A 57,671-nucleotide genomic window follows, 5' to 3' on the forward strand; every position below is an offset into this window, starting at 1 on the left:
CCGGCGCGATCAAGGCCTCGGTGAACGGGGCGGGCGACCGGATGGGCGACGCCCTCGCCGCCGGCACCACCGCCGCCGGCGAGCCGTACATCGTGATCGGAGTGCCCGGCGAGACGGTCGGCACGGTGGCGAAGGCCGGGTCGGCCTTCTACCTGCGCGGCGCCACCAACGCCCTGATCCACCAGGACAGGACCGACGTGCCGGGTGGCGCCGAGGCCAACGACGGCTTCGGCACCTCGGTCGCGGCCGACGCCAACCACATCGCCATCGGCGCGCCCAACGAGAACATCGGGGGCGACAACTCCGCCGGCAACCTGGCCGTCTTCAGCCACGCGCTGCACGCCGAGGGGTACCCCAAGCCGCTGTTCGGCCTGGACCAGGACCTCGCGAGCGTCTCCGGCGACGCCGAAGCGAACGACGACTTCGGCTGGTCGCTCAGCCTGACCGAGTACCGGCCCTCGGGGGCCGCCGCAGCCACCGACTCGATCCTGGCGATCGGTTCGCCCGGCGAGACAGTGGTCGTGGGCACCGACAAGAAGGCCGACGCCGGCCGGGTCGTCGTCGGCCGGGTCACCGCCGCGGGCACCTGGGCCGAGTTGCGGGAGCTGAAGCAGGGCACCGCAGACGACGACGTCTCCGGCACCTCCGAGGCCGGCGACCGGATGGGCGAGGCCCTGACCGCCGTCAACACCGCGCCGCGCGCGGTCGGCACCACCGCGACCATGCGTCTCGCCGTCGGCACCCCTGGCGAGGCCCTCGGCACCACCGCCAACGCCGGCGCCATCCACACGTTCTCGCTCGTCGCGGCGGCCGGCGCCAACGACCGCTGGCTCGAGGCCGGCGACGGTGACGGCATCCCCGGCCCGCCGGGCGCCAACCAGTACGTGGGCCGCGCGATTCACTACACGGGCACCAAGCTCTACGTCGGCATGCCCTACGGTCCCGGACTCGGCGCTCTGCTCGCCCTGCCGATGTCCAACACCGTCAACGGCGGCACCGTCGCCGCGGTGACCACCTACAAGCCCGGCACCGGCGGCTTCCCCGCCGTGGGCACCCGGTTCGGCGCCCAAGCCCGCTGAGCCGGTCCGGCAACCGGCAGCGAACTCACATTGGTTGATGCCGGAGAGCCCCCGAAAGCCTCACGGCCTTCGGGGGCTCTCCGGCTGTGACGCATCAGCGCACGCCCTGGCTTCTGCCGGCCGCCGCCTTCACGCAGGTCCTGAAGGCGGGCCACTTCATCGCCCTGGTACGGCCCGACATGCCGGCCGATCTGCACTCCCGCGGTGTGCCGACACGGCCCCGTACCTCACGGAGTCCCGGAAAGGATCTCGACGTATCCGTCGGTTCCGTGGACGCGGATGCGCTGGCCGTCCCTGATGCGCCGGGTGGCCCGGTCCACGCCGACGACGGCCGGCAGGCCGTACTCGCGGGCGATCACCGCGCCGTGGGTCATCAGGCCGCCCACCTCTGTCACCAGCCCCGCGATGCCGACGAACAGCGGCGACCAGCTGGGGTCCGTGAAAGGCGTGACCAGGATGTCGCCCGCTTCCAGGTAGGCGTCCGCCATGTCGAGGACGACGCGGGCCCTTCCCTCGACGGTCCCGGCGGAGACCGCGACGCCGGTCAGGGCGCCCGCCGGGACGTCGTCGCGCCGGTACGACCCGGTGACGGCCTCGCCGTCCGAGGTGAGGACCCGGGGCGGAGTGAGCGCGTGGTACGAACGGAACGCGTCCTTGCGCTGCCGGATGAGCCGGCCGTCCACCTCGTGCGTGCGCACGACGTCGTGGAGTTCCTGGAACGTCAGGTAGAAGACGTCCTCCTTCTCGGGCAGCGCTCCCGCCCGCACGAGGCGCTCGGCCTCCGCCATAAGGGCCTGCTTGTAGACGAAGTAGCGGCTGATGACGCCGTACTTCGGGTACTCCCGGTACCCGATGAAGGTCCGGACCCGGTCGATCATCCGCTTGGTCTCGTCGGCTTTGCGGTCCCCGTCCGGGAGGGCCCGCAGGCGGGCCAGCACGTCCTGTTCCTTGCGCAGCGCCTGCAACCGCCCTTGCTCGAAGCGCCGTTCGGCCGCTCCAGGCTCGAAGTTCCGCACATTGTCGAGGAGCACGGGCACGAGCGTGGTGGGGCGCTCGCGCCAGCGCGGCCTCGTGATGTCGATCTCGCCCACGCAGCGCATGCCGTACCGGTCGAGGTAGGACTCGACGGCTCGGCGCGCCTCGGCGCCGCCCGCGACCTTCGCCAGTTCGTCCAGGAAGGCGTCGTCCTCGAGTTCCTCGACGTCGTGCAGGAACGCCACCACCTCCGGATGCGGGCGGATCACGTCCGCGACGTCGAGCAGCGCCAGACCCATCTCGGACGTGATGTTGCCGGGGGCGGACAACGTGAGCGTGTCGGCCGCGTTCTTCTCCCCCAGCCATTCCCGCAGCTTGTCGTTGAGCCACCAGGTGGCTTCCATCCCCGCCATGATCGCCTGGATGCTCAGTGGATCGCTGAGGACTCGTTTGTGCTCCTCGAAGGCGTCCAGCAGGAAGTCGAACAGCGCGGGTCCGGTCTTCGTCCGGATGTCGCGTTCGAGGGCGACGAGGAACTCCTCGCTGCGCTCGACCAGTTCGGTGACGATGGCCGGATCGGTCTCGATCGGGGCGGGCGCGGGGCCGGCCGGCGGCTCGGCGGGGGCCTCGTCCGGGAGCGAGGGGACGAAGTCGCCGTTGTCGAGGACGGTCTCCAGGGCGTCCCTGGTCAGCGGGTCGCCTCGCCCGATGACGTCGAGGAGGCCGGCGCGGCTCGCGGGCGAGGCGAGACGCGGGGTGACGTCGACGAACAGCCTCCCGCCGGCCACGTGCATCGGCGCCATGGCCGTCAGCTGCCACACGGACAGCCCCAGGGGCTTCATGGGGTCGGTCATCATCTGCCCGTGTCCGACGGAGACGTAGACGTGGTTGTCCTGGTCGTCGGTCTCGGGGACGGGGAACAACGTCGTGACGGGACGGCTCTGGACGATGTGGAAGCCGTCGTCGGCCAGGCACCATTCGATGTCCTGCGGGCGGCCGAAGTGCGCTTCGATCCGCCGCCCGAGGCGCACGAGCCGCACGACCTGCTCGTCCGTCAGCGCCGGCTGCTCCCGGCGTCCGGAGTCGATCTCCACTTCCCGCGTGCCGCCGCCGGGCAGGGCGAGTACGGCGCGCTGTTTGGCGGCGATCGTCCTGGCGACGATCTCGCCTTGCCGCACCTTGAAGACGTCGGGGTTCACCAGGCCGGAGACCAGAGCCTCGCCGAGGCCGAAGCCGGCGTCGACGGTGGCGACCTTCCGGTTGCCCGTGACGGGGTCGGCGGTGAACAGGACGCCGGCCGCTCGCGGGAAGACCATCCGCTGCACGACCACGGCCATGTGGACCGTGCGGTGGTCGATCCCGTGCCGCTCGCGGTAGGTCACGGCCCGCTCGGTGAACAGCGAGGCCCAGCACCGGCTGACGCTCCGCAGGATGGCCGCCGGCCCCACGACGTTCAGGTACGTGTCCTGCTGGCCGGCGAAGGAGGCCGTCGGCAGGTCCTCCGCCGTCGCGCTGGACCGGACGGCGCAGGCGGTCTGTTCGCCGAGCCGGTCGTACGCCCGGGTGATCGCCGCCGCGAGGTCGGCGGGGATGGCGACCTCTTCGACGGCCCGGCGGATCCGCCCGCTGAGCGTGCGGATCGCCTCGCCGTCGTCCGGGCCCAGGCCCGACAACCGGTCGAGCAGAGCGTCGATCGACGGTGCTTGCGCGATGATCCGCCGGAAGGCGTCCGTCGTCACGCAGAAGCCGGCCGGTACGGAGATGCCCTCGATCCGCGACAGCTCGCCCAGGTGCGCGCCCTTGCCTCCGACGACGGCGACCTGGGATGCGTCGACCTCCCGGAGATCCGACACGTACTGCTCGTTCACCGCGACACCTCCGAGGTTGCCGTGCTCCGTCGTCCTGCGCTGACTGCTTGAATCGCCGACACCTCACGCACGTCGTGCCCCGTTTCCGCTGGTTGTGGCTTCGGCCGGGAATTCTGCGCCACCACGGGGGCCTTGCCGCAAGCCCCCGGGTGCGCTATAAGTTAGGAGAGGCGAGGAGAGGACTCCTTGCCTTTTTTGTTTTTCCGCCCCTTCCGCCTCCCCTTCCGCCGCCCCTTCCGCCTTCGCCTTTGCCGCGCCGCACCGGTGCTGAGGCGGCCGGTGTCGGTCGCCTGAACGACCGTGCGGTCCGCGGAAGTCGTCGACCGACAAAGCACGAGACAGCACATGTGAGGCAGTTTCCCGAATTTCCGCCGAAATCGGCGCCGTGCGCCAGACTCGTAGGGCCGGGGCGCCGCCGGAAGCGCCCCGCCCACTCTCCGGCGAGGAGCGCCCATGGAACCACGCGGCTACCGCATGGTGGTCTCGACCGAACTCAACTACGTGACCGCCTGCGGTACGGCGGAGCGACGGCTGATCGAATGGATCCGGGACAAGGGCTACGACCCGTCCGGGCTGGACGAGGGGCGCACCGAGATCGCCCCTCACGCCACCCTGGACCGTGACTTCGAGTCAGGCCTCAAGGGCGCCTACAGCAGGTGGCGTATGCGCGAAACGCACTCGCCGGCCTCGGGTACCTGGCAGTCGACGCTCATCGTGCGTTCGGGGCTCCAGGAGGACGAGGGCCGTACGTGGGTCCAGGTCGACATAGAGCACCAGCCGGCCCTCGCCGGAGAGGTCCCCACCCGCGCCAACACCCCGAACATCGTGCGTTCGCTCCTCGACTCGCTGGAGGCACGAGACGCGCAGGCCGACGTCGCCGCCTCGCCCGTCTTCATCGAGGCCGAGGACGTCGACGACTCCATCGAGGAGTTGTGCGACAGCAACCGTCGTCTGCCCGTCGTCATCGCCACGGTGCCGTACGGGAAGGATCCCGACGACTGGTCGCGGTCGGTCGTCGAGCCGCTCTTCCGCTGCCTGCACGGACTGGCCGTGCTGTACGTGCTCACGCCGGAAGCGCAGGCCAAGTTCAACGCCGCGTTGGAGTACCACCCCGTGTTCGGCGGTGGCGTCCGCACCTACCTGCCGGGGCTCGACCCGGCGTGGAAACCCGACGCGCAACGGCACCCCGTGATGTCGCGCCGGACCATAGAGGCAGACCTCCGCCGCGCCGCGTCCATCCTCGCCGCGCTTCCCCAACGGCTGTCCTCCCGGCAGCCGTTACCCCCCGCGCTGCTCGGCATCCCGCGCCAGCGGACCCGCCCCAGGTCGACCGCGGACGGCACGGACATCGCTCAACTCCGTTCGGACAACACGGCGCTGACGGCCTTGCTGGACGAGGCGGAGCGTGCGGAAGGCATCCGGGTCAGCGAGATCAACGACCTGTACGCGGAGCTCGCGAAGGCGGACGAGGCCGAGAGCGAACTGCGCGGCGAGAACGAGGAACTGTACGACAAAGTCCAGGAGTCCCAGCGGCTCATACTCCACCTGCGTGAACAGCTGCGGGAGGCAGGGCGGTTCGCGGTGGCCCACACCGGCGCCGTCGCCGCGGACATCACCTACCCCAAGACCTTCTCCGAGTTGCTGGACCGGCTCAAGGAACTGCCCGGCATCTCGTTCACCGGGCAGCGCAAGATCACCAGGGGGCTCGACAGCCAGTCCGTGGACAACTGGCTGCGTGTCGCATGGGACGGGCTGCTGGCCCTGGACCACTTCGCCGCCGCCTCCGCCGGCGACAAGAAGTGCGGCGACTTCCTCAGTTGGTGCAAGTCCGACGCCTCCAGCGCCTTCCCCTTCCCGACGGCCAAAGTGGCCATGCGGGAGTCGGACACCGTCGCCCGCAAACCGAGACTGCGCGCTGAGCGCATGCTCCCGGTTCCGAAGGCGGTCGACCCCGAGGGCCGGGTCTTCATGCAGGCGCACCTGAAGATCGGCGGGGGCAACACGGTCGCCCCGCGCCTGCACTTCTACGACGACTGCCCGCGCTCGGGCAAGGTCTACGTCGGCTACCTCGGCCCGCACCTGCGCAACACCCTCACCTGACGCCCCGGCGCTCACGAGAACGTGCTGTCCGCCGCCGTGCCCTCGGCCGCGGCGGACGGCACACCTCGCGATGGGCCGTCGACGCGACGGACGGGACGGGCGCCTCCTCCCGGACCCGCCCCTGCGCGGACTGCCGGATTCGGCCCGGCGGTCCGCGCCTCGATCCGCTCGCCGAAGAACGAGTCAGATCGAGAGGCCCGCCGCCTCAGCCGCCGCTCTTGCGCCTGAACGATCGCTGGCTCGCCGCAGGGCCGTGGGCCGCGCGGACTTTCGACGCGTCGGGGTTGGCGGCGGCCTCGGCTGCGTCGGCCTGGGCGCCGCGTTTGCGGGCCAGGGCTTCGCGGAACTTGCGCTTGAGGTCGTAGTTGCCGTCGCTGTCCGGCGTCACAGGGGACGTCTCCGGGGTGGCCGGCTCCGAACCTTCCGTGGATGCGGGCTCTGCGGTCATGGTGGCCTCCTGGGTTCGGGGTGGGGCGACCACAGCTTGTCATGCCGGACGCTGGTGACGTCGTCCTTTTCGTTTCGGCCGATGCCCTGTCATGGCCGAGGCCGTTCCCCGCGCGGGTGCTTGCCCCGGCAGTCGCCGGCGGCTTTCAGCCGTTGCGGCGTGCGTGGGCGGCCTTGCGGGCCTCGGCCAGTTTGCGGGCCTCGCCGGCCTTGCGGGACTTGCCGCCGGTGCCGCGGGGCGTGCCGAGCCCTCGGAAGGGGGCGTTGGTGTTCTTGGGGCGGGGCGCCGCGGGGCCGCCGTCGAGCGGGGTTCCCGAGGGGCGCCTGGCGCCGGTGATCCGGGTCAGTTCCGCCTCGCCCGAGCGCACCTTGGTGACGGTCGCCTCGACGCCGGCCTCGGCCGTCATGCGGCTCACCTCGCGGCGTGCGCCCGCCGTCACGAGCGTGACCACCGCGCCCGACTCACCGGCGCGGGCGGTGCGGCCCGCCCGGTGGACGTAGTCCTTGGGGTCGGTGGGCGGGTCGACGTTGACCACGAGGTCCAGGTCGTCGACGTGCAGGCCGCGGGCCGCGACGTCGGTCGCCACCAGTACGGTGACCCGGCCGTCCTTGAACTGCGCCAGGGTGCGGGTGCGCTGCGGCTGCGACTTGCCGCTGTGCAGGGCGCCCGCGTGCACCCCGCTCGCCCGCAGATGCCGGGTGAGCTGGTCGACGGCGTGCTTGGTGTCGAGGAACAGCAGGACGCGGCCGTCGCGGGCGGCGATCTCCGTGATGACCGCGTAGCGGTCGGGGCCGTGGACGACCAGCACGTGGTGCTCCATCGTCGTGACCGTGCTCGCGGACGGGTCGACCGAATGGACGACGGGGTCGTGCAGGAAGCGCTGGACCAGCTGATCGACGTCGCGGTCCAGCGTGGCCGAGAACAGCATCCGCTGACCGTCGGGGCGCACCTGGCCGAGGAGGTCGACGACCTGCGGCAGGAAGCCCAGGTCGCACATCTGGTCCGCCTCGTCCAGGACGGTGATCCGCACCCGGCCCAGGCGGCAGGCGTTGCGCTCGATCAGGTCGTGCAGGCGTCCGGGGGTGGCGACGACGACCTCGGCTCCCTGGCGCAGCGCGGCGATCTGCCGGCTGATCGACAGGCCGCCGACGACCGTGGCCATCCGCAGCCGCAGCGCCTCGGCGTACGGCGTGAGCGCCTCGGTGACCTGCTGGGCCAGCTCCCGGGTGGGCACGAGGATCAGGGCGAGGGGCTGCTTCGGTTCGGCGCGCCGCCCGGCCGTACGCGTCAGCAGCGGCAGCCCGAAGGCGAGCGTCTTGCCCGATCCGGTGCGCCCGCGTCCGAGGACGTCGCGTCCTCGCAGGGCGTCGGGCAGGGTGGCGGCCTGGATCGGGAAGGGGTCGCGCACTCCTTGTCCGTTCAAAGTCCGCAGCACCTCGGCGGGCAGGTCCAGGTCGGCGAAGGAGACGGCCGTCGGGGCGGTGGCGGCGTCGGCCGTGCCGTCGGGGTGCTTCATGTACTGCCTTCCGCAGAGGAACGTGTCGAGGAAGGCCCGGCGGGATCTTACGCACGGCGGCGCCCACCGCGACGACCACGCGAACGCGTGACCCTAACACGGGGAGCACACGCCATGGCTCCGTGCCGGGAACCCCGGCCGCGGAGCACGGCCGGGGTTCTCGCGGTCACCGTGGAGCGGACCTGTCAGCGTCGCAGGGTGAGGACGCCCGGCCGCCAGGGCAGCAGGTTGTAGGGGCCGCTCGCGGAGGGGTTCTTGCCCTGGTAGAGCAACTGCAGGTTGCAGGGGTCGATGGTCATGGTCTGGTCGGGGTTGTTGCGGACCAGGTCGCCGTGGCTGATGTCGTTGGTCCAGCCGGCGCCGCTGTTGGCCTTGCCCGCGAAGGGGTTGTTCTCACTGGCGGCCTGCGGGGTCCACGAACCGTTCAGGCTGGAGGCCGTGAAGGAGCGGAAGTAGCGCTGCTCCGTCGCACCCCGGGCCTCGACGATCATGAGGTACTGGTTCTGACCCTGGACCTTGTAGACCTGCGGCGCCTCGAACAGGTTCTTCGTCGTGTCGCTCATGATCGTCGTGTAGGACGAGCCGAAGTTGCCCGGGAAGTTCCCGATCGGCATGCTCGCCCGGTAGATCTTGCCGTTGTCGCCGGCGAAGAACAGGTACATGTTCTGGCCGTCGGCGATCAGCGTCTGGTCGATCGGGCCGGTGCCGGAGCCGGGGATGCTGCCGGTGAACAGCGGCTGCGGGGCCGACCAGCCGTTGGGGTTGGTGGGGTCGCTGGAGGTGCGGTAGATGAAGGGCCACGCGCCCCACTGGTACGCCAGCACCCAGATGTTCTTGGGCGCGAAGTAGAACAGCGTGGGCGCCACCGCGGACTGGTTCATCGCGCTCTGGCCGGTCGACGCCATGTTCGACCAGTTGGTGAAGGGGGCGAACCTCATCGAGCCGTAGGACGCACCGCCCGTCACGTGCGACCCGTAGACGAGGTGCTTGCCCTGGTAAAGGACGTGGGTGAAGTCCTTCAGTGCCACCCAGCCGTTCGCCGGCTGGGCCAGCGCGCCCGTCGACGTCCACCGGTAGGTCGACGGAAGGGAACACGCTTGAGCGGCCGCCTGGGCCGGGCCCGCGACGAGCGTCGCCGCCACCGAGACCATGGCCGCGGTCGCGGCGGAGAGCGCCAGGGACAGACGCTTGCGGCTGAAGCTTCCTCTGCGCATGAGGACCTCTGATTCTTGAGTGAGCGGTCCCGGCCGGCCCTGTCACGGGCACGACCGGGCTGACCGGACTGTCGAGGTGGGGCTCTGGATGCGGCAGGTGGCGGCCGCCGGTGTGCGCGACGCGGGCGTCGGTGACGTGGTCATGACATACAGGTGCGGCCATGACGTACACCTGGGCATGGGCGGCGTGCTCCTTGCGACTCGGCCGGATCGGCGGGCAGGACCCGCACCGACTGGGCGTGTGCGTGATATCGAACAAGGGGCGAAGTGTCGAGCAACTGGATGATGCGGGGGGCCGGTGAGAGCGTCAATACCTCTCGCAAGATTCGGTACGGACACCGAAACGTTTCGCGAAGCCGGGGTTCCGCCCGGAGCGGGCACTCGGCGCGGCCCTCACCCCCCGGCGCGTGTGCGGGCGCCGACCTGCCCGCGACGGGCGCCTGGCTCCCCGAGTTCCAGGCGATGCCCGCCCGCTGACCGCCCGCCACACCGACCCGAGGACCGCCGGCGGCGCCTGCACTGCCGGCACACCCGTCAGCCCGCCCGCCGCACCCGGCGCGACGCCTGCCCGGACAGCTTCGAGATGACGGTCTAGGACCTCGCCGCCACCCCCGAAGTGCCCGCCGTTCCCCCGCTCATCGGGGAATCGTGACTCCTGCCCGGCCTGCCCGGCGGTATGACGGTAAGCGTGGTCACATTCAGGGAGAGGGCAAGGTCACAGCCGTGCCCTCTCCTGCTCCTTTGCGCCTCTGGCCTAGCATCCGAGCATGACGGTCCTGCCTGACGACGGGCTTGAGCTGGCCGGCGAGTTCCCTGACGTGACGCACGAGCAGTGGCAGCACCTGGTGGCGGGTGTGCTGCGCAAGGCGGGCAAGGACGTCGAGGGGGACGCGGCCGAGGAAGCCCTGTCCACCGCACTCGAGGACGGGTTGCGCACCCGCCCCCTGTACTCCGCGCGCGACAGCGCGCCGGAACCCGGTCTCCCCGGATTCGCGCCGTTCGTGCGCGGCGGCCGGCCCGAGGGGAACACCGTGGGCGGCTGGGACGTACGGCAACGGCACTCCGCGGCCGACGGCGGCGCGGTCCTCGCCGACCTGGAGAACGGCGTCACCTCGCTGTGGCTGACGGTCGGTGAGGACGGCATCCCGGTGTCGTCCCTAGGCCGGGTCCTGGACGGCGTCTTCCTCGATCTGGCGCCGGTCGTCCTCGACGCGGGCGCCGACGTCGAGGCCGCCGCCGAGGAGTTGCTGCGGCTGTACGCGGAGCGGGGCGTCGCCCCCGAGGCGGCGCGCGGCAACCTGGGCGCGGACCCGCTCGGCCACGAGGCGCGCACCGGGCAGGCGTTCGACGTCGCGCCGGCGGCGGGCCTCGCCCTCCGCTGCGCCGGGGAGTACCCGGGCCTGCGGGCGTTCACCGTGGACGCGCTGCCGTACCACGAGGCCGGCGGGTCGGCCGCGCAGGAGCTGGGCTGCTCCCTGGCCACGGGCGTGGCCTACCTGCGGGCGCTGACCGAGGCCGGGATGAGCGTCGAACAGGCCTGCGCACAGCTGGAGTTCCGGTACGCGGCGACCGCCGACCAGTTCCTGACGATCGCCAAGCTGAGGGCGGCGCGCCGGCTGTGGGCGCGGGTGGCCGAGGTGTGCGGGGCGCCCGCCGCCGGGGGGCAGACGCAGCACGCGGTGACCTCGCCGGTGATGATGACGCGCCGCGACCCGTGGGTGAACATGCTGCGCACGACGGTGGCCACGCTGGCCGCCGGGGCCGGCGGAGCCGACTCCGTCACCGTGCTGCCCTTCGACGAAGCGCTCGGCCTGCCGGACGCGTTCGCACGGCGCATCGCCCGCAACACCTCCACGATCCTGATCGAGGAGTCGCATCTGTCCCGGGTGATCGACCCGGCGGGCGGCTCCTGGTACGTGGAGCGGCTCACCGACGAACTCGCCCACGCGGGCTGGGAGTTCTTCCAGGAGATCGAGCAACGGGGCGGCCAGGCAGCCGCCCTGCGGTCCGGGTGGCTGGGGCAGGAGCTGGCCGACACCTGGCGTGCGCGTACCGCCCGGCTCGCCAAGCGGCGTGAACCGGTCACCGGGGTCAGCGAGTTCCCGTTCCTGGCGGAGAAGCCCGTCGTGCGTGCGGCGGCTCCCGAGCCGCGGTCCGGCGGTCTGCCCCGGGTCCGCCGCGACGAGGCGTACGAGGCGCTGCGCGCGCGGTCCGACGCCCATCTCGCGGCGACCGGATCCCGGCCGCGGATCTTCCTGGCCGCGATCGGCCCGGCCGCCGCGCACACCGCACGGCTCACCTTCGCCTCGAACCTGTTCCAGGCGGGCGGTGTCGAGCCGGTCACCGAGGGCACGTTCGCCGAGAGCGGCGCCACCGAGGTCTGCCTGTGCTCCAGCGACGCCCTCTACGAGGAGCGGGCGGAGGAGGTCGCCGCCGAGCTGCGCGCGGCCGGCGCCGCGCACGTGTTCCTCGCGGGCCGCCCCGGGCAGCACGCCGGGGTCGACGGTTACGTCTTCGCGGGCTGCGACGCCGTCTCCGTGCTCTCCTCCACCCTCGACCGCATGGGAGTGTCCTGATGGGAATCCCCGACTTCTCCGGGATCGAGCTGGGGAGTCCCGCCGCCGAGGGCGGCGCCGACGAGTGGCGTACGGCCGTGAAGAAGGCGGCCGGCGGGGACGACCTGCTGTGGGAGACACCCGAGGGCATCCCGGTCAAGCCGCTGTACACCGGGCAGGACCTGGAGGGCCTGGACTTCCTGGGCACCTATCCGGGCGCCGCCCCGTACCTGCGCGGGCCGTACCCGACGATGTACGTCAACCAGCCCTGGACGATCCGGCAGTACGCGGGCTTCTCCACGGCCGAGGAGTCCAACGCGTTCTACCGGCGCAACCTGGCGGCCGGCCAGAAGGGCCTGTCGGTCGCCTTCGACCTGCCCACGCACCGGGGTTACGACAGCGACCACCCCCGGGTGACCGGCGACGTCGGCATGGCGGGCGTGGCGATCGACTCGATCTACGACATGCGGCAGCTCTTCGACGGGATCCCGCTGGACCGCATGAGCGTGTCGATGACGATGAACGGCGCCGTGCTGCCGGTGCTCGCGCTGTACATCGTGGCCGCCGAGGAACAGGGCGTGCCGCCCGAGAAGCTGGCCGGGACCATCCAGAACGACATCCTCAAGGAGTTCATGGTCCGCAACACCTACATCTATCCGCCGAAGCCGTCGATGCGGATCATCTCCGACATCTTCGCGTACACCTCGCAGCGGATGCCCCGCTACAACTCCATCTCGATCTCCGGCTACCACATCCAGGAGGCGGGTGCGACGGCCGATCTGGAGCTGGCGTACACCCTCGCGGACGGTGTGGAGTACATCCGCGCCGGCCGTGAAGCCGGCCTGGACGTGGACGCGTTCGCGCCCCGGCTGTCGTTCTTCTGGGCGATCGGCATGAACTTCTTCATGGAGATCGCCAAGTTGCGGGCGGCGCGCCTGCTGTGGGCCAAGCTGGTCAGGCAGTTCGACCCGAAGAACGCCAAGTCGCTGTCGCTGCGCACCCATTCGCAGACGTCGGGCTGGTCGCTGACCGCGCAGGACGTGTTCAACAACGTGACGCGCACGTGCGTGGAGGCCATGGCGGCGACGCAGGGGCACACGCAGTCGCTGCACACCAACGCCCTGGACGAGGCGCTGGCGCTGCCCACCGACTTCTCGGCGCGCATCGCCCGCAACACCCAGCTGCTGATCCAGCAGGAGTCGGGCACCACCCGGGTCATCGACCCGTGGGGCGGCAGCGCCTACGTGGAGAAGCTGACGTACGACCTGGCCCGCCGGGCGTGGCAGCACATCCGGGAGGTGGAGCAGGCGGGCGGCATGGCGCAGGCCATCGACGCCGGCATCCCCAAGCTGCGTGTGGAGGAGGCGGCGGCCCGCACGCAGGCCCGGATCGACTCGGGGCGGCAGCCGGTGATCGGCGTCAACAAGTACCGGGTGGACAGCGACGAGGCGATCGAGGTCCTCAAGGTCGACAACTCCTCGGTGCGCTCCCAGCAGATCGACAAGCTGCGGCGGCTGCGCGAGGAGCGGGACGAGAGGGCCTGCCGGGACGCGCTGGACGCGCTGACCCGGGCCGCCGGGGGCGACGGCAACCTGCTGGAGCTGGCGGTGGAGGCGGCCCGCGCCAAGGCGACCGTCGGGGAGATCTCCGACGCCCTGGAGAAGGTGTACGGGCGGCACGCGAGCCAGATCCGTACGATCTCCGGGGTGTACCGCACCGAAGCAGGAGAGTCCCCGTCCGTGGAACGCACCCGGAGCCTGGTCGACGCCTTCCAGGAGGCCGAGGGGCGCAGGCCGCGCATCCTGGTCGCCAAGATGGGCCAGGACGGCCACGACCGCGGCCAGAAGGTGATCGCGACCGCGTTCGCCGACCTCGGCTTCGACGTCGACGTCGGCCCGCTGTTCCAGACGCCGGCCGAGGTGGCCCGTCAGGCCGTGGAGGCGGACGTGCACATCGTGGGCGTTTCGTCGCTGGCGGCCGGACACCTCACCCTCGTGCCGGCGCTGAAGGAGGCGCTGGCCGAGGAGGGGCGCGAGGACATCGTCATCGTGGTCGGCGGGGTCATCCCGCCGCAGGACGTGCCCACGCTCCTGGAGATGGGCGCGGCGGCCGTCTTCCCGCCGGGGACGGTGATCCCGGACGCGGCGTACGACCTGGTGGCACGACTCGCGGGCGACCTGGGGCACGCCCTGTGATCGACGTCGACGCCTATGTGAAGGGCGTCCTCGACGGCAAGCGCGCCGTCGTCGCCCGCGCCATCACACTCGTCGAGTCCACCCGCCCCCAACACCGGGCGCTGGCGCAGAAGTTGCTGACCGAGTTGCTCCCGTACAGCGGGCGGGCCCGGCGGATCGGCGTCAGCGGGGTGCCGGGCGTGGGCAAGTCGACGTTCATCGACGCGTTCGGCACCCTGCTGACGGGGCGGGGGCACCGGGTCGCGGTGCTCGCCGTCGACCCGTCCTCCAGCCGCACCGGCGGGTCGATCCTCGGCGACAAGACGCGCATGGAGCGTCTCGCGGTCGACCCGGCGGCCTTCGTGCGGCCCTCCCCCACCGCGGGGACGCTCGGCGGGGTCGCCAAGGCCACCCGCGAGTCGATCGTGGTGATGGAGGCGGCGGGTTACGACGTGGTGCTGGTGGAGACGGTCGGCGTGGGCCAGTCGGAGACGGCGGTGGCGAACATGGTCGACTCCTTCCTGCTGCTCACGCTCGCCCGGACCGGGGACCAACTCCAGGGCATCAAGAAGGGTGTTCTGGAACTGGCCGACGTGATCGCGGTCAACAAGGCGGACGGTCCGCACGAGCGGGACGCGCGCGCCGCGGCCCGTGAACTGTCGGGCGCGCTGCGGCTGATGCACGGCCGGGACGCGGCCTGGACGCCGCCCGTGCTGAGTTGCAGCGCCAGGGAGTCCAGCGGCCTGGACACGGTGTGGGAGCGGCTGGAACAGCACCGCGCCCTGCTGGACTCGACGGGGCGGCTCGCCGGCAAGCGGCGTGAGCAGCAGGTCGACTGGACGTGGTCGATGGTCCGCGACGAGCTGCTCGGCCGGCTGCGCACGCATCCCGGCGTACGGGCCCTCACCCCCGACCTCGAACAACGGGTCAAGGGCGGGGAGTTGACGGCCACGCTGGCCGCGGAGCGCATCCTCGAGGCGTTCGGGGCCGACGGACAGGGGTGAGGCCGGCGGGGCGAAGGCCCCTGACTCCTGACCTCGCGAAACGGTTGCCGCGACAGAACGTGACATCCGTCACGTGTGTTCTCTCCGTCAACGCCGTTCGGTAGTACTCGACGCGTGGGCGACATAAGGTGATCTGCCCTTACGGATACGGACATACGTCGCGTGTCCCGCCGCTCCCGAGACGCGCTTCGCGCCCTTCGCCCTCCCCCCGGGCTGGGGCGACACCCTGTCGGGATGTCAGGTTCCGGCAGGCCGCGCGGCGCGGGGACAGCACACCGCCGCACCGGTTTCAAGGGGCGCACACGCCTACGATGCCGGGTAGTAGAAGGGCTCTTGGCCGGTCGCTCACCTGGGCTTAACAATGACGGCCCGAAAGGCGTCGCCGCAGGTCAGGGCCAGCATGCATGGTGTGCCCTGCAGGTCGGCGGCGCGCAGTGGAGTCGACCGAGCGAGGCCCGCACATGAGGAAGCACCGCAGGCAGAGGCAGCACCGGTACGCAGTCATCGGCGCTGTCACCGTCGGGGCGCTGGCGATACCGTCCGCCGCCATGGCCTGTCCGAACGACCCGACCGCCGTGCCGCAGGTGCCGTGGAGGCAGTGGACGATCGGCGGAACGGGAGCACAGCCCCCCGCACCGGCCGCGCCGCCGGCTGCCGCCCCGAGCGCCGCCGCCCCCGGCGCTTCCGCGGCCGCCCCGGCGTCCGGCGCCGTGGCCAAGGTCGTTTCTCTGGTCAACGGCGAGCGCGGCAAGGCGGGTTGCTCCCCGCTGACCGTGAACGCGAAGCTCACCAAGGCCGCCCAGGACCACAGCGCGGACATGGCGAGCCACCGGAACATGTCGCACACCGGATCCGACGGCTCGGACCCGGGCGCGCGCATCACCCGCGCCGGCTACGCCTGGAGCACCTACGGCGAGAACGTCGCCTACGGGTACTCCACCCCCGAGCAGGTCATGGCGGGCTGGATGGCCAGCCCCGGCCACAAGCGCAACATCCTGAACTGCGCGTTCAAGGAGATAGGCGTCGGCCTCGCCCAGCCCGGCTCCTACTGGACCCAGGACTTCGGCACGGCCCGCTGAGGACGGCCGGTCGCGCACGGGGGCGCGGAGAGCATGGGCATGCTCTCCGCGCCCTCGCGCGTGGGTCCGCGTCGCTTTCCGCTCAGTCGGCCGGGTCGAGCACCACCGGCAGTTCCGCGAGACCGCGGAAGGCCGGGAACGGGACCTGCATCCAGCGCGGTCCGTCCTCGGGGCGGGCCAGGGCGGCCCTGGGGAACCGGTCGAACAGTGCCGTCAGGGCGAGTTCCATCTCCAGCCGGGCCAGCGGGGCGCCCAGGCAGTAGTGGCCGCCGTGCCCGAACCCGAGGTGGGCGCCCGCGCCCTTGCGGGTCACGTCGAACTCGTCCGGCCGGTCGAACTTGCGCGGATCGCGGTTGGCCGAGTTGAGCGCGATCTGCACCAGCGCGCCCTTGGGGATCCGGGTCCCCGAGTACTCGACGTCCTCGGTGGCGTAGCGGAACGTCGCGCTCTCCACGGAGCCGTCGTAGCGCAGCAGTTCGTCGATCGCCGGGCCGAGCAGCTCCGGGTCGTCGCGGACGAGGCGCAGTTGCGCGGGCTGGGACAGCAGGTGGTGCACGGCGTTGCCGATGAGGTAGGCGGTCGTCTTGTGACCGGCGAACATCAGCAGGAACGCCGTGGAGACCAGCTCGGTCTCGGTGAGCCGGCCGTCGCCGTCGGTGTCCCGTACGGCGATCAGGGCGCTCAGCAGGTCGTCGTCCGGGCGGGCCCGCTTCGCCGTGATGAGCTCGGTGAAGAACGCGTGCAGGTCCTTCTCCGCCTGCTGCTGGGCCCGCTTGGACGCCGGGTCGAAGCCGGTCTGCGCCACCGTGGTGGACAGGTGCTGCATCCTCGACCGGTCCTTCGGCGGCACGCCGAGGAGTTCGCAGATCACCACGATCGGCAGCGGGAACGCGAACGCGGGCAGCAGGTCGAAGGGTTCGCGGGTCGGGCACGCGTCGAGCAGTTCCGCGACGACGGTCTCGATCCGCGGCCGCAGGGACTGCACCCGCCGCGGGGTGAACGCGGAGTTGACCATCCGGCGCAGCCGGGTGTGCTTCGGCGGGTCGGCGTTGAGCATGTTGTCGTCCAGCGCCATGGACGAGTCGCCGAAGATCCTCCGGTAGGCGTCCATGGCGCCGTACATGTCCTTGCTCAGCCTCGGGTCCGCCAGGGCGGCCTTCGCGTCCTCGTACCGGGTGATCAGGTACGTCTCGTTGCCGTGCGGCGGTCTCATGGGGCAGACCGGCGCCGCCTCGCGGAGCTGGGCGTAGACCGGGTACGGGTCGCTCCGGTACTCCGGGGTGCAGCGTTCGGCGGCGGCGACGGCTTCCTCTGTGGTCGTCATGGACGGCTCCTCAGGTCGAAGAGGGCCTCCGCGTTGCCGCCGAGGATCAGCTGCTGGGACGCCTTGTCGACGGGCAGCTTCTCGACCATGCGGACGAAGTCCTCCAGTGGCGCCGCCATCGGCGGCGAGTCGGTGCCGAACAGCATCCGCTCCGGGCCCAGCACCTCGGCGTTGAGGGCCAGGTGGGCGGCGCTGAAGGGACTGGTGTCGACGTACATGCGGCGCAGGGCCGCGACGGGGTCGGCCGACGGCGCGGGCGCCCCGGCGGGTGCGCCCGCGGGAGGCCGGCCCCCTCCCGGGGCTCCCGGGGCTCCCGCTCCCGCCGCCGTTCCGGGGGCCCGGCCCACCGGCGTGCCCGGGGGCGGGCCGCCCCCGGGCCAGTGCCGGGGGCGGGCCGCCGTCTGGAGGCGTTCCGGCAGCAGCGCCATCGCGCCGCCGCCCGTCGCGCCGATCAGCCGCAGACCGGGGTACTTGTCCAGCCACCCCGCGAACGCGATCATCGCCATGCCGACCGTCAGGTCGCCGAACCTGCCGATCTGCTCGACGAAGCGGACGTCGTCGACCTGTTCCGTGCCGACCGGTTCGGCCGGCGCGTGCACCAGGACCGGTACGCCCGCCTCCGCCGCCAGCGCGAAGAACGAGTCGGCGCGCGGGGAGCCGAGCAGCTCCCCGCGCACGCTGGAGGTGGTGATCAGGCCGACGAAGGCGGGGTCCGCCAGGGTCTGCCGCACCCCCTCCAGGTGGTCGTCGTCCCCGAACGGGTTGGCGTACACGTAGCCGCGCAGCTGGTCCGGGAAGGTGGCGATGAGCCCGGACATCCAGGCGTGGAAGGCGTGGAGCCGGTCGCGGGGTTGCGCGTAGTTGTCCACGCCCGGGACCCGGGCCATCGCGCCGGCCCCGACGGGGCTGCCGATGATCGTGAGGTCGATGCCGGCCTCGGCGCGGGCGGCGAGCATGCCGTCCACGTCGGTCAGGCTGGGGGGCATGGGGAAGCGTTCGGCCGCCTCCGGTGGGGACAGGTGCCCGTGGATGTCGATGATCATGTGTCGCTTCCCGGGTTCGGTGTGAGCGCGCGGGCGACCGCGGCGCAGTCCTCGTCGCCGAGTCCCTGCTCGGTGGCGCGGACGTGGGTCTCGGCCGCGGCGGCGGCCAGCGGGAGGCTCAGGCCGGCCGCCGCCGCCTGCTTGGAAGCGAGCATGAGGTCCTTGGCCATCAGCCGCAGCCGGAAGTCCGGCTCGTCGAAGGTGCCGGTGGCCAGCCGCCGCGACTTGAACGCCATGACCGGGGAGGCGAAGCCGCTGCCCGCGATGGTCTTGAGGACCTGGTGCCGGTCCAGTCCGCAGGCGGTGGCCAGGGCGGTCGCCTCGGCCATGGCCTGCACCTCCACCCCCATCAGGAGGTTGAGGAGCAGTTTCATCCGCATGCCGGACCCGAGTGCGCCCAGATGGACGACCTCCTTGCCCAGCGTCTCCAGCAGCGGCCGGCCGGCCTCGAACACCTTCTTGTCGCCGCCGACGAACAGCCGCAGCTCCCCGTCGCGGGCGTGGTCGCGGTTGCCGAGCATGCCGACGTCCAGGACCGAGGGGATGTCCCCGGCGATCTGCTCGACCTCCTCGGGCGCGACGGTGCTGGCGCAGAGCAGGGTGCCCGGGTAGGGGCCCCTGGACAGCACGCCGTTCGGGCCGCGCAGCACGTCGGCGAGTGCTTCGCCGTCGGCGACGCTGCAGATGGCGGTGGCCGTCTTCTCGACGGCCTCGGCGGGGTGGGCGGCCACGAAGGCGCCCACCCGGGCGAGCGGCTCGGTCCGCTCCGCGGTACGGTTCCACACCCGGACCGGGATGCCCTGGTCGATGAGTCGGGCGGCCAGGCCGGCGCCCATGGTGCCGAGGCCGAGGACGGCGACGGGGCCGTTGCTCACGGGGGTCATGACGCCACCCCCGCGGTCTCCTTGACGACCCGGAACCGCAGCGACTGCGTCGAGTCGACCCACTGGCGCAGCGGGGCGACCAGCGCGCGGTGCTCCTCGCTCTGCTGCCAGGCGAAGAAGTGCTCGGGCGTCTCCCACTCGCTGGTGATGACCCACTGGCGGGAGTCGTCCACGGGTTCGCCGAGCTTCTCGACGATGTGGCCGGGGGTGCGGGCGACGGACTTCCGGATCTGTTCGTACAGCTCCAGGAACCCCTGCTCGCCGCCCTCGATCACGCGGACGGTGTACACGACGGACAGCTTCTCGGCCGGACGGCCGTTTCGCTCGGTGCCCATGTCTCCTCCTGAGGGTGAGATCCGGCAGGACACGAGTCCTACGCACTCATGGCCCCCGGGCGGACGCAACTCCGAATGGGGGACGTGCCAAGCCCCACAAGGGGCCTCACGCTGCGTTGTTGACCTGTTCGAGTGAGAGGCCCGGCGTTCCGTTTCCCGTCGCCGGCGGCACGGACGGAGGTACGGCGGCGAAACTTCTTCCGGAACTCGTCGAATTCGTGGGCGTACTCGGCGTGAGGCCGGGTAGGCGCGCTTTCGTCGCCCCACGGCGGCACGGCACGGCTGAACGGACGCAAGCGGGAGGGAACGGACATGGCCATGGTCCAGGTGCAGGAGACGAGCGTCGTTCGGAGCGCGGGGGCGCCGTCCCGGGAGGCTGCCCCTGGTGCGCCGCTGCCGGAGGTCGCCGAGCCGACGAAGGTCGCGCCGAAGGACGCGCGGGAGCTGACGAAGCTGTTCCTGCAGCGGCTGGCGGTGCTGGAGGAGGGCACGCGCGAGTACCAGGACGCGCGCAACACCCTGATCGAGATGAACATGTCCCTGGTGCGCTACGCGGCGGGCCGTTTCCGCGGCCGGGGCGCGGACACCATGGAGGACATCGTCCAGGTCGGCATGATCGGCCTGATCAAGGCGATCGACCGGTTCGAGCTCACCCGTGAGGTGGAGTTCACCTCCTTCGCCATCCCCTACATCGTGGGCGAGATCAAGCGGTTCTTCCGTGACACCTCCTGGGCCGTGCACGTGCCCCGCCGGCTTCAGGAGGCCCGGGTCGAACTGGCCCGCGCCACCGAGGAGCTGAGCTCGCGCCTGGGCCGTACGCCGACCGTCGCCGAGCTGTCGCAGCTGATGAACCTCTCCGAGGAGGAGGTCGTCGAGGCGCGGCTGGCCGCCAACGGCTACAACTCCTCCTCCCTGGACGCGGCCATCGGCGGCGACGCCGACGGCGAGACGGTCCTCGCCGACTTCATCGGCGCCGACGACGCGGCGATAGGGCTGGTGGAGGACTTCCACGCGCTGGCCCCGATGATCGCCGAGCTCGACGAGCGGGACCGGCTGATCATCCACATGCGGTTCGTGGAGGAGCGCACGCAGGCTCAGATCGGCGAGCACCTCGGCATCTCGCAGATGCACGTCTCGCGTCTGCTGTCGCGCACCCTGGCCCGGCTCCGCAAGGGCATGCTGACCACGGACTGACCGCGGTCCCCCGGTCGCGGGGAAGTGTCGTCGGACGGCCGGAAGGGGCGAGGATCCCCTCCGGCCGTCCGCTCGTGGCGTCCACCGAAGCCCCGCCCCGTCAGGCGGGGTTTCGTCGCGTTCCCACCCGTTCCGAGGCGGCGGTCTCTCAGACGGCCGCCGTGGCCTGGGGCTCGTCCTGGGCGAACTGGGTGCGGTACAGCTGTGCGTAGCGGCCGTCGGCGGTGAGGAGTTCGCTGTGGGTGCCCTGTTCCACCACGCGGCCCGCTTCCACGACCAGGATGAGGTCGGCGGAGCGCACGGTGGACAGGCGGTGGGCGATGACGACCGCGGTGCGGTCGTGCAGCGCTTCGGCGAGCGCCTCCTGGACCGCCGCCTCGGAGGTGTTGTCGAGGTGGGCGGTGGCCTCGTCGAGGATGACGACGCGCTGGCGGGCCAGCAGCAGCCGGGCGATCGTCATCCGCTGGCGCTCGCCGCCGGAGAGGCGGTAGCCGCGTTCGCCGACGACGGTGTCGAGGCCGTCGGGCAGGGAGCGCACGAGGTCCTCCAGACGGGCCCGGCGCAGCGCGTCCCACAGGTCCGCCTCGTCGGACTCGGGGGCGGCGAGGAGCAGGTTGGCGCGGACGGTGTCGTGGAAGAGGTGCCCGTCCTGGGTGACCATGCCGAGGGTGGAGCGCAGGGACCGCGCGCTCAGCTCGCGGACGTCGACGCCTCCGATGCGGACCGCGCCGGAGTCGACGTCGTAGAGGCGGGGCAGGAGTTGGGCGATGGTCGACTTGCCGGCCCCGGAGGAGCCGACGAGGGCGACCGTCATGCCGGGCTCGGCGCGGAAGGAGACGCCGTGGAGGACCTCGGCGCCGCCGCGGGCGTCGAGGGCGGCGACCTCCTCCAGCGAGGCGAGGGAGACCTTGTCGGCGGCGGGATAGCCGAAGCGGACGTCGTCGAACTCGACGGAGACCGGCCCCTCGGGGAGGTTGCGGGCGTCGGGCCGCTCCTCGATGAGCGGCTTCAGGTCGAGCACCTCGAAGACGCGCTCGAAGCTGACCAGGGCGCTCATCACCTCCACCCGGGCCCCGGCGAGGGCGGTGAGCGGGGCGTACAGCCGGGTCAGCAGCAGCGCCAGGGCGACGACGGCGCCCGGGTCGAGGGAGCCGGCCAGGGCGAGTCGGCCGCCGAGGCCGTAGACGAGGGCGAGGGCCAGGGCGGACACGAGGGTGAGGGCGGTGATGAACACCGACTGGGCGGTGGCGGTGCGCACCCCGATGTCGCGGACGCGGGCGGCGCGGGCGGCGAACTCCGCCGACTCCTGCTCGGGACGGCCGAACAGCTTCACGAGGGTGGCGCCGGGCGCGGAGAACCGCTCGGTCATCCGGGTGCTCATCGCCGCGTTCAGTCCTGCCGCCTCGAGCTGCATGGCGGCCATGCGCCGGCCCATGCGCCGGGCGGGCAGCACGAACACCGGCAGCAGGGCGAGCGCGAGCAGGGTGATCTGCCAGGACAGCGTGAGCATGACGACGAGGGCGACGACCAGGGTGACCACGTTGCTGACCACTCCGGACAGGGTGTTGCTGAAGGCGCGTTGAGCGCCGATCACGTCGTTGTTGAGTCGGGAGACGAGCGCTCCCGTACGAGTACGTGTGAAGAACGCGACCGGCATCCGCTGCACGTGGTCGAACACGGCCGTGCGCAGGTCCAGGATGAGCCCCTCCCCCAGCGTCGCCGACAGCCGTCTACCGAGGACGCCGAGCGCCGCCTCCAGCACCGCGATGAGCGCGATGAGCAGGGCCAGGCGGACGACGGCGCCGGAGTCGCCGTGCGACACGATCGTGTCGACGACCCGCCCGGCCAGTACGGGGGTGGCGACGGCGAGCAGCGCGGTCACCACCCCGAGCAGGACGAACAGGGCGATGCGGCGGCGGTGCGGACGGGCGAAGCCGTAGATGCGGCGCAAGGTCTGGCGGTCGAAGGGCCGGCGCTCGTGCCGGGCGTTCATGACGCTGTACAACTGCGTCCAGGCGGTGGTCTCCATGCTCATGCGAACGACGTTAGAACCTCGAGCATTGTTGAGGTCAAGATGACGATGTCTGCTCCACTGCCGCAGTCCACGCTGCGGCCACCCCTCGTCGAGGCGGCGGGGACAGCCTCTGCGGGTGTGAGCCCGGTCCACGCGCCCGAAGCGCCCCTCGTCCGCCGCCGGCCGGCCGGGCGCGTTCCGGTGCGCAGGGCGCTGTGCCTGCTGCCCTTCGTCCTCGTCGGGGTCCTCGCGGTGCGGCACCGGTCGGTGCTCGCCGACGGACTCGGCCAACTGCGTTCCGCGGAGTGGCCGTGGCTGCTCGCGGCGGCCTGCTCGACATGTCTGACCTGGGTCGCGGCGGCCTTCACCCGGCAGGGCGCGGTGGTGACCAGGCTGCCCCGACGGCGTTTGCTGGCCACGCAGTTCGCGGCGGGCGCCGCCAACCATCTGCTGCCGACCGGTCTCGGCGCTAGCGCGGTCAACCTGCGGTTCATGACGGTGTGCGGGGTACCGCTGGCGCGTTCCTCGGCGGCCCTCGCGCTGTACGGGCTGGCGCAGACCGCGGCCCGTACGGCGCTCCTCGGCCTGCTGCTCCTCGCCTTCCCGGGCGCGCTGCGGGTCGGCGCGCTCCTGCCGGACGGCGCGCTCGGCCCGCTGCTGGCGGCGCTGGCCGGCGCCGCGGTCCTGGCCGCGGGCGCGCTGCTGGGCGTACGGCGGCTGAGGTCGGCCGTGTGCGCGCTGCTGCGCACGGCGCTGACCGAGGCCCGCGCGGTGCACGCGCGTCCGGCGCGGGCGCTGGCCCTGTGGGGCGGCGCTCTGGCGTTCCCGCTGCTCCAGGGGGCCTCCCTGGCCGCGGTGGGGCGGTCGTTGGGCCTCGCGGTGCCGCCCGCGCATCTGCTGGTCGCGTATCTGGCGGCGTCGGCGGCGGTCGCGCTGGTCCCCACACCGGGCGGGATCGGCTCCCTGGACGCGGCGCTGGTGGTGGCGCTGGTGGCGGCGGGCGCCCCGGCGGCGGCCGCCACGGCCGCGGTCCTGGCCTACCGCATCATCACCGTGTGGCTGCCGCTGGTGCCGGGGACGTTGACGCTGGGCGCGCTGGTGCGCCTGAAGGTGGTCTGAGCCGGGACTTCGGCGGCTTCCGGGCCGGTCGCGCGGTGCGAACTACCCTGGGGGATACGGCAGGATGAGTCGTCGCGCCGGTCCGGTGGACGGGCGCCGACGCACTTCCCGGAAACTCGAACAGGTGATGACGTGACGAGACCTCACATCCGGTCGTGGACGGCCCCGTCGGCCGCGGAGCGTTGCCCCGGAGGCGCCCGGTGAACCGATCGCTGACCGTGCACGACCTCGTGTTCTGTGGAATCGCCCTGGCCACCGGTCTGTTGGTGGCCTTCCTGTCGCGCACGCTGCTGCGCTGGCTTGCGGGGCACGCCAAACGCACCCGCTGGAGCGGCGACGACGTCATCGTGGACGCGCTGCGCACGGTGGTGCCGTGGGCGGCGATCGCGGGCGGCGCGGCGGCGGCCGCGGCGGTGCTGCCGCTGACGAGGACGATCCAGCACACCGTGAACCAGTGCCTGACGGTGCTGCTGATCTTCGTGGTGACGCTGTCGGCGGCACGGGTGGTCGCCGGGCTGGTCCAGTCGGTGACCTCCGCGCGCTCCGGCGTCGCCGGTTCGGCCACGATCTTCGTCAACATCACCCGGGTGCTGGTCCTGGCGATCGGCTTCCTGGTGGCGCTGCAGAGCCTCGGCATCTCCATAGCGCCGATGCTCACCGCCCTCGGCGTCGGCGGTCTCGCCGTGGCGCTGGCCCTTCAGGACACCCTCGCCAACCTCTTCGCGGGCATCCACATCCTCGCCTCCAAGACCGTCCAGCGCGGCGACTACATCCGGCTGAGCAGCGGCGAGGAGGGGTACGTCGAGGACATCAACTGGCGTCAGACGACGATCCGCGCGCTCTCCAACAACCTGGTGGTCATCCCCAACGGGGAGCTCGCCAAGTCGAACATGACCAACTTCATGCGCCCCGAGCAGCAGTTGACGATCCTGGTGCAGGCGGGCGTCGCCTACGACAGCGATCTGGAGCATGTGGAGCGGGTGACCCTGGAGGTCGTCGCCGAGGTGATGACCGGGATCACCGGCGCGGTCCCGGACCACGAACCGGCCGTGCGCTTCCACACGTTCGGCGACTCGCGGATCGGGTTCACCGTGATCCTGGGCGTGGGCGAGTTCAGCGACCAGTACCGGATCAAGCACGAGTTCATCAAGCGTCTGCACCGCCGCTACCGCGAGGAGGGCATCCGCATCCCGGCCCCGACGCGGACGGTGGCGCTCCAGCAGGGCGCGGTGCTGATCCCGCAGCAGCGGGTGTCCGACGACGCCGTGCAGGGCGGGGCGTCGGCCCTGCACGACTGAGCGCCTGAACGGCTGTGCGCGGAGGCGGTTTTGAGCCCGTGCCGGAGCCTCGCTCCGGCACGGGCTCACCTGTCGGGTCCGGGAACCGGTGTACCGCGTCTCAGTGAGCGTTTGATTCTCGGTTGTCCGTTTCATTTGGCTTAGTTGTCACGCCAGTTGGTGGTGCTTTCGTGGGTGAGGCGGCGGGTCATGAGGTTGATGGCGGCGAGTTGGATCATGGCGGCTGAGCGGTGGGGGTGGGTTTCGTAGTCGCGGGCCAGGCGGCGGTGGTGCATGAGCCAGCCGAGGGTGCGTTCGATGACCCAGCGGCGGGGCTGGACGTGGAAACCGCGGGTGGTGGGGTCGCGTTGGACGATTTCGAGGTCGATGCCGAGGTGGGCGGCTTGTTCGACGGCTTTGGTCTTGTAGCCGTTGTCGGCCCAGGCTTTGGTGATGGTGGGGTGGCGCTCGCGGACTTTGGTGAGGAGTTGGGTGCCGGCGGCGGAGTCGTGGACGCTGGCGGCGGTGACGGCGACGGCCAGCAGGAGGCCGAGTGTGTCGGTGACGATGTGCCGTTTGCGTCCGATGATTTTCTTGGCGGGGTCGATGCCTTGGCTGGTCAGGTGGACGGTGGCGGAGGTTTTGATGCTCTGGCTGTCGATCAGGCAGGCGCTGGGCTCGCTGGTGCGGCCTTCGGCCTGGCGGACTTTGCCGCGTAAGAGGCCGGTGAGCTGGTCGAAGATGCCGTCGGCTTCCCAGTGGGCGAAGTAGCCGTAGACGGTCTGGTGGGGCGGGAAGTCGTGGGGCAGGTAGCGCCAGGGGATGCCGGTGCGGTCGACGTAGAGGATGGCGTTCATCAGGGCGCGCAGGTCGTGGGTGGGTTTGCGGATGCCGTTGCGGGCCTGGCGCCAGGCTTCGAGGGTGGGGCGGATGAGTTCCCAGCGGGCGTCGGACAGGTCGCTGGGGTAGGGCCGTGAGGGCTGCATGTTGCCTGGGTATGCGGTGGCGGCCAGCCTGGGCAGGGCGTGTGCGGGGGCGTTGGGTGCATCGGGGCGTGTGTTCTCAATCTAGCGTGAACCGGTGGGTTTCTAAATGAGACAGGAGCTTTTGTAAGGAACCCGGCGCATAACTGGTCTGCCGACTGCCGCAGAAGCCGTTTTTCCGGCGTTTCACTTGGTTCAGTGTTCGTGTCTGGCCGCTGAAAACCGGCATGAACTAATCAATAAGCGAATCAAACGCTCACTCAGAGCGTGGCCGAGTTGTCGTGCCGGCCGGCGCCGGTGCGGGCGTCCGGGCGGACGAGCGACTGCGGCACCGGCGTGACCGTCCAGTCGGGGTGGCCGGGCATCCGCGGGGTCGTCGTCCCGTAGAGCCACTCGCGCAGGAATCCGCTCACGTCCTGGCCGGAGACGTGCGAGGCGACGGCGATGTAGTCCTCGGTGGAGGCGTGGCCGTCGCGGTGGCGGGCCAGGAAGGCGCGCTCGACGGCGTGGAAGGCGTCCTCGCCGATGAGCTGGCGCAGCGCGTACAGGACGAGGACGCCGCCCAGGTAGCGCTGGCTGTCGAAAAGGTTGGCCGCGTTCGGCGCGGCGACCGGTCCCGAGGTGCGGCGCCACTGGTCGCCGCGGGCGTAGGTGTCCTTCATCCGGGCCTCGAACGTGGTCAGGCCCAGGGAGTCCGCCCAGCCCCGCTCGTAGCGGTACAGCAGCCCGTAGAAGTCGGCGTGGCCCTCGTTGAGCCACAGGTCGGCCCAGGTGGCGGGGCTGACGCTGTTGCCGAAGTAGGAGTGGACCAGCTCGTGCATCATGTGCGAGCCGATCTTCTTCTCCTCCTGGAGGAGGTAGTTCGGCTTGTACAGGGTGAGGGTCTGGGTCTCCAGGCCCGTGAAGTCGAAGGCCTTCGGGTCGTCGGAGTTGCAGGGCAGCAGCCCGTACGTCTCGAAGGGGTAGGCGCCCAGCCGGGCCTCGATCCATTCGACGAGGTTCGGGGTGAGCGCGAGGGCCGGTTCGAGGGCCTCGGCGCGGGCGGTGGGGACGATGTCCCGCAGCGGCAGTCCGTGCGGGCCCTGCCGCTCCTTGACGACGTAGTCGCCGACCGTGATCTGCACCAGCTCGGTGGCGACCGGGGAGCCGGAGCGGTAGGTGTACGCGGTCCGGCCGCCGCTGAGGCGTTCGGTGCGGACGAGCCGGCCGGTGGCGACACCGCGCAGGTTGTCGGGGACGGTGAGCCGCACGGTGAGGCCGGCCTTGTCCGAGGGGTGGTCGTTGCACGGGAAGACGGTGTGCGCGGAGTTCGGCTGGGGGCACACCGCGAAGCCGTCCGGGGTGGGCACCCAGGCGGTGTGCGCCAGCGTGCGGCGCGGGTCGGCGGTGTAGGCGACGCGGACGGTGGTCCGGCAGCCCTCGGGCAGCGGCCGGGCCGGGGTGATCCGCAGCTTCTCGTCGGCCTGCTCGAACGCGGCGGGGCGGCCGCCGACGTGGACCGACCGTATGTCGAGGCCGAGGGCGTCGAGGGAGAGCCGGCTCAGGCACTGGGTGGTGGTGATCTCGACGGCGGCCGTGGCGTCGACCAGGGCGGTCGTGGCGTCGTAGGCCAGGTCGAGGTGGTAGGCGCCGACGCGGTAGCCGTCGTTGCCGAGGCTCGGGTAGACGGGGTCGGAGAGGGTCTCGGGGCCGGGGGCGCTCTTCGCGGCGGGCGCGCGGCGCCGGCCGGACGCCGCCGGAGCGGTGGCGGCCGCGTGGGCTGCGGGGGCCGTGGTCAGGGCCGCGGCGGTGCCGATCAGGGCGATCGCGGGAGCGGTCACTCGGGTGCGATATCTCATGGTCTTCTCGGTCTGCTTTCGCTGGGCGGCCGGTCGGTCGCCTCCGGCCGTCGGGAGGGCGGATCGAAGATCTACCTCCTTGACGACATGGGGAAGCGATTCGGTTGCCCGGACGGACGCAGAGCTCCGCGAGCGGGGCGACCGGGGGGGGCGGCGAGGGGATCGCGCGGACCGGTGTGCGGACCCCTGTCGAGCCGGAGACGGTCAGGAGATATCTTGATGTCGAGCAATGTTGCAGACGTGGAGCGGAGCACCCGGTGACTGACTCGACCATCATCTATACGCACACTGACGAGGCCCCGGCCCTGGCGACGTATTCCTTCCTGCCGGTGGTCCAGGCGTACGCCTCGCAGGCCGGTGTCGCCGTGGAGACGCGGGACATCTCGCTCGCCGGGCGCATCATCGCGGTGTTCCCGGAGTACCTCACCGAGGACCAGCGCATCCCGGACGCGCTGGCCGAGCTGGGCGAGCTGGCCAAGACGCCCGAGGCCAACATCATCAAGCTGCCGAACATCTCGGCCTCGATCCCGCAGCTCAAGGCCGCGGTCGCCGAGCTCCAGGGCCAGGGCTACGCGCTGCCGGACTACCCGGACGAGCCGAAGACCGACGAGGAGCGCGAGATCCGCGCCCGCTACGACAAGATCAAGGGTTCCGCCGTGAACCCGGTCCTGCGTGAGGGCAACTCCGACCGCCGCGCCCCCGCGTCGGTCAAGAACTACGCCAAGTCCCACCCGCACCGCATGGGCGCCTGGACCTCCGAGTCCAAGACGAACGTCGCCACCATGGGCGTGGACGACTTCCGCTCCACCGAGAAGTCCGTGGTGATCGCCGAGGACGGCGCGCTGCGCATCGAGCTCAAGGGCGACGACGGCTCCACGACCGTCCTGCGCGAGTCCGTACCCGTGCTGGCCGGCGAGGTCGTCGACGCCTCGGTGATGCGCGTCGCCGCGCTGCGCGAGTTCCTGACCGCGCAGGTCGCCCGCGCCAAGGCCGAGGGCGTGCTGTTCTCCGTGCACCTGAAGGCCACGATGATGAAGGTCTCCGACCCGATCGTCTTCGGTCACGTGGTGCGCGCCTTCTTCCCGAAGACATTCGCGCGGTACGGCGAGGCGCTCGCCAAGGCCGGTCTCACCCCGAACGACGGTCTCGGCGGCATCTACAAGGGCCTGGAGGGCCTGCCCGAGGGCGCCGAGATCAAGGCCTCCTTCGACGCCGAGCTCGCCGAGGGCCCCGAGCTCGCGATGGTCGACTCGGACAAGGGCATCACCAACCTGCACGTCCCCTCCGACGTCATCGTCGACGCGTCCATGCCGGCGATGATCCGCACCTCCGGTCACATGTGGGGCCCCGACGGCCAGGAGGCCGACACCCTCGCGGTCCTGCCGGACTCCTCCTACGCGGGCGTCTACCAGGCCGTCATCGACGACTGCCGCGCCAACGGCGCCTACGACCCGTCGACGATGGGCTCGGTCCCCAACGTGGGTCTGATGGCGCAGAAGGCCGAGGAGTACGGCAGCCACGACAAGACCTTCGAGATCCCGGTCACGGGCACGGTCCGCCTGGTCGACGCCTCCGGCGAGGCCCTGATCGAGCAGGCCGTCTCCGCGGGCGACATCTTCCGCGCCTGCCAGACCAAGGACGCCCCGATCAGGGACTGGGTGAAGCTGGCCGTCACCCGCGCCCGCGCCACCGGCGACCCGGCGGTGTTCTGGCTGGACGAGACCCGCGCCCACGACGCCAACCTGATCGCCAAGGTCAACGCCTACCTGCCGGAGCACGACACCGAGGGCCTGGACATCCGGATCCTCGCCCCGGTCGAGGCGACCAAGCTGTCGGTGGAGCGCATCCGCCGCGGCGAGAACACCATCTCCGTCACCGGCAACGTGCTGCGCGACTACCTGACCGACCTGTTCCCCATCCTGGAGCTCGGCACCAGCGCCAAGATGCTGTCGGTCGTCCCGCTGATGGCGGGCGGCGGCCTCTTCGAGACGGGCGCCGGCGGCTCCGCCCCGAAGCACGTGCAGCAGCTGGTCCGGGAGAACTACCTGCGCTGGGACTCGCTCGGCGAGTTCTTCGCGCTGGTGCCGTCCCTGGAGCAGTACGCCAAGCTCACCGGCAACGGCCGCGCCCAGGTCCTCGCCGACACCCTGGACCGCGCCACGGCGACCTTCCTCAACGAGGACAAGTCCCCGACCCGTCGCGTCGGCGGCATCGACAACCGCGGCAGCCACTTCTACCTGTCCCTGTACTGGGCGCAGGAGCTGGCGGCGCAGACCGACGACGCGGACCTGGCGAAGGCCTTCGCCCCGCTCGCCGAGACGCTCTCCGCGAACGAGCAGCGCATCGTCGACGAGCTGAACGCCGTGCAGGGCCAGTCGGCCGAGATCGGCGGCTACTACCAGCCCGACCCGGCCAAGGCCGCGAAGGTGATGCGCCCGTCCTCGACGTGGAACGAGGCGCTGGCCGCGTTCTGAGCCGGCGCCGGGCCAGGCCCCTCCAGCTGACGCCGTCCCGACGGTCGTGAGCCGGGGCCCGGCCCACCCCCGCGACACCCCTCCGCCCCGACCGGCGCACCGCCGGCCGGGGCGGAGCGCTGTCGGGCCGGGGCCCGTACGCACGCAACGCCTCACGCACAGGAGTCATCGCATGTCCGCCGACGCCGCCTCCTTCTCCCTCCTCCCGGGCGCCGAGGGCTCCCCGGTGATCCTCCATGTGCCGCACTCGGCGCGGGCGATACCGCCCGAGGCGCGCGCGGGCATCGTGCTCGACGACGGTTCGCTGGAACGGGAGTTGGACCACATCACCGACGCGCACACCGCGGAGATCGCGGAGCTGGCGGCCCGGTCGGCGCGCCTCGCGCCCTGGCGGTTCGTCAACCTGCTGTCGCGGCTGGTGGTCGATCCGGAGCGGTTCCCGGACGAGCGGGAGGAGATGCTGTCGGTGGGGATGGGCGCGGTGTACACGCGGACCACGCACGGCCGGGCGCTGCGGCCCGCCGGCGCCGATCCCGGGCCGCTGGTCGACCGGTACTTCCGGCCGTACGCGCGGGCGATGAGCGAGGCGGTGGGGGAGCGGCTGGCCGCCGTCGGGCGAGCGGTGATCATCGACGTGCACTCGTACCCGAGCGAGCGGCTGCCGTACGAACTTCATGGTGACGGGCCCCGGCCGCCGGTGTGCCTGGGCACCGACTCCTTCCACACCCCGGCCGCGCTGACGGCCGCCGCGCGAGAGGCGTTCGCGGCTGTCGGGGAGACCGGGCTGGACAGCCCGTTCGGCGGGACGTACGTACCGCTGGAGTACTACGGGTCGGAGCCGAGGGTGTCCGCGCTGATGGTGGAGATCCGCCGCGACACGTACATGACCGAGCCGGGCGGCCCCGCCGGCCCCGGCCTGCCGCTGCTCGCCGCCGCGCTGGCCGGGCTGGTCGAGGCGGTCTCCGTGTGACCAGGTCCCCAGGCGGCTAGCCTCGGGCAGCTCACCTCGGGCAGCTCGCGTCAGGCTGCTCGCCTCATGCGCGGAGCCACTCCGTGACGACGACCTCGCCGCCGGTGCGCAGGCGCAGGGCGAACGGGCCGGCGGGCGGGGCGTCGGCGGTGAAGCGGCCCATGGCGTCGGCGGTGAGCACCGCGCCGGCCCGGGGGCCGTCGAGGATCTCGATGGCGGCCGGCTGCGGCGGCAGCAACTGCCCCATCAGACCGTGCTCGGTCACCTCCACGTCGACGGTGAGCCCGCCGGTGTCGAAGGTGAGCATGCGCGGCGCGTCCACGGCGCCCCGGACCGGCACGGCGTCCACCAGCGAGTCGAAGGTCAGCTCCGCGACGCGGGCGTCGAGGTCGCGCAGGGCGAACGCCTCGACGGCGATGCGGCGCAGCTCGGCCGGGACCGGGTCGAGGACGGCGACCGCTTCGCGCAACTCCTCCTCCAGGCCGCTGTGGTCGTCGGCGCCGCTCGGGACGTGGTCGTCGTTCATGGCGTTCACAGTGCTCCCCGTGCGTCGAGTCGGGAGCGCAGGCGGCGCAGGCATCGCTGGCGCATCGGTCCGATGCTGCCCACCGCGATGCCGAGCGCGGCCGACACTTCCTGGTAACTGGGCGGCGGCGAGGAGATCAGCACCCGCAGCAACTGCCGGCAGCGCTCGCCGAGCGCCTCGAACTCCTGCCAGAGGTGGCGGACGCGCTCGCTCCGCTCGGCCGCCTCCTCCGAGTCCAGCACCGACTGCTCCGGCGTACGGTCCTCGCTGACCCGGTCGAGCAGCTGGGGATCGTCGGTCGGGGTGAGCCGGCGCAGGCCTTTGATCACTTTCAGGCACTCGTTGCGCGCGGTGCTGGCCAGCCAGGAGCCCGCCTTGTCGGGTTCACGGATCCGCCCGAGGTGCTGGGCGAAACGGAACCACACGGTCTGGTACACCTCGTGCGCGTCGGCCTCGGAGAGCCGGTGTGCGCGTACGACGGACCACACCAGCGGGCTCAGCCCTTCGACGAGTCCCTCCCAGGCCGCCGTGTCACCGTCGACGGCGGACCGGACGAGCACGCCGACATCACTACGGTCCACGGCCCCACCCCTCGTGTACGGCATGTCATCGTACGCCGTGACGGGGGCCGCCTCGCTCCTCATGCCGGCCTCATACGGATGCGGTGAGCTGTCCGACCGCGACCGGACGCCAGGTCGGCGGGCGCAGCGCCGGCACATGGTGTCCGCGCACCTCGGCGAAGTCGGCTTCGGCGGCGAGCAGTTGACGGGCCGCGGCGCGCGGGTCGGGCACCTGGTGCGCCTTCATGTGGGCGGCGACCAGTCCGGCCACGAGGGGGGTGGCGAACGACGTCCCGCTCCAGGAGGCGAGCCCTTCGAACATCACCTGGTCCGGCTTGCCCTCGCCGGCCGCCCGGGTCTCGCTCAACACCCCTGTGTGACGCGGCGACTGGCAGGTGCAGGAGTAGCCGAAGCCGTAGCGGCACACCTCGTAGGTGGAGTGCTGGTAGACGTACGGGACGGGGCGGTCGAAGCCGGTGAGGGCGCTGACCAGGCGCTCACCGGGGGCGTAGACCCTCACCCAGGGGCCGTGGTTGCTGAAGCAGGCGCCGAACTCGCCGTCGCCGCGCAGCGCGCCGACCGAGAGGACGGCGTCGGCGTACTCGGGCAGGGCGGCGTAGGCGGCGGGCCAGAACGGCGTGGCGCTGGCGTTGTTGCCGGCGGCGGCGACCAACAGGGTTCGCCGGTCGCGGAGTTCGTCCATGAAGGCGGCCGCTCCGAGCAGTCCGTCGACGCGGCCGTTGGAGGTGCCGGCGGAGAGGCTGAGGATGTCGGGCCAGCCGCCCTGCTCGACGGCGTCGAAGAGCCGGTCGCCGAAGTCGTACTCCAGGATCGCGCCGGCGTCGTTGAGGGTGTTGCGCACGGTGACGTCGGTGTCGGGGGCGACGGCGGCGACGAGTCCGGCGATGAACGTGCCGTGGCCGACGTACTGCTGGAGGACGCCGTCGGGGTCGGTCTCCTGGATCTGCGCGTCGCCCTCGGTGCGGTCGAGCAGCGGGTAGGAGCGGTAGTCGTGCATCAGGCCGGTGTCGACGACGAGGACGGACACGGCGCCGCCGTCCTCGTCGCGAGCGGCCCGGGCGGCGGCCGGGTTGGGTGTCTCCCCGGACGCGACGGGCACCGGCTCGTCGCCGGGGCAGGCGTTGACCGCGATGGACACGACGTGGTTGCGGCTGACGAGCCGGCGGCCCGTGCGGTCCTCGGCGCCCCGCAGGGCGCGCAGGGCGCCCGCGACATTGCGGTCGGCGCCGGGCACGCCCTGGCCGGGGTCGCCGACCTGGATGCGGGTGATGCCGGAACGGTTGGTCCGCGGGCCGGCCCGGCGGACGTGGTCGGGGACGAGGCCGTCGGTGGCGGTGAAGTGCGCGCGGACGGCGTCCTCCACGACCTGCGCCTCCTCGCCGTCCCGGGCGAGGACGACGCCCTTCTCGTAGATGAACTCGGCGGAGTCGTCCGGCCCCATGGCCAACGGGACGCCGGGAAGGGCTCGTTGGATCTGCTCGAACTGCTCGTGGAATCGCTGTGGCGCCATGGCGTGTCCTCCCTGAGCCCGGTGGTCGTCAGTCAGAGCCGCGACGACGGCCTTTGATACAGGTGGTGCGACGCCGGGGGCGGGGGATGCGGTTGCGGGGACCGGGGGTGCGGTGCGCGGAACGGCGTGTGGCCTTCGGCTGTGCGCGCCGGCGTGCGCTGGCGGTGCGTTCGGTGGGCTCGGTGCGCCTGGTGGGTTCGTCGCCGCGATGTTCGATCGATACCTCCTGTGGCGGGCCGAACCGGTGTGCCGTACAACCGGGGCCACTACCATCCGTGGGGTGACAGCGGGAAACGACACGGTTCTCGAACTGCTGCCGATGGTGTTCGCCGCCCCGAACGCCGCCCTGGCGCGGGCGGAGGAAGTGCTCGACACCGGTCCGCCGCCGCTGCACGCCTCCGTGGCCCACCAGGTGATCGGCATCTGGCAGCGCGACTGGGGCGACATGCGTCTGGCCCTGGACCATCTGCGCCGGGCCCGCTCACTGGCCGCGCGCGCGGACTGCGCCGAACGGGAGGCCGACGTCCTGGCCACGCTCGGCGTGGCGCTGGTGCACGCGGGCCGCACCCGGCAGGGGCTGGCCGCGTTCGAGCGGGGCGTCGGACGCGGCACCGGGCACACCCGCGCGCGTGTGCTGTACCGGCGGGCCTACTCCTGGTGGGTGCTGGGGCATCACCGGGAGGCGCTGGACGACGTACGGCGGGCCATACCGGTGCTGCGGCAGGAGGACGACGTCATCTGGACGGCGCGCGCCCTGACCCTTCGCGCCACCGTGCACCTCGCGCTCGGCGCGGTCGACCGGGCCGACGCCGACTTCACGGCCGCCGAGGCCCTGTGGGACACCACCGGCCAGGAGCACGACAAGGCCGACGCGGTGGAGAGCCGGGGTCTGGCCGCGTTCCGGTCGGGGGACGTGCCGGCGGCGCTGCGGCTGCTGGACGAGGCCGAGGAGCGGTACGCCAAGCTGGGCACGCCCACGTTCATGCTGAGCATCCGGCGGTGCGAGGTGCTGATGGCGGCGGGGCTCGCGCCCGAGGCGCTGGCCGAGGCGGACGCGGCGATCGCCGTGCTGGACGGGATCGGCGGGCAGTCCACTCGCAAGGCCGAACTGCTGCTGGCCGCCGCCCGGTCCGCGCGGCTCGCGGGCGATCCGGGGACGGCGATCGCGCGTGCGGCGCTCGCCGTGCGGCTGTTCGCCGGCCAGCGGCGCACCTGGTGGGAGGCGCACGCCCGGCTGGTGCTGATCGAGGCGCGGGTGGCCGCGGGGCGCGGTTCGGGGCGGCTGGTCGCCGAGGCGGTGCGGGTGGCGGAGCGACTGTCCGGGTTCGGGGCGCCCGCCGCTCCCGAGGCGTGGCTGCTGGCGGGCCGGATCGCGCTGGCGCTTCAGTGGACGGCGGACGCGGAACGGTATCTGGCGGTGGCGGCCCGCGGCCGGCGCAGCGGGCCGCCGCTGGCCCGGGTGACCGGCTGGGCGGCGCGGGCGCTGTGGGCGCGGGCGGCCGGATCGGGGCGGGGTGTGCTGGAGGCGTGCCGGCGAGGGCTGGACGTGCTGGACGACCACCGTACGACGCTGGGCGCCTCCGAGTTGCGGGCCCGGGCCACCGCGCAGGGCGCGGAACTGGCGGCGCTCGCCCAGGAGGTGAGTCTGGAGCGGGGCGGGCCGCGGCAGTTGCTGGTGTGGAGCGAGCGGTGGCGGGCCACCGTGCTGTCGGCGCCGCCCACCCGGCCGCCGGCCGATCCGGCGCTGCTGAGCGGGCTGACCGCCTACCGGGAGATCGCCGCGCGGGCGGAGAGCGCGCGCATGGACGGCAAGCCCGTGCCGACCCTGGAACGGGAGCAGCGGCGTCTCGAGCGGGAGGTCCGCTCCCGGACCCTGCACATCCGCGGCGGCTCCCCCGGCGGCACGGGCCGCTTCGACGTCGGCCGGCTGCTGGAGCGGCTCGGCGACGGGTGGCTGGTCGAACTCGCGGTGCTGGACGGGCGGGTGCAGGTGCTGCTGTGCGGGGGCGGTAGGGTCCGGCGGTTCGCGGGCGGGCTGCTCGCCGAGGCGGAACGGGAGGCCGAGCACGTCCAGGCCGGGCTGCGGCGGCTGGCCCACCCCGGCGCTGAGGGACGCCTTCCGGTGGTGGAGGCGGCGGGGCGGCGGCTGGAGACGCTGCTGCTCGGCGAGGCGGCCGGGCGGCTGGGCCCGGGACCGGTGGTGGTCGTGCCGCCGGCCCGGCTGCACCGGGTCCCCTGGGCGCTGCTGCCGTCGCTGCGGGAGCGGGTGCTCAGCGTGTCGCCGTCGGCGGGGAGCTGGCTGCGGGCCCGGGAGACCGAGCCGCCGCCGGGCGGACGGCACGTCCTGGTGCGGGGGCCGGGGCTGGCGTCCGGAGGGGCTGAGGTGCCGGAGGTCGCGGACCGGTACGGCCGGCCGACGGTGCTGGAACACGCGGACGCGTGTGTGCCGCGGGTGCTGGAGGAGCTGGACGGGGCCGCGCTCGCCCATATCGCCGCGCACGGCGTGTTCCGGGCGGACAGTCCGCTGTTCTCGTCCCTGCGGATGGCCGACGGCCCGCTGATCGTCCACGACTTCGAACGCCTCGCCCGCAGCCCGTACCGCATCATCCTCTCCAGCTGCGACACCGCCCGCCTCGCCTCGGTGGGCGCCGACGAGCTCCTCGGCCTGGTCACGGCCCTGCTGCCGCTCGGCACGGCGGGCGTGGTGGCGAGCAGCGCCCCCGTCAACGACGACGCGGTGGTCGCCCTGATGCTGGCCCTGCACAAGGGCCTGAGCACCGGTCAGTCCCTGGCGGAGTCCCTGCGGGACGCCCGCGCGTCCCTTCCCGACGACGCCCTCCACCAGGCGACGGGCTGGGCGTTCACGGCGTTCGGGGCGGCTTGAGCTCGGCGGCCGATGCCGCCGGCCCGCGTGCGGTGGCCCGGCGGGCGGCCGCTCGGGGCGGCCGCCCGTCGACGCCGTGTGCGTCAGGTCATGAGGCGGCGCGCTCCTCCTGCCGGGGCTCGTCCTGCCGGGGCTCGTCCGGGTGGGCGAGGCCGAGGTGGTCGCGGAGCGTGGAGCCCTCGTACTCGGTGCGGAAGACCCCCTGCTCCTGGAGGATCGGCACGACCTTGTCGGCGAACTCGTCGAGGCCGCTCGGGGTGATGTGCGGGACGAGGATGAAGCCGTCGGCGGCGTCGGTCTGCACGTACTCGTCGATGGTCCGGGCGACGGTGGCCGGGGAGCCGATGAAGTTCTGGCGGCTGCCGGTCTCGATGACGAGGTCGCGGATGGACCAGTTGTTGGCCTCGGCCAGCTCCCGCCATTCGCGGACGGTGGCCAGCGGGTCGCGGTACATGCGGACCTGGGCGCGGCCCCGGGAGACGGTGTGCTCGCCGAGCAGCGGGTCGACGTCCGGGAGGGGGCCGTCGGGGTCGTAGGAGGACAGGTCGCGGTTCCACACCCACTCCAGCTGCTTGAGCGCGGTGGCGCCGCTGACCTGCTGCCTGCGGACCTCCCTGGCGATCTCGCGGGCCTCGTCGTCGGTGTCGCCGAGGACGAAGCTGGCGGCGGGCAGGATCAGCAGCTGGTCGGGGCGGCGGCCGTACTTGGCGAGGCGGGACTTCACGTCGGAGTAGAAGGCCCGGCCGGTGTCCAGGGAGGCGTACCGGCTGAAGATGGCGTCCGCGCCGGAGGCGGCGAACTCGCGGCCCTCGTCGGAGTCCCCGGCCTGGAAGATCACCGGTCGGCCCTGGGGGCTGCGCGGGACGTTGAACCGGCCGTGGATGTCGAAGTGCCGCCCCTGGTGGACGAAGGCGCCCGCCTTGGCGTCGCGCAGGAAGGCGCCGGTCTCCTGGTCGGCGAGGATCTCGTCGCCCCGCCAGGAGTCGAAGAGCTCGCTGGCCGTGGCGAGGAACTCCTTGGCGCGGGAGTAGCGCTCCTCCTGCGGGAGGAAGCCGCCGCGGCGGAAGTTCTCGCCGGTGAAGGCGTCCCAGGAGGTGACGACGTTCCACGCGGAGCGGCCGGCGGAGAGGTGGTCGAGGCTGGCGAACTGGCGGGCCACCTCGTAGGGCTCGTTGAAGGTGGAGTTGATGGTGCCGGTCAGGCCGAGCCGGTCGGTGACGGCGGCGAGCGCGGCGAGGACGGTGAAGGTGTCGGGGCGGCCGACCACGTCGAGGTCGTAGATCTCACCGCCCTGTTCGCGGAGCCTGAGGCCTTCGGCGAGGAAGAGGAAGTCGAACTTGGCGCGTTCGGCGGTGCGGGCGAAGTGGGCGAAGGAGCTGAACTCGATGTGGCTGCCGGCCCTGGGGTCGCTCCACACGGTGGTGTTGTTGACACCGGGGAAGTGGGCGGCGAGGTGGATCTGCTTCCGGGGCTTGCTCATGGCCGGGTCTCCCTCCCGCTCAGGCGACGGGTGCGGCGTAGCGGTTGGCGGGTCGGGGCAGGCCGAGCAGTCCGCGCAGGGTGTCGGCCTCGTAGGCGGTGCGGAAGGCGCCGCGGTGCTGGAGTTCGGGGACGAGGCCCCTGGTGATGGCGGGCAGGTCGTGGCCGGCGACGGCCGGGCGCAGCCGGAAGCCGGTCAGCCCGGCCGACTGGGACTCCTGAAGCAGGTCGGCGAGTTGGGACGGGCTGCCGGTGAAGACGCGGGCGTCGCTGAGGTGTTCCTCCCCGGCGAGGGCGTCGAGGCGGGCCCGGCGGTCGGCGGCCTCGGCGGGGTCGTCGTCGAGGTGGACGACCAGGTCGGCGAAGACGTGCAGCGGTTCCGCGGCCCGTCCGGCGGCCTGCTGTTCGGCGCGGATCTCGGCGACGATCGCGCGGGCCTCGCCCGTGTCCCGCGGGGTCACGTAGCCGACGTCGGCGGAGCGGGCGAGGAGCCGGTAGGGGACGGTGTCGTGGGCCAGGGCCGTGACCGGGGGCTGCCCCTGCGGCGGGCGCGGGGTGATGGAGGGGCCCTTGACGCTGAAGTGGCGGCCCTCGAAGTCGATGTAGTGCAGCTTGTCGCGGTCGACGAACCGGCCGGTGGCCACGTCCCTGATCTCCGCGTCGTCCTCCCAGCTGTCCCAGAGGCGGCGTACCACTTCGACGTGGTCGGCGGCCTCGTCGAACAGGTCGGTCACCAGCTGCCGGGTGGCCGGGGCGTCGTGGGAGGTGAGGTGCGGGAGCGTGCGGCGGCCGAAGTGCGCCGCCTCGTTCGGGCGGGCGGTGATCTGGACGCGCAGGCCGGCGCGGCCGGTGCTGACGTAGTCGAGCGTGGCGATCGCCTTGGAGATGTGGAACGGCTCCGTGTGGGTGGCCACCACGGTCGGGACGAGACCTATGTGGCGGGTCAGCGGTGCGACGCGGGAGGCGATCAGAACGGCGTCGAGTCGGCCGCGGACCTGGTCGGTGCGGTCGTCGGGGTGCAGGAAGTGCGAGGACTGCGGCCCGAGGCCGTCCTCGATGGTGACGAAGTCGAGCAGGCCGCGCTCGGCCTCGGCGACGAGGTCGGCCCAGTAGCCGGCGGTGAACAGTTCCCGGGGGCGGGCGGCCGGCTCGCGCCAGGAGGCGGGGTGCCAGCCGGTGCCGTCCAGGGCGACGGCGAGATGCAGGGGTGCGGGAGGGGTCGGTGACACGAGGGTGCCTTCCTGGAGGTCCGTGGCTGAGCGCCGGCCCGGTGCGCGGGCGCGCGGGGGCACGGCGGGGCCGGGGCACGGCGGGTGGGGAGGAACGGGTCAGCAGCGACAGAGCGCGCCGGCGACGCGCTGGAGGTCGATGTGGACCCGGGAGGTCAGGCGCGGGGCGTGGGGTATGCCGGTCACGTCCCTCACCTCCTCCTGTCTGCCGCGTGGCGGCGTCTTGAGGGACCCTTGTCGCGGCCGGCGAGCTGCGCACGGCTCACTGGCCTCGTCCTCGGCTGCGTCTCGTCGTCAGTCACAACGGCCGGTCCTCGCCCGGTGTTCCCGGGGTGCGCACGGCGACGATCGCCGAGCGGCGGCGCAGGGCGAAGCCGAGCGACTCATAGAGGCGGACGGCGTGCGTGTTGCCGGCAGCGGCGTGCAGGAACGGGGTGTCGCCGCGTTCGCGTACGCCATGGGCGACCGCCCGGACGAGCCGGTTGGCCAGCCCTCGGCCCCGGTGGCCGGGGGCGGTGCAGACGGCGCTGATCTCGGTCCAGCCGGCCGGCCGCAGCCGTTCCCCGGCCAGGGCGATCAGCCGGCCCCGGTGCCGGATGCCGAGGTAGGCGCCGAGTTCGACGGTCCGCGCGAGGAAGGGGCCGGGCCGGGTACGGGCCACCAGGTCGAGGATCTCGGGCACGTCGGCGGGGCCGAGCGGTTCGGCCTCCGGGGCGGGCGCGGTGCGCAGCGCCTCGGTGGCGACGAGTTGGACGCCCTCTCCCCGGCGCAGGAGCGTCCATCCGTCGGGGACGTGGTCCACGGGTTTCATCCGTACGGTGGCGCCGGGACCGGCGAGCCGGCGCAGGTCGGCCCAGGCGGCGGGGTCCGCCGGGTCGGCCAGGGCGGCGAAGGCGTAGACGTCCGCGGGATAGCGGGCGGCGAGGCCGACGCGTTCGGCGAGGTGGGCGTGGGGGCCGGTGAGGGCGGCCCAGACGGCGTTGTCGAGGGGGTGCCGCGTCTGCGGGGCGGGGCCTGTGAAGGTGCGGTTCTGGAGCGGCAGCTGTGTGGGCGGGTGGTCTTCGAGCGTGGGCGGGGCTCCGCCTCCGCGGACGTCTACGGTCTGGGCCACGGAGGCGGAGTCCCTTCTCGGTGCGACTCGTCGTGTGACGAGCCTGGATGACGGTGTGTCAGGAGTTGTTCAGCGGCAGACCGGGCGGGTTGATCTCGGACTTCGGCACGGCTTCGCCCGAGAGGTTCCAGGCCGCGAGCCACTTGGCGTACTGCCCGCCGGAGATCAGGTGGTTGATGGCGTCGGCGACGGGCTTGGCGAGGCCGCTGTCCTTCTTCGCGGTCGCCGCGATCAGCCCCTGGAGCGTCTCGCCGGCGCCGGAGAACTGACCGGCGATACGGGTCGCCTGGGGCGTGTTCTCGGTCTTCGCCGCGTGGTAGGCGAGGTTGGGGTTGGGGCCGAAGTAGGCGTCGATCTTGCCGCTGTTGAGGGCCAGGTAGATGCTGTTGCTCTCCTGGAAGTACTTGACGGTGAGGGGCTTCTTGCCCTCCTTGGCCAGCCGCGCCTTCCACTCCAGGAGGATCTTCTCCTGGTTGGTGCCGTTGCCGACGGAGACGGTCTTGCCGGCGAGGGACGCGTAACCGCCGTCGAACTTCCAGGGGTTGTCCTTCTTCACCTCGAAGGCGAGTTCGTCCTTGCGGTAGGAGGCGAAGTCGTACTTCCGCTTGCGCTCCTCGGTGTCGGTGATGTTCGAGAAGCCGACGTCGACCTTCCCGCTGTCGATGCCGATGAAGAGGTTCTCCCAGGTCGAGCGGCGGACCTCCGGCTTGAGTCCGAGGACGGCGGCGACGAGCCGGCCGAGGTCGATCTCGGAGCCGGTGACCGTCTTCTGGTCGTCCCCGACGAAGCCGAGCGGCGGGCTGCCGGACGGCAGGGTGCCTGAGCCGATCACCAGCGTGCCGCGCTTCCTGACGGCGGCGGGGAGTCCGGCGCTGATCGACTTGACCTCGGGCACCTTCAGGGTGGTCTCCTGGGCGGCGCCGTTGGACAGCCGGCCCACGGTGACCGTGCCGGCGGCGTCGGTGGTCCGGGTGGCGGCGTCGCTCTCGCCCCGGCAGGCGGCGAGCCCGGTGGCGAGGGCGGCGACGGCGGTCGCCGCGGTGATGCCGCGTGTCAGGCTGCGTCGGGTGATGTGGGCAGGCATGGCCGTCCTTGAGTGGAGAGGGTGGTGGTGGGGGGAGGCTGAGGGCGGGTTCAGAGCACCTTGCTCAGGAAGTCCCGGGTGCGTTCGTGTCGCGGCTTGTCCAGGACCTCGGCGGGCGGCCCCTGTTCGACGATGCGGCCGCCGTCGATGAAGACGACCCGGTCGGCGATCTCACGGGCGAAGCCGATCTCGTGGGTGACGATGACGAGCGTGGTGCCGCTCCTGGCCAGGTCCTTGATGACGGCGAGGACCTCGCCCACGAGTTCGGGGTCGAGGGCCGAGGTGGGCTCGTCGAAGAGGATGACTCCGGGCCGCAGAGCGAGCGCCCGGGCGATGGCCACGCGCTGCTGCTGTCCGCCGGAGAGTTGCCGCGGGTAGGCGTCCGCCTTGTCGGCGAGGCCGACCCGGCCGAGGAGTTCGCGGGCGAGGTCCTGGGCCCCCGCCTTGTCGAGCTTGCCCGTGGCCACGGGCGCGGCGGCCACGTTGTCCAGCACGGTCAGGTGCGGGAAGAGGTTGAAGTTCTGGAACACGAAGCCGATGCGGCTGCGCTGGGTGAGGATGACCCGCTCGCTGAGCTCCTTGAGCCGCTCGCCCTGCCTGCGGACGCCGACGAGTTCGCCGTTGACGCTGACGTAGCCGATCTCCGGCTTCTCCAGGTGGTTGATGACCCGCAGCAGCGTGGACTTGCCGGAGCCGGACGGGCCGAGGATGACGGTGACCTCGCCCGGCCGCACCGTCAGGTCGACGCCGTCGAGCACCCGGTGGGCCCCGTACCACTTGTGCACGTCGTGGACCTCGACGGCGGCGGCGTTCTGGATCGTCTCGGCGGTCATACGGCGGCCTCCCGGCGGATGCGGGCCCGCAGGCCGGCGACGCCGTCCCGCAGTCTCCGCAACGGGGTCGGCGGCAGGCTGCGGGTGGCGCCCCGGGCGTAGTGCCGCTCGACGTAGAACTGGACGACGGACACGACGCTGGTGAGGATCAGGTACCAGACGGTGACGACCAGCAGCAGCGGCACGATGTCGCCCGGGTAGGTGGAGCCCATGGTCTGCGCGGCTCCGAACAGGTCGAGCAGCGACACGTAGAACACCAGCGAGGTGCTCTTGATCAGGCCGATGAGCTGGTTGACGTAGTTCGGGGTGATGGAACGCAGCGCCTGCGGCCAGACGATCCTGCGGAACTGGTAGCCCTTGGGCAGGCCGAGCGCGGAGGCCGCCTCGTGCTGGCCCTGGTCGACGGAGAGGATGCCGCCGCGGACGACCTCGGCAGCGTACGCCGCCTCGTTGAGGCTGAGTCCGACGACGGCGACGACCATGTCGGTGGCGAGACGGGACTCGTCGAAGGTGAAGAAGGCGGGTCCGAAGGGGACGCCGACGCTGAGCGTCTGGTACAGGGCGCTGAAGTTGTAGAGGAACAGCAGGACGACGATCAGGGGCGTCGAGCGCAGCGCCCACACGTAGGTCCAGCTGACGGCGCGCAGCACCGGGGATCTCGAGAGCCGGGCCAGGGCGAGCAGGATCCCGCCGACGAGCCCCAGCACCGCGCTGTAGGCGGCCACTTCGAGGGTGATGAGCAGTCCGTCGAGGATGGCCGGCCGCAGGAACCAGTAGCCGAACCGGTCCCACTGGTAGAAGGGGTTGGACACCAGTCCGTGGACGAACTGGGCCGCGAGGACCAGGACGACGGCGGTGGCGATCCAGCGGCCGGGTCGCCGCAGTGGCACGACTCGCTGCGCTGTCAGCAATTCTGACGGTACGTCAGAGGGCGGCGGTGCCTCGGCGAGGGACACGGCGGCGCCTGAGGGTTCGCTCATGAGGGGCTCCGGCGGAGGTCGGGGGCCCCGGGGCGCGGCGGGGGTCGCGCACGGCACGACGGCCGCCCGGTCGGGGCGGGTCGTGACATGCGGGGACGCACGGCACCGGGGATGGCTGGACGGGCGCACCGCGCGGGCGGTGTCCGTCGGGGAAGCGGGGCTGCGGAGGGGGCGTCAGCCCCGACAGCGGGCGCGGCCCGGTGCGGTACACAGTGCGCTGCTCACGCGCAGGAGGTCGACGGCGCGGTCGGCGACGAGCGGGTTCGCGTACGGCCGTACGCAGCCCTGGTGGCGGCCGGTGGCCGCCCTGGGAGCTGCGCACATGTCCGTCACCATGCTCTTCCGGCCCCGGCGGGCCCTCGCGCTTACCGAATCGTCGTCGGTCCGGTCGTCACCTGGGGCACCCCACCACGGCGCGAGGGTTGCCGGTCAGCAAGCCAGGGCTTGTCGCTGACGCTCTTGACCGTTCTGGCACGTAAGTTAAGACAACGGCCCGAACGGATGTCAACGCCGGTCCGGCAGATGGACGGGGGTCAGGGGCGCTCGACCTGCGGTCGGCCGCCCGCGCCCGGGTTCGCGTGAGCCGCCCAGTCCAGGATCTGGACGGCGGCCCCGGCGGCTTCCAGCCCCTGGCAACCGGCGTGGTGGCGACGGTCGATGGCGTCGAGGTCGAGGTGCTTGCCGAAGGCGGGGTGGGCGGCCAGCCGGCGGGCGTACGCCCACAGGGCGGGGTGGTCGGCGATCCTGTGCACGGCGGACGCGTCGAGGTGGTGGCGGTGCACGGTGTCGAGCCGCACCAGCGCGGCCCACAACTCGACGTCCGCCAGGCTGATCTGATCGCTGATCAGGTAAGTGTGGGTGCCGAGCCCTCGGTCCAGTGTGCCCAGGGTGGCGAGCAGGGCGTCGAGGGCGGCGGAGCGTTCCGCGTCCGCGGCGCCGGCCGCCCCGGCGCGTTGCGCGGCTTCCTCGACGCCCTGCGCGCACATCCGCTCCACGGCCTCGATCTGCGACTCGGCCCCGCACGGGTACAGCGCGGCCCGGCCCCCGCCGAAGCCCCGGGCGAGGTCGCGGGCGATGTCGGGGCCGTGGGTGGAGACGATCCGCCCGGACCAGTCGTCGCTGAGCACGGGCGCGAGAGCGGGGCCCTGGTAGCGGTGCGCGCTGGCGTCGTAGAGCGGCCGAAGCGCGGAGTGGCCGCCGTCGGAACAGTCCGGGACGGCGGGCAGGAACGTCACCGGGCAGGCCTGGTCCAGGCCCAGGAGGCTGTGGGTGACGGCGATGCGCAGGCCGTCGGGGTCGGCGAGCGACAGATGCAGGCGGTAGCGGCGCGGCACGGCGTAGTGGCCGCTGCGCGCGTCGCGGCCGATGCGCCCCCGGAAGGCGGGCGTGGGGCGGGCGGACGGGTGGGCGGCGAGCGGGGTGAGGGACATGACTCTCCCGGGGGCGGGCGCGGCGAGGGGTGCGCGCGGCGGATGCGGCGAGGGCGCAGGGGCGGCATGTCGCCCCGCGACGGGGGTGGAGAGGGCATGGCACCAGGGCACGCGTCCGACGGCCGGCCGGTGTCAGCGGGAAGCCGAAAGGCGCCGGACGGGGACGCCCGTGGACGCCTCGGTGCGCGGCCGGGCGTGGCCGGTGCGGCCGTGTCAGCCCTGGAACGGCCTGGCGTCGAGCCCGTTCGTGCCGCACGGTCCGGCGCTGCAGACGCGCATCAGATCGATGTGCCTGCGGGAGGTGAGGAGGGGCGAACGCCATGCCGCGGGGCTCACTCGACGGCTGACCGGCTCAAGGCGCCCCATGTTTCCCTACCTGTTCACTAGGATTCCTCGCCTCGAGTGTCGATCGCCTCACGACCGCCGTCAAGGGGGCGTCCACGGACCGAACGGCCCGGCGGTCGGACCACCGGGCCGGGTGAGACTCACCGTGGCGCCGGGTGTGTGCGCCGTCGTGCCGGGTGTGTTCGGCGTCAAGCCGGGCGAGTCGGCCGTGACGCCGGGCGAGTCGGCCGTCGTTCCGGGCGAGTCGGCCGTGGCACTGGGTGAGTGGGCCTGGCACCGGGCGAGTCGGCCGTCGTTCCGGGCGAGTCGGCCGTGGTGCCGGGTGAGTTTCGCGTCGGTCCGGGGCGGCCGGTCAGCTCACGGGGTGCGTCTTGTGGTGGGCGGCGAACTCGTCGGCCGCGGCGAGGTCGAAGTCGCCGTGGTCGCTGCCGAGACCCTGGGCCACGAGGGCGGCGGCCGCGCAGCCCAGTACGGCGGCCTCGGCCGGGGAGCGGCCGAGCGACACGCCCCGCAGATAGCCCGCGGAGAACGCGTCTCCGCAGCCGGTGGTGTCGGCCACGTCGACCGCGAAGGCGGGGACCGTTTCGGCGCCCTCCGCCGTCGCCACGAGCGCGCCCTCGCCGCCCCGGGTGACGGCGACGACGCCGACGCCCGCGTCGAGCAGCTTGCGCACGCCTGCCGTGAGGTCCTGCTCGCCGGAGAAGCCGAGCACCTGGTCCTCGTTGGGCAGCAGATGGTCGATGTGGGGCAGCGCGGCCTCGATCTGCTCGAAGCTGCCGAGCACGCCGGGGGCGAGCAGGTCGACGGAGGTGACCGTGCCGTGCTCCCGGGCGAAGGACAGGACGCGCGCGGCGACGTCGACGCCGATCAACTCCGGTCCCCCGAGGTGGAGATGGTCGGCTTCGGCGACCGCGTCCCAGGGCACGTCGTCGAGACCGTAGGTGATGTTCGCGCCGAGCAGGTGCAGGGAGGGCCGGTCACCGTTCGGCCGGATCGGCAACACGCTCGCGGAGGTGGGGGTGTCGGCGCGGCGGGCGAGGAACTCGGTGCCAACTCCGGCGCGTTGGAGCAGCTGGACGAGCATGTCGCCGGTGGGGTCGGCCCCCAGCGCGCCCGCGCTGCGGACCGACGCGCCCAGTTTGGCCAGGGTGAGGGCGGTGCCGCCGGCCGTTCCGGCGGCGGTCATGCGGATGTCCTCCACCAGGGTCGCGCCCTGCCCCTCGGGTATGGCCTCCACCGGCCGCACCAGTACGTCCAGGACGTGCACGCCCATCGTGACGACGTTCATCGGTCTCCCTCCTGCGCGGGTGGTACGGGGCGGGTGGTGCCGTAACCGCGGGCGAGCGCGGCCTCGATCACCGCGAGCTGCTGCCGTTCGTCGAGGACGCGGGGGCTGCCCATGGCGGCCGCTCGCTGGTAGACGCCGCAGGCCCATTCGAGGAGCAGGGCGTTCTCGACGGCCTTGTCGAGGGTGGGGCCGTGGGTGATCGCGCCGTGGTTCGCCATGAGCGCGGCGCTGCGGCCGTCGAGGGCGGCGAGCACGGACTCGGCGAGTTCCGGGGTGCCGAAGGTGGCGTACGGCGCGACCCGGACCGTGCCGCCCAGGGCGAGCATCTGGTAGTGGACGCAGGGGAGTTCGTCGAGCACGCAGGCGACGGCGGTCGCCATCGGGGCGTGCGTGTGGACGACCGCGCCGACGCCGTGACGGCGGTAGACGCCGAGGTGCAGTTCCAGCTCGGAGGTCGGCTCCAGGGCGCCTGCCACGATCTTGCCGTCCAGGTCGACGACGGTCACCTGCTCCGGGGTCAGCTCGGCGAGTACCGCTCCGGTCGCGGTGACGGCGACCAGCTCCCCCACCCGTGCGCTGACGTTCCCGGCCGTGCCGATGAGGAGGCCCTCGGCCCCCAGGCGCCGGCAGGCGTCCGCCACGGCGGCGCGTTCCTGACCCAGCGCGGAGCTTGAGTCGGTCATGGGCGCGACGCTAGCGTAAACATGAATCAAAGTCACGTTCATGTTCGGAGGCGGCACGTGGACCAGGCCGAGACCGATCCGGGCCGAACTCCCTTGCGCCGTACGCCCCGTCAGGCGCGGAGCAGGGCGCGGCTGGCGCTGGTGCTTCAGGCGGCGGAGCGGGTGCTGGTCGAGGAAGGGGTGGAAGCGCTCACGACGACACGGGTGGCGGCCGAGGCGAAGGTGTCGGTGGGCTCGCTGTACCAGTACCTGCCCGACCGGGACGCGATCATCGACGCCCTCGCGGCGGGCTACTTCACACGGCTGGAAGCGGCGATGGACGAGCTGGCGCGGGCCGCGGCGGCCGAGCGGTGGGAGGACCCGGTCGGTGTGCTCGTCGACGCCTTCGCCGGCATCTACCGGAGCGAACACGGTTTCCGCGCGCTGTGGTTCGGCAGCGGGCTGACCGAGCGGACCCGGGCCGCCGACCGCGAGCACAAACGCCGGATGGCCGACGGCGTCCGGCGTGTGCTGCTCGCACTGGACGCGGCGGACGACGACGAGGCGCTCGCCCACGCCTGTCACGCCGCGACCCTGGCGGCGGACGCCCTGGCCCAGGAGGCCTTCCGCCGCGACCCCGGCGGGGACGGGGCGGTCCTCGACGAGGCGAAGGTCATGCTGCGGGGCTACCTGACGGCGGTCACTTCACGCTACCGGGGGCGGTGACGGCGGCGGGGCGTCGAGCGGCACCAGGGCGCGAACCGGGGGTCACGGGGCGCCGAGACGACAGCAGGGCGCGCGCGGAGGGCCACGAGGGTGCCGCCACGGGGTGCCGTGCGGACCGGACGCCCACCGCGCCGGACGCCGACGCGGGGGTGCCGACCGGGCGCCCGCCGCGCAGGGTGCCGACCGGACGCCCGCCGCGCAGGGTGCCGACCGGACGCCCGCCACGCAGAGTGCCGACCGGACGCCCGCCACGCAGAGTGCCGACCGGACGCCCGCCGCGCAGGGTGCCGACCAGGCGCCCGCCACGCGGAGTGCCGTGCGGACCAGGCGACCGCCGCGCGAGGCGCCGTGCCGAACGGACGCCCGCCGCGGGCGCCGCGCCGATCAGGCCGTCGCTCACCGCGGCGAGCGAAGGCTCAGGCCTCGCATCCTCCCTTGTCGTACCCCGCCTCCGGCAGGTGCTGTTCCGCCCAGGCCCTCAGCTCCCGCAGGGCGGGCCCCAGGGCCGTGCCGGCTTCGGTGAGGCGGTAGGCGACACGGAGCGGGGGGCCGTCGTCGACCTCTCGCAGCACCAGGCCCGCCGCGCCCAGTTCGGCAAGGCGGTCGGAGAGCATGCGTTCGCTGATGCCGGGGATGGCGCGCCGCAGGTCGGCGAAGTGCACCGGGCGTTCCATCAGCACGGCCACGATCAATCCGGTCCAGCGCTTGCCCAGCAGCACGAAGACGCGGGCGATCGCGGCGTCGACCGGCTTGCAGGGCCGGCCGGCCGCTTCCTTGCAGGGCTCGTGGACCGCTTCTTTCATGCACCCAGTGTACGGTGACGACCAAAGCTGCTGAAAAAAAGTAAGCCCCTGTGCTATTACTAGGAGCGTATGGAACGGCAGCTCGCCTACTCATCCCTTTGGAGACCCGTCATGGCCACCCTGCTCCACCTGGACTCCTCCCTCATGCCCGAGTCCGCCTCCGCCTCCCGCGCCGTCACCGCCGCCTTCCGCAAGGCCTGGGAGGAGCAGCATCCCGACGGCACCGTGGTGTACCGCGATCTCAGCGTGGACCCGGTACCGCACCTGGACGCCCTCGCCGCGACGGCCGGCTTCAGCGACCCCGCCGGCCACTCGCCGGAGCAGGCCGCGGCGTTCGCCGCGCGGCTGCGGCTGATCGAGGAACTGGAGAACGCGGACGCCGTGCTGATCGGCGCCCCGATGTACAACCTCACGATCCCGTCCACCCTCAAGGCCTGGCTCGACCAGGTGATCCTCATGGGCCGCACCGCCGGGGTCGAGGAACTCCCGGCCAAGGGCACGCCGGTCTACGTCGTCGCCAGCCGCGGCGGCTCCTACGCGCCGGGAACCCCCCGTGAGGGCTTCGAGTACGTACAGAACTACCTGCGCGCGGTCCTCGGCGACCTGCTGGGCATGGAGGTCGACTTCATCGTGCCCGAGCTCACCATGGCGCACGTCAACCCGGCGATGTCCGAGCTGATCCCGCTCGCCGACGCCTCCCGCGCCCGGGCCCACGAGGACGCTCAGGCCAAGGGCAAGTCCGCCGCGCAGGCCGCCGCCGCCTGACCCCGCCCCGCCGCACAGGGCGCGGCACCCCTCACGGACACATGACGGAGGCCGTCCCCTCGCATGAGGAGACGGCCTCCGATCCAGGATGAAACCCGGTCGGGACGACAGGATTTGAACCTGCGACCCCTTGACCCCCAGTCAAGTGCGCTACCAAGCTGCGCCACGTCCCGCCGCGCACCCGCCGGGTGAACCGTGGGAACGCGCAGGTAAACCCTACCGCACCCGCACCGGTGCCCGTTTCGCGGTGGGGCGGGAGGACCGTGCGAACCCACGGCTCGGCGCGGGTGGAGGAGGGACCGCGCGGCCGAGTCGGTCGACGACCTCCCGAAGGCCGGCTCGGCTGCGCGGTCACGTCAGTTTTCGCGCCGGACTGGGATCACGTCAAGGACGTGTCCACGACTCGGATCAGGTCGCACGCGCGCATACCGCGCCTACTCGGCGGTAATCCAGGCCGCACCACGGCCACAGACACGCCGCGCGCTCACGTCAACAATGCCTTCCCGGTCACTCCTGTGCCGACACAAGGAATTTCCCCGCCGTCCACCCGGAGCCGGAAACAGAGCTCCCCTTTCGGACATGCGGTCCCAAGGAACCCATTTCTCACGCCCGTTCATGTTTCCGCGGCATGAGGCGACGGTGAACGCGATCATGCCGCGCAGCAATTGACCCGCTTTCCTCCGCCCTGGCCGCGCGCCGCCGCCTGACCGAATCGAAACGGCCGGATACCGGCGCTTCGTTCAATCGTTGACCGGCGAGTAATAACAGCACTACCTTGCAACACGTTTCGAATCACGCGCTTCAGTCGGCGTTCCGCGGTGATCCTTTCCCGCCGGAATCCGGTGTGCCGCCTTTGCTGTCCCGAACCCCCACCGTGCAGTTTCACCGTTGATTCGGAGAATCATGACGTCCACTGTGCGTTCCGAGGACATGATCATCGGCATCACTCCGTTCGGCGAACCCGATGCCGGGCTCGCCCTGGCGGTCTGCCGGGCCGGCGGGCTGGGCGTGCTCGACCTGGGCGCCGGCGACCGCGGGGGCCGCGAGGCGCTGGCCCGGTTGCACCGCGCCGCCTCGGCCGGCGAGGCCGCCCACACCGGTTACGGCGTGCGCGTCGGCCCCCGCTGCCGACTCTCCCCCGCCGACCTCGAGGCCGACGGCTCCCGGTCCGCCCCGCACACGGTCGTCCTCGCCGAGGGCGCCCCCTGGCACATCTCCGAGGTCGCCGCGCACCACCGTGTGCTGGTGGAGGTCACGGACCTGGAGAGCGCGCGACGGGCGGCCCGCGCGGGGGCACACGGGCTGATCGCCCGGGGCGCCGAGTGCGGTGGCCGGGTCGGCGACCTGAGCACGTTCGTGCTGCTCCAACAGCTGCTCTCCGCCGATGAGTTGACGCTTCCGATGTGGGCCTGCGGCGGCATCGGCCCGCACACCGCCGCCGCGGCGGTGGCCGGCGGGGCGGCCGGGGTCGTGCTGGACGTGCAGCTCGCCCTGCTGGCGGAGTCGGCGCTCCCGGAGCCGGCCGCGGCCGTGCTGCGCAGCCTGGACGGCTCGGAGACAGCCGTGCTGGCCGGTCACCGCGTCCTCCAGCGCCGGGGCCCCGGCACCCCGCACGTCCCGGACGGCGCCTCCCCCGACACGGTCGCCGCGCTGCTGGGCGCGCGGGACGCGCGCACCCAACTGCTGCCGGTCGGCCAGGACGGCTTCCTGGCCGTCAGGTTCGCGGACCGCTGGAGCGATGTCCGGCGCGCGGTAAGGGAGTTGAAGGAGGCGGTACGGAACTCCGTACAGGAGGAGGGGGCCGGACAGGCTCTGGAGGCGGATTCCCCGATGAGCCGGGCGCTCGGCACGCGGCTGCCGGTGGCGCAGGGGCCGATGACGCGGGTGAGCGACGGGGCGGAGTTCGCCGCGGCGGTCGCCGCCGACGGGGCGCTGCCCTTCCTGGCGCTGGCGCTGGCGGACGGAGAGCGCACCCGGGCGATGCTGGCCGCGACCCGGGACGCGGTGGCGGGCCGCCCCTGGGGCGTGGGCGTCCTCGGCTTCGCCCCGGAGGACGTGCGGGCCGCCCAGTTGGAGGCCGTACGGGAGATGCGGCCGACGCACGCCGTCATCGCCGGCGGACGCCCGTCGCAGGCGAAGGCGCTGGAGCGGGACGGCATCAGGACGTTCCTGCACGTGCCCTCGCCGGGATTGCTGCGGCAGTTCCTGGAAGCGGGCGCGCGGCGTTTCGTCTTCGAGGGTTCGGAGTGCGGCGGGCACGTCGGACCGCGCGGCAGCTTCCCGCTGTGGGAGTCCCAACTCGCCGTTCTGGAGGACTACTTCGACGGCGGGGACGCCGCCGGTCTGGAGGTGTTCTTCGCGGGCGGCGTGCACGACGGGCGGTCGGCCGCCATGGTCGCCGCGCTCGCCGCGCCGCTCACCGCGCGCGGGGCGGCCGTCGGGGTGCTGATGGGAACCGCGTACCTGTTCACCGAGGAGGCGGTGGCACACGGCGCGATCCGCCCGCTCTTCCAGCGGCAGGTCCTCGCCGCCGAGGCGACCACGCTGCTGGAGTCGGCGCCCGGCCACGCCACGCGCTGCGTGCCCAGCCCCTTCGCCGCCGGCTACCGGGAGGAGGCGGCCCGGCTGCGCGCGCGGGGCGTGCCGGACCGCCGTGTCTGGGAGGAGCTGGAGCGGCTCAACGTGGGCCGGTTGCGCGTCGCCAGCAAGGGCGTGACCCGGGCGGAGGACGGCGCGCTGGTGCCCGTGGACGAGCAACGGCAGCTGGACGAGGGGATGTTCATGGCCGGGGAGGTGGCCGTGCTCAGATCGGCGACCACCACGGTCGCCGCGCTGCACACGTCGGTGACGACGGGAGCGGCGGAGTTCCTGAGCCGGCGGGCGGCCGAGCTGGGCGGCGACCGGTCGGTCCCACGGACGGTTCCCGCGCCCCTGGACATCGCCGTCGTGGGGATGGCCTGCATGTTCCCGCAGGCGCCCGACCTGGCGGCCTTCTGGGCGAACGTCGTCGGCGGGCACGACGCGGTCACCGAGGTCCCGCCGGAGCGCTGGGACCCGGCCGTCCACCACGGCACGTCCACGCCGTCGAAGTGGGGCGGCTTCCTGCCGCCGATCCCCTTCGACCCGTTGCGCTACGGCATCCCGCCAGCGTCCCTCGGTTCCGTCGAGCCGGTCCAGCTGCTGTCCCTGGAGGCCGCCCGGCGTGCCCTGGAGGACGCCGGGTACGGCGGCGGGGGGCGGGAGTTCGACCGCTCGCGCACCTCGGTGGTGTTCGGCGCGGAGGCCGGCAGCGACCTGTCCAACGCGGCCACGCTGCGGGCCGTGCTGCCGTCCTACTACGACCAGGTCCCGAAGGCGCTGGACGACCAGCTCCCGCAGCTCACCGAGGACTCCTTCCCCGGGATGCTCGCCAACGTGATCTCGGGGCGGATCGCCAACCGGCTCGACCTCGGCGGCGCCAACTACACCGTCGACGCCGCCTGCGCCTCCTCGCTCGCCGCCGTCGACGTGGCGTGCAAGGAACTCGTCGGCGGCACCAGTGACGTGGTGCTGTGCGGGGGCGCCGACCTGCACAACGGCATCAACGACTACGTCCTCTTCTCCTCCGTGCACGCCTTGTCCCCCACCGGGCGCTCCCGCGCCTTCGACGGCTCGGCCGACGGCATCGCCCTAGGCGAGGGCGTGGCCTGCGTCGTCCTCAAGCGGCTCGCCGACGCCGAGCGCGACGGCGACCGGATCTACGGCGTGATCAAGGGCCTCGGCGCCTCCAGCGACGGCCGCTCACTCGGGCTGACCGCTCCCCGTCCCGAGGGCCAGCGGGTGGCGCTGGAGCGGGCCTACCGCAACGCGGGCGTCTCACCGGCCGACGTCGGGCTGGTCGAGGCGCACGGCACCGGCACGGTGGTCGGCGACCGCACCGAACTCCGTGTCCTGACCGAGGTGTTCGCCGAGGCGGGGGCGGAGCGGGGCCGTTGCGTGATCGGCTCGGTGAAGTCGCAGATCGGGCACACGAAGTGCGCCGCGGGTCTGGCCGGGATGATCAAGACGCTGCTGGCGCTGCACACCGGTGTCCGGCCGCCCACGCTGCACGTCGAGACGCCCAACCCGGCCTGGGACGCGGACAGCAGCCCGTTCGTCTTCCACAGCGAGGCCCGCCCGTGGGCCGTGCCCGCCGCCGAACGCCTCGCCGGGGTCAGCGCGTTCGGCTTCGGCGGCACCAACTTCCATGTCGTGCTGGCAGCTCACGGCGACGGGGTGCCGCCGGTGCGCGCGGTGGACGCCTGGCCCGCCGAGCTGTTCCTGTTCCGCGGCCGCGACGAGCAGGCGGCCCGGCGGGCGGTGGCGGAACTGCTCACCACCGCCGAGACGGAAGGCAGGCCCTGGCGGCTGCGGGACCTGGCGCTCGGCGCGGCCCGCCGCTCGGACGCGAGCGATGACCCCGTCCGGGTGGCGGTCGTGGCGACCGACGTGGACGACCTGGTCACCAAGCTGCGCGCAGTGGCGGCGGACGGTGGCGCACAGGGCCCGGACGCCGGCACCCGCGCACAGGCCCCGGCGGCCGGCGTCCACCGGGCTCCCGCCGCTGCCGCCCCGGAAGGCGTCTCCGCGAGCCCCGCCGAGCCCGGCGGACCCGGAAAAGTCGCCTTCCTGTTCCCCGGCCAGGGCAGCCAGCGGCCCGGGATGCTCGCCGAACTCTTCGTCCACTTTCCCGAGTTGCGCGCCCACCTGGAGCCGGTCCGGAGCCATGCCGACGCGCTGTACCCCCCGGCCGCCTTCGACGACGCCGGGCGCGCCCGGCAGCAGGACGCCCTGACCGACACCCGGGTGGCGCAGCCCGCCCTCGGGATCGCCGGGCTCGCCGCGTACGCCGTGCTCACCGGGGCCGGGGTGCGGCCCGACATGGCCGCCGGGCACAGCTACGGCGAGCTGGTCGCCCTGTGTGCGGCCGGGGCCCTCTCCCCCGAGACGCTGCTGGCGCTGAGCTCCGAACGGGCGGCGGCGATCCTCGAAGCCGCCCGGCGGCACGGCGACGACACCGGCGCCATGGCCGCCGTCGCGGCCGGAGCCGACGACGTCACCGGGGCCCTGCGCGCGGCGGGCGCGCCGGACACGGTGGTGGTCGCCAACCGCAACTCGCCGGAGCAGACGGTGATCTCGGGACCGTCGGAGGCGGTCGCCGAGGCGGTGCGGCTGATACGGGAGGCGGGCCTCGGGGCCAAGCGCATCCCGGTGGCCTGCGCCTTCCACAGCCCGCTGGTGGCCGGCGCGGGAGAGCGCTTCGCGCAGGCGCTGGCCGCCCGCCCGGTGCACGCCCCCGAGTTCCCGGTGTGGTCCAACCGCACGGCCGCCCCGTACGACGCCGACCCGGACGCGGTCCGCGCGGAGCTCGCCGCCCAGATCGGCGCGCCCGTCGCCTTCGTCGAGCAGATCGAGGCGATGTACGCCGCGGGCGCGCGGATCTTCGTCGAGGCGGGCCCCGGGTCGGTGCTGACCCGGCTGGTCGGGCGGATCCTCGGCGACCGCCCGCACACCACGGTCGCCTGCGAGCCCCGCCCGGGCGGCGGGCTGCCCGACTGGCTCGACGCCCTCGCCCGTCTCGCCGTGGCCGGGCTGCCGGTGCGCACCGGCCGGCTGCTGCGCGGGCGGGACGCCGTCGACGCCGTGCGCACACCTGTGCCGAAGCGGCCCGGCTGGACGGTGGACGGGCAGCTGGTCCGCACCGCCTCCGGGGCCCTCCTCCCCGGTGCGCTCGCCCCGGCCCGACGCGTGATGGAACCCGTCGAAAGGACTGTGCCGACTGTGACGACCAACCCCCCGCACGGCGTCCCGTCCGACCGGGACGCGATCGTCTCCGAGTTCCTGCGCACCAGCCGGGAGATGATCGCCGCCCAACGGGACGTACTGCTCACCTACTTCGGGGCGACTCCGGGTGGGACGGCGGCCGCACCGCCGTCGCCGGAACCGCTGTCCTGGGAGACGCCCGCGCCGGTGGGCCAGGCGGCGCCGTCGGCGCTGCCCGCGGCGCTTCCCCCGGCCGTGGCGCCGGCGGACGCACCGGATCCGGCCGCCGGCGCCGTGGACGTGCAGCGCGTCGTACTGGAGATCATCAGCGAACGCACCGGCTATCCCGTCGACATGATCGAGCCCGACCTCGATCTGGAGGCGGATCTCAGCATCGACTCCATCAAGCGCGCCGAGATCGCCGGTGAGCTGGCCAGGCGTCTCGGCGCGCAGGGAGGCGCGGACCTGACGTCCCTGGAGGACGCCGAGCTGGAGGAACTGGCGAAGGCGCGGACGGCCGCGGCGGTGACCGGCTGGCTGACGGCAAGGCTGGGTGGTTCGCCGCCGGATCCGGGCGCGGACGACCGGCATCCCGCTGTGACGCCCTCGGCGGCTGAGCCGGTCCCGGTGCGGGCTCCCGCCGCCGAGACCGCCGCGCCGGCCGTCGGGGAGGTGTCCGGCGAGCCGCCGAAGCGGCATGTGCTGCGGCCCGTACCGCTGGACACGCCGGAGGCGCCCCTCGACGCGGCCTCGGTGTTCGCCGGCGCCCGCTGGGCCGTCCTGGGGGAGGTTCCCGAGGTCGCCGCGCGACTTGAAGGGCTGGGGGCCGACGTCGTCGTACGCGGCCGGGAGCATGTGCTGACCGAGGCGGACGGGCCGGTCGACGGGGTGGTCCACCTCGGTGCGCTCACCGGCGGCGACACGCCCGTGCTGCCGGACGCGTTCGCCGTGCTGAAGGCGGCGCTGGCCCGCTCCCCGCGCCGGCTGCTGGCCGTACGGCCCGCCGAAGGGGGCGTCCGCGCGGCGGGTCTGCACGGACTGTTCCGCACGGTGGCCCGCGAGTATCCGCACCTGACGGCCCGGGTCGTCGACCTCGCGGACGTGTCGCCCGCCGCCGTCGCGGACGCCGTCGTGACGGAGGCCGCGCTCCCCGAGGGCGCGCCGGTCGTGCTGCGGACGGCGTCCGGGCGGTACGGCTTCGAGCTTGTGGAGGCGCCGCTCGGCGCGCTCGGCAACACCGGCGCCGGGCCGGCCGGGGAGGGGGCCGCCGAGGCCGCCGCGCTCGGCCTGGACCGCGACTCGGTCGTGGTGCTGGCGGGCGGGGCGCGCGGCATCACCGCGCAGTTCGCCGCCGCCCTCGCCGGCGCGTCCCGCTGCCGGCTGGAGCTCCTCGGCCGGACGCCCGCGCCGGACGGCCCGGAGGACGCCGACACCGCCGCCGCCCGCACGCCTGCCGCACTGCGCGCGGCGCTCGCCGCCCGCGGCGGGCTGAAGCCGGCCGAGATCAACCGCGCCGCCGAACTGCTGCTGGCACAAAGGGAGATCACCGCGACGCTTGAGGAGCTCACCGCGCTCGGCAGCCGGGTCCGCTACCGCTCGGTGGACTTCCGGGAGCCGGAGGCGGTGGTCCAGGCGGTCAAGGAGATCCACGCCGAACACGGACGGCTCGACGGCGTGGTCCACGCCGCCGGGGTGATCGAGGACCGGCTGATCGCGGAGAAGAGCGTGGAGTCCTTCCAGCGCGTCTACGGCACGAAGGCCACCGGCGCGGACGCCCTGCTCACGGCGCTGGAGGAGCTGCCGGCCCGGCCCGGGTTCACCGTGCTGTTCGGCAGCGTCTCCGCCGTCCTCGGCAACCGGGGCCAGGTCGACTACGCGGCCGCCAACGACGCCCTGGAGACCCTCGGCGCGGCCTTCGCCGCCCGGACCGGGCACCGTGCGCTGACCGTGCACTGGGGGCCGTGGGCGCCGTCGGCAGGTCATTCCGGCATGGTGGGCGCGGAGTTGGCCCGGGAGTACGCGCGGCGCGGCATTCGGCTGATCGACCCCGAGGAGGGGACCGCCGCGCTGCTGCGGGAGCTGGCCTGGGGCGAGGAGTCCGCGACCGCCGTCGTCTACACCGCCTCCGCCTGGTGACGGCCTCGGTGACCCGTCCACACCGTCAAGTCCCGGTCGCCATCGTCGGCA

Annotated in this window: 40 protein-coding genes, 1 tRNA gene, 1 pseudogene and 1 riboswitch (2 of these 43 running past the window's edge); of the genes and pseudogenes, 16 read left to right on the plus strand and 26 right to left on the minus strand. The window is 72.8% G+C overall.

All coding sequences use genetic code 11. From position 1 onward, the window contains the following. Positions 1-1,079: the 3' portion of a trypsin-like serine protease gene (locus EV567_RS22265; RefSeq protein ID WP_130442858.1), read on the plus strand. It extends 1,123 nt beyond the left edge of the window; 1,079 of the gene's 2,202 nt are visible here — the last part of the coding sequence; its start codon lies beyond the left edge, outside the window; the stop codon is at positions 1,077-1,079. Positions 1,080-1,306: 227 nt separating this feature from the next. Here EV567_RS22265 and rph read toward each other — a convergent pair whose 3' ends face one another. Then, a complete protein-coding gene (gene rph / locus EV567_RS22275; RefSeq protein WP_130442860.1) occupies positions 1,307-3,922 on the minus strand; it encodes a rifamycin-inactivating phosphotransferase in 2,616 nt (871 codons plus the stop codon). A gap of 453 nt (positions 3,923-4,375) precedes the next feature. On the opposite strand from rph, the gene EV567_RS22280 reads away from it, so the two are divergent. Next, complete coding sequence (locus EV567_RS22280) at positions 4,376-6,022, plus strand: hypothetical protein (RefSeq protein WP_130442862.1); 1,647 nt, start codon at positions 4,376-4,378, stop codon at positions 6,020-6,022. A gap of 205 nt (positions 6,023-6,227) precedes the next feature. Here EV567_RS22280 and EV567_RS22285 read toward each other — a convergent pair whose 3' ends face one another. The 3 genes and pseudogenes from EV567_RS22285 to EV567_RS22295 all read right to left on the minus strand — a co-directional run. Further along, positions 6,228-6,470, minus strand: coding sequence for a DUF5302 domain-containing protein (locus EV567_RS22285; RefSeq protein WP_130442864.1), 243 nt, complete (start codon positions 6,468-6,470; stop codon positions 6,228-6,230). A gap of 145 nt (positions 6,471-6,615) precedes the next feature. Continuing rightward, entirely contained in the window at positions 6,616-7,986 is a 1,371-nt protein-coding gene (locus EV567_RS22290; protein ID WP_130442866.1) for a DEAD/DEAH box helicase, read from the minus strand. 185 nt (positions 7,987-8,171) lie between these two features. Continuing rightward, positions 8,172-9,080, minus strand: a pseudogene (locus EV567_RS22295) (non-reducing end alpha-L-arabinofuranosidase family hydrolase); the annotation flags it as partial. 887 nt (positions 9,081-9,967) lie between these two features. On the opposite strand from EV567_RS22295, the gene EV567_RS22300 reads away from it, so the two are divergent. The 4 genes from EV567_RS22300 to EV567_RS22315 all read left to right on the plus strand — a co-directional run bounded on the left by EV567_RS22300 (position 9,968) and on the right by EV567_RS22315 (position 16,012). Beyond that, the gene (locus tag EV567_RS22300) at positions 9,968-11,776 is read left to right on the plus strand and encodes a methylmalonyl-CoA mutase subunit beta (RefSeq protein WP_130442869.1); all 1,809 of its coding nucleotides are present in this window, start codon (positions 9,968-9,970) and stop codon (positions 11,774-11,776) included. Beyond that, positions 11,776-13,950 (plus strand): methylmalonyl-CoA mutase, encoded by a 2,175-nt coding sequence (gene scpA / locus EV567_RS22305; RefSeq protein WP_130442871.1) that lies wholly within the window; start codon positions 11,776-11,778, stop codon positions 13,948-13,950. The genes EV567_RS22300 and scpA overlap by 1 nt, the downstream gene beginning before the upstream one ends. After that, on the plus strand, positions 13,947-14,933 hold the full coding sequence (gene meaB, locus EV567_RS22310; protein WP_130442873.1) for a methylmalonyl Co-A mutase-associated GTPase MeaB: 987 nt from the start codon (positions 13,947-13,949) through the stop codon (positions 14,931-14,933). Before scpA ends, meaB begins: the two co-directional genes overlap by 4 nt. 548 nt (positions 14,934-15,481) lie before the next feature. Then, positions 15,482-16,012, plus strand: coding sequence for a CAP domain-containing protein (locus EV567_RS22315; protein ID WP_407071613.1), 531 nt, complete (start codon positions 15,482-15,484; stop codon positions 16,010-16,012). An 82-nt stretch (positions 16,013-16,094) separates the two neighbouring features. Here the strand turns inward: EV567_RS22315 and EV567_RS22320 are convergent, their stop codons facing one another. Genes EV567_RS22320 through EV567_RS22335 form a run of 4 tightly spaced genes read right to left on the minus strand, consistent with a single transcriptional unit; the run spans position 16,095 to position 19,598 of the window. Further along, positions 16,095-17,336 (minus strand): cytochrome P450, encoded by a 1,242-nt coding sequence (locus EV567_RS22320; RefSeq protein WP_130442877.1) that lies wholly within the window; start codon positions 17,334-17,336, stop codon positions 16,095-16,097. Continuing rightward, entirely contained in the window at positions 17,333-18,379 is a 1,047-nt protein-coding gene (locus EV567_RS22325) for an amidohydrolase family protein (protein ID WP_130442879.1), read from the minus strand. Before EV567_RS22325 ends, EV567_RS22320 begins: the two co-directional genes overlap by 4 nt. Then, positions 18,376-19,263, minus strand: coding sequence for an NAD(P)-dependent oxidoreductase (locus tag EV567_RS22330; RefSeq protein ID WP_130442881.1), 888 nt, complete (start codon positions 19,261-19,263; stop codon positions 18,376-18,378). Before EV567_RS22330 ends, EV567_RS22325 begins: the two co-directional genes overlap by 4 nt. Further along, positions 19,260-19,598, minus strand: a complete 339-nt coding sequence (locus EV567_RS22335; RefSeq protein WP_130442883.1) for an antibiotic biosynthesis monooxygenase — start codon at positions 19,596-19,598, stop codon at positions 19,260-19,262. The genes EV567_RS22330 and EV567_RS22335 overlap by 4 nt, the downstream gene beginning before the upstream one ends. A 312-nt stretch (positions 19,599-19,910) precedes the next feature. Between EV567_RS22335 and EV567_RS22340 the strand changes: the two genes are divergently transcribed. Further along, entirely contained in the window at positions 19,911-20,792 is an 882-nt protein-coding gene (locus tag EV567_RS22340; protein WP_242620960.1) for an RNA polymerase sigma factor SigF, read from the plus strand. Positions 20,793-20,940: 148 nt separating this feature from the next. Here the strand turns inward: EV567_RS22340 and EV567_RS22345 are convergent, their stop codons facing one another. Further along, positions 20,941-22,827, minus strand: a complete 1,887-nt coding sequence (locus EV567_RS22345) for an ABC transporter ATP-binding protein (RefSeq protein WP_165430457.1) — start codon at positions 22,825-22,827, stop codon at positions 20,941-20,943. A 198-nt stretch (positions 22,828-23,025) separates the two neighbouring features. Between EV567_RS22345 and EV567_RS22350 the strand changes: the two genes are divergently transcribed. Together EV567_RS22350 and EV567_RS22355 are read left to right on the plus strand one after the other, a co-directional pair. Next, positions 23,026-23,925: a lysylphosphatidylglycerol synthase domain-containing protein gene (locus EV567_RS22350; RefSeq protein WP_347400505.1), complete on the plus strand. Its 900-nt coding sequence runs from the start codon at positions 23,026-23,028 to the stop codon at positions 23,923-23,925. 200 nt (positions 23,926-24,125) lie between these two features. Continuing rightward, positions 24,126-25,223, plus strand: coding sequence for a mechanosensitive ion channel family protein (locus EV567_RS22355; protein WP_130442887.1), 1,098 nt, complete (start codon positions 24,126-24,128; stop codon positions 25,221-25,223). Positions 25,224-25,363: 140 nt separating this feature from the next. Here EV567_RS22355 and EV567_RS22360 read toward each other — a convergent pair whose 3' ends face one another. Together EV567_RS22360 and EV567_RS22365 are read right to left on the minus strand one after the other, a co-directional pair. Next, a complete protein-coding gene (locus EV567_RS22360; protein WP_130442889.1) occupies positions 25,364-26,188 on the minus strand; it encodes an IS5 family transposase in 825 nt (274 codons plus the stop codon). Positions 26,189-26,445: 257 nt separating this feature from the next. Beyond that, positions 26,446-28,023: a M1 family metallopeptidase gene (locus tag EV567_RS22365; protein WP_130442891.1), complete on the minus strand. Its 1,578-nt coding sequence runs from the start codon at positions 28,021-28,023 to the stop codon at positions 26,446-26,448. 257 nt (positions 28,024-28,280) lie between these two features. Between EV567_RS22365 and EV567_RS22370 the strand changes: the two genes are divergently transcribed. Next, positions 28,281-30,497 carry an NADP-dependent isocitrate dehydrogenase gene (locus EV567_RS22370; RefSeq protein ID WP_130442893.1) on the plus strand — a complete coding sequence of 739 codons (2,217 nt, stop codon included), beginning with the start codon at positions 28,281-28,283 and terminating at the stop codon, positions 30,495-30,497. A 172-nt stretch (positions 30,498-30,669) separates the two neighbouring features. After that, positions 30,670-31,467, plus strand: coding sequence for an N-formylglutamate amidohydrolase (locus tag EV567_RS22375; RefSeq protein ID WP_130442895.1), 798 nt, complete (start codon positions 30,670-30,672; stop codon positions 31,465-31,467). Positions 31,468-31,531: 64 nt separating this feature from the next. Here EV567_RS22375 and EV567_RS22380 read toward each other — a convergent pair whose 3' ends face one another. Genes EV567_RS22380 through EV567_RS22390 form a run of 3 tightly spaced genes read right to left on the minus strand, consistent with a single transcriptional unit; the run spans position 31,532 to position 34,084 of the window. After that, on the minus strand, positions 31,532-31,993 hold the full coding sequence (locus EV567_RS22380) for a hypothetical protein (RefSeq protein WP_242620961.1): 462 nt from the start codon (positions 31,991-31,993) through the stop codon (positions 31,532-31,534). A gap of 5 nt (positions 31,994-31,998) precedes the next feature. Next, a complete protein-coding gene (locus EV567_RS22385; protein ID WP_207228837.1) occupies positions 31,999-32,598 on the minus strand; it encodes an RNA polymerase sigma factor in 600 nt (199 codons plus the stop codon). A 46-nt stretch (positions 32,599-32,644) separates the two neighbouring features. Continuing rightward, positions 32,645-34,084, minus strand: a complete 1,440-nt coding sequence (locus tag EV567_RS22390) for a S8/S53 family peptidase (RefSeq protein WP_130442899.1) — start codon at positions 34,082-34,084, stop codon at positions 32,645-32,647. 280 nt (positions 34,085-34,364) lie between these two features. Here EV567_RS22390 and EV567_RS22395 point away from each other — a divergent pair, with 280 nt between their 5' ends. Then, positions 34,365-36,968, plus strand: coding sequence for a CHAT domain-containing protein (locus EV567_RS22395; RefSeq protein ID WP_130442901.1), 2,604 nt, complete (start codon positions 34,365-34,367; stop codon positions 36,966-36,968). Positions 36,969-37,056: 88 nt separating this feature from the next. On the opposite strand, the gene EV567_RS22400 is transcribed toward EV567_RS22395, so the two are convergent. The 10 genes from EV567_RS22400 to EV567_RS22440 all read right to left on the minus strand — a co-directional run bounded on the left by EV567_RS22400 (position 37,057) and on the right by EV567_RS22440 (position 47,430). Then, the gene (locus tag EV567_RS22400; RefSeq protein ID WP_130442903.1) at positions 37,057-38,448 is read right to left on the minus strand and encodes an NtaA/DmoA family FMN-dependent monooxygenase; all 1,392 of its coding nucleotides are present in this window, start codon (positions 38,446-38,448) and stop codon (positions 37,057-37,059) included. A 19-nt stretch (positions 38,449-38,467) separates the two neighbouring features. Further along, positions 38,468-39,676 (minus strand): LLM class flavin-dependent oxidoreductase, encoded by a 1,209-nt coding sequence (locus EV567_RS22405; protein ID WP_130442905.1) that lies wholly within the window; start codon positions 39,674-39,676, stop codon positions 38,468-38,470. Positions 39,677-39,775: 99 nt separating this feature from the next. Further along, the gene (locus tag EV567_RS28540; RefSeq protein WP_347400503.1) at positions 39,776-39,871 is read right to left on the minus strand and encodes a putative leader peptide; all 96 of its coding nucleotides are present in this window, start codon (positions 39,869-39,871) and stop codon (positions 39,776-39,778) included. Positions 39,872-39,974: 103 nt separating this feature from the next. Continuing rightward, positions 39,975-40,718 carry a GNAT family N-acetyltransferase gene (locus tag EV567_RS22410; RefSeq protein WP_130443106.1) on the minus strand — a complete coding sequence of 248 codons (744 nt, stop codon included), beginning with the start codon at positions 40,716-40,718 and terminating at the stop codon, positions 39,975-39,977. Between the two features lie 127 nt (positions 40,719-40,845). Continuing rightward, on the minus strand, positions 40,846-41,871 hold the full coding sequence (locus EV567_RS22415; RefSeq protein ID WP_130442907.1) for an ABC transporter substrate-binding protein: 1,026 nt from the start codon (positions 41,869-41,871) through the stop codon (positions 40,846-40,848). Positions 41,872-41,921: 50 nt separating this feature from the next. Then, the gene (locus EV567_RS22420) at positions 41,922-42,704 is read right to left on the minus strand and encodes an amino acid ABC transporter ATP-binding protein (protein WP_130442909.1); all 783 of its coding nucleotides are present in this window, start codon (positions 42,702-42,704) and stop codon (positions 41,922-41,924) included. Beyond that, positions 42,701-43,684, minus strand: coding sequence for an amino acid ABC transporter permease (locus EV567_RS22425; RefSeq protein WP_130442911.1), 984 nt, complete (start codon positions 43,682-43,684; stop codon positions 42,701-42,703). The genes EV567_RS22420 and EV567_RS22425 overlap by 4 nt, the downstream gene beginning before the upstream one ends. A gap of 356 nt (positions 43,685-44,040) precedes the next feature. Beyond that, positions 44,041-44,149: riboswitch (SAM riboswitch) on the minus strand. A 68-nt stretch (positions 44,150-44,217) separates the two neighbouring features. Beyond that, the gene (locus EV567_RS22430) at positions 44,218-45,114 is read right to left on the minus strand and encodes a glutathione S-transferase C-terminal domain-containing protein (RefSeq protein ID WP_130442913.1); all 897 of its coding nucleotides are present in this window, start codon (positions 45,112-45,114) and stop codon (positions 44,218-44,220) included. A gap of 697 nt (positions 45,115-45,811) precedes the next feature. Further along, a complete protein-coding gene (locus tag EV567_RS22435) occupies positions 45,812-46,747 on the minus strand; it encodes a carbohydrate kinase family protein (protein ID WP_130442915.1) in 936 nt (311 codons plus the stop codon). After that, complete coding sequence (locus EV567_RS22440) at positions 46,744-47,430, minus strand: class II aldolase/adducin family protein (protein WP_130442917.1); 687 nt, start codon at positions 47,428-47,430, stop codon at positions 46,744-46,746. The genes EV567_RS22435 and EV567_RS22440 overlap by 4 nt, the downstream gene beginning before the upstream one ends. 57 nt (positions 47,431-47,487) lie before the next feature. On the opposite strand from EV567_RS22440, the gene EV567_RS22445 reads away from it, so the two are divergent. Beyond that, a complete protein-coding gene (locus tag EV567_RS22445) occupies positions 47,488-48,135 on the plus strand; it encodes a TetR family transcriptional regulator (RefSeq protein ID WP_242620962.1) in 648 nt (215 codons plus the stop codon). Between the two features lie 416 nt (positions 48,136-48,551). On the opposite strand, the gene EV567_RS22455 is transcribed toward EV567_RS22445, so the two are convergent. Beyond that, positions 48,552-48,938 (minus strand): helix-turn-helix domain-containing protein, encoded by a 387-nt coding sequence (locus EV567_RS22455; protein WP_130442921.1) that lies wholly within the window; start codon positions 48,936-48,938, stop codon positions 48,552-48,554. A 111-nt stretch (positions 48,939-49,049) separates the two neighbouring features. On the opposite strand from EV567_RS22455, the gene EV567_RS22460 reads away from it, so the two are divergent. After that, on the plus strand, positions 49,050-49,703 hold the full coding sequence (locus tag EV567_RS22460; RefSeq protein WP_130442923.1) for an FMN-dependent NADH-azoreductase: 654 nt from the start codon (positions 49,050-49,052) through the stop codon (positions 49,701-49,703). 99 nt (positions 49,704-49,802) lie between these two features. Here the strand turns inward: EV567_RS22460 and EV567_RS22465 are convergent. Further along, positions 49,803-49,876: transfer RNA gene (locus EV567_RS22465), tRNA-Pro, on the minus strand. A 730-nt stretch (positions 49,877-50,606) separates the two neighbouring features. Between EV567_RS22465 and EV567_RS22470 the strand changes: the two genes are divergently transcribed. Further along, positions 50,607-57,620: a type I polyketide synthase gene (locus EV567_RS22470; RefSeq protein ID WP_130442925.1), complete on the plus strand. Its 7,014-nt coding sequence runs from the start codon at positions 50,607-50,609 to the stop codon at positions 57,618-57,620. 50 nt (positions 57,621-57,670) lie between these two features. Further along, position 57,671 carries a 1-nt sliver of a type I polyketide synthase gene (locus EV567_RS22475; protein ID WP_242620974.1) on the plus strand. It continues 4,715 nt past the right edge of the window, so just 1 of its 4,716 coding nucleotides falls inside the window; the start codon is cut by the window's right edge — 1 of its three bases falls inside, at position 57,671; its stop codon lies off the right edge, out of view.

It is taken from the genome of Streptomyces sp. BK239 (assembly GCF_004217285.1).
Lineage (GTDB): Bacteria > Actinomycetota > Actinomycetes > Streptomycetales > Streptomycetaceae > Streptomyces.

What these genes read in the sequence shown, in the direction of transcription:
- EV567_RS22340 (WP_242620960.1), top strand. Translation starts at nt 19,911, where the DNA reads ATGGCCATGGTCCAGGTGCAGGAGACGAGCGTCGTTCGGAGCGCGGGG.
- EV567_RS22330 (WP_130442881.1), bottom strand. Translation starts at nt 19,263, where the DNA reads ATGACCCCCGTGAGCAACGGCCCCGTCGCCGTCCTCGGCCTCGGCACC.
- EV567_RS22320 (WP_130442877.1), bottom strand. Translation starts at nt 17,336, where the DNA reads ATGACGACCACAGAGGAAGCCGTCGCCGCCGCCGAACGCTGCACCCCG.
- EV567_RS22440 (WP_130442917.1), bottom strand. Translation starts at nt 47,430, where the DNA reads ATGACCGACTCAAGCTCCGCGCTGGGTCAGGAACGCGCCGCCGTGGCG.
- EV567_RS22415 (WP_130442907.1), bottom strand. Translation starts at nt 41,871, where the DNA reads ATGCCTGCCCACATCACCCGACGCAGCCTGACACGCGGCATCACCGCG.
- EV567_RS22290 (WP_130442866.1), bottom strand. Translation starts at nt 7,986, where the DNA reads ATGAAGCACCCCGACGGCACGGCCGACGCCGCCACCGCCCCGACGGCC.
- EV567_RS22285 (WP_130442864.1), bottom strand. Translation starts at nt 6,470, where the DNA reads ATGACCGCAGAGCCCGCATCCACGGAAGGTTCGGAGCCGGCCACCCCG.
- EV567_RS22420 (WP_130442909.1), bottom strand. Translation starts at nt 42,704, where the DNA reads ATGACCGCCGAGACGATCCAGAACGCCGCCGCCGTCGAGGTCCACGAC.
- EV567_RS22400 (WP_130442903.1), bottom strand. Translation starts at nt 38,448, where the DNA reads ATGAGCAAGCCCCGGAAGCAGATCCACCTCGCCGCCCACTTCCCCGGT.
- scpA (WP_130442871.1), top strand. Translation starts at nt 11,776, where the DNA reads ATGGGAATCCCCGACTTCTCCGGGATCGAGCTGGGGAGTCCCGCCGCC.
- EV567_RS22365 (WP_130442891.1), bottom strand. Translation starts at nt 28,023, where the DNA reads ATGAGATATCGCACCCGAGTGACCGCTCCCGCGATCGCCCTGATCGGC.
- EV567_RS22390 (WP_130442899.1), bottom strand. Translation starts at nt 34,084, where the DNA reads ATGGCGCCACAGCGATTCCACGAGCAGTTCGAGCAGATCCAACGAGCC.
- EV567_RS22425 (WP_130442911.1), bottom strand. Translation starts at nt 43,684, where the DNA reads ATGAGCGAACCCTCAGGCGCCGCCGTGTCCCTCGCCGAGGCACCGCCG.
- EV567_RS22280 (WP_130442862.1), top strand. Translation starts at nt 4,376, where the DNA reads ATGGAACCACGCGGCTACCGCATGGTGGTCTCGACCGAACTCAACTAC.
- EV567_RS22385 (WP_207228837.1), bottom strand. Translation starts at nt 32,598, where the DNA reads ATGCCGTACACGAGGGGTGGGGCCGTGGACCGTAGTGATGTCGGCGTG.
- EV567_RS22375 (WP_130442895.1), top strand. Translation starts at nt 30,670, where the DNA reads ATGTCCGCCGACGCCGCCTCCTTCTCCCTCCTCCCGGGCGCCGAGGGC.
- EV567_RS22335 (WP_130442883.1), bottom strand. Translation starts at nt 19,598, where the DNA reads ATGGGCACCGAGCGAAACGGCCGTCCGGCCGAGAAGCTGTCCGTCGTG.
- EV567_RS22455 (WP_130442921.1), bottom strand. Translation starts at nt 48,938, where the DNA reads ATGAAAGAAGCGGTCCACGAGCCCTGCAAGGAAGCGGCCGGCCGGCCC.
- EV567_RS22360 (WP_130442889.1), bottom strand. Translation starts at nt 26,188, where the DNA reads ATGCAGCCCTCACGGCCCTACCCCAGCGACCTGTCCGACGCCCGCTGG.
- EV567_RS22430 (WP_130442913.1), bottom strand. Translation starts at nt 45,114, where the DNA reads ATGTCCCTCACCCCGCTCGCCGCCCACCCGTCCGCCCGCCCCACGCCC.
- EV567_RS22470 (WP_130442925.1), top strand. Translation starts at nt 50,607, where the DNA reads ATGACGTCCACTGTGCGTTCCGAGGACATGATCATCGGCATCACTCCG.
- EV567_RS22435 (WP_130442915.1), bottom strand. Translation starts at nt 46,747, where the DNA reads ATGAACGTCGTCACGATGGGCGTGCACGTCCTGGACGTACTGGTGCGG.
- EV567_RS22380 (WP_242620961.1), bottom strand. Translation starts at nt 31,993, where the DNA reads ATGAACGACGACCACGTCCCGAGCGGCGCCGACGACCACAGCGGCCTG.
- EV567_RS22460 (WP_130442923.1), top strand. Translation starts at nt 49,050, where the DNA reads ATGGCCACCCTGCTCCACCTGGACTCCTCCCTCATGCCCGAGTCCGCC.
- EV567_RS22300 (WP_130442869.1), top strand. Translation starts at nt 9,968, where the DNA reads ATGACGGTCCTGCCTGACGACGGGCTTGAGCTGGCCGGCGAGTTCCCT.
- EV567_RS22325 (WP_130442879.1), bottom strand. Translation starts at nt 18,379, where the DNA reads ATGATCATCGACATCCACGGGCACCTGTCCCCACCGGAGGCGGCCGAA.
- EV567_RS22315 (WP_407071613.1), top strand. Translation starts at nt 15,482, where the DNA reads ATGGCCTGTCCGAACGACCCGACCGCCGTGCCGCAGGTGCCGTGGAGG.
- EV567_RS22345 (WP_165430457.1), bottom strand. Translation starts at nt 22,827, where the DNA reads ATGAGCATGGAGACCACCGCCTGGACGCAGTTGTACAGCGTCATGAAC.